Origin of the sequence: Flavobacterium rhizosphaerae, from assembly GCF_046000445.1 — a bacterium.
Classification (GTDB): Bacteria; Bacteroidota; Bacteroidia; order Flavobacteriales; family Flavobacteriaceae; genus Flavobacterium; species Flavobacterium rhizosphaerae.
Map to the genome: position 1 here is coordinate 143437 of NZ_JBELPZ010000005.1, position 57671 is coordinate 201107.

The window sequence follows — 57671 nt, forward strand, 5'->3', positions numbered from 1 at the left end:
AAAAGCGGCTTTCTGTTCCGCTTCCACTACTTGTTCAAAATCGGTTTGCTGGGCAAAAACAGAAACAACAGGTAGTATAAGCAAGAGCAATATCTTTTTCATCACATATTTTTTTCAAATATAATTATAAATAATAATAGCCTAATATAAAGTATTTTAATAAAAAAGGTCACTGGCTTAAAAAAAGCTAATTACTGGCATATCAATTGATAATATAATAATGATTAGAAAAATCTATCACTAACAAAAATCATTAAACTTTTATGAAAAAAATTACTCTGTTTATTTTGCTTGCAGTAGGAATGGCTGCAAATGCACAAAGCTTTTACAATTTTTCCGTACAACAGCAAGCGTATGCCGACCTACAGGGTGCTACCTCTGTTAATAATGGCGAGGTATGGGATGTGGACGATTTTGCTGAAATTGCCGTGCCTTTTTATTTTGAGGTAAACGGGCAGGAAGTAAACCGTTTTATTTTCAGCGACGATGTTTTTTTCCTTATAGGCGTTGGGGTTGATTTTGATGATGAAATAAGTAATGGCGAAGGTGTTTATGCCTTAGGTGTATCAACAGCATGGATACAGGACCGTGCTTATAGCACAGGCACCTCGGTATCTCCTATAGGCTATAAGCTTGAGGGTACTGAAGGCAACCATATACTAAAGCTTGAGGTTAAAAATGCAGGTTTGGAAATAGCAGCCGAGGAAGGTAATGAGGGGCAATATTACTTAAGTTTTCAGGTTTGGCTTTATGAAGCAGACCAGTCTATTGAATACCACTATGGCGCTAACAACATCACCGATCTTACTATAGCTGCAGAAGATGACTTTTTTGCAGGTTTAGGCGATTACGATAGTCTTGGCATTGTTTATGGCAATAGCACAAACCCTACCTATACCGAATATCCCCTGGAGGAAATACCCGAAGGCTTAACCCTTGATGCATATCCTGCCAATGGTACAGTTTACAGGTTTGGCCCAGATGAAACCGCAGGTTTGCCAGCCTTAACATCAAATAAAATAGCGGTATATCCCAATCCGGCAAGTAATGTGCTAAACCTTACGGCTGGCAATACTGTAATATCTGACTATGCAATTGTAGATACTACAGGTAAAACCATCAGCCAAAACAGGGTAACATCATCCGGAGAAATTCATATAAATGTGGAGAACCTTGCAAAAGGCATGTATTTTATAAATGTAAATGGCCAGTATATTAAGTTTGTAAAAAATTAATACTACACTTTAATTTTTTTAAGTGCAGCCTTATTAGCCAGCGGAGATATTAAAAAACAAATCCCTAAATTTGCCGTCATTATAAACATAAACGTTAACTATGTTACAGACAGCATTTATAAGGGAAAACCGCGAAAAAGTTATTGCAGCGTTGGGCAAGCGCAATATTGATGCCGCCCCGCTGGTTGATGAGGTAATTGCACTTGATGAAAAAAGGAGGTCAACCCAGGTAGAACTGGATACTACCTTAGCGGAATCCAACAAGCTGTCCGGTAGCATTGGCGAGCTTATGAAGTCGGGAAAGAAAGAAGAAGCTACTGCGCTTAGGGCCCAGACAGGAGACCTTAAAGAGAAAAGCAGGCAGCTTAAAGAAATCCTTGAAGCAACTGAGGCTGAACTTTTACAGGCATTGTATAAACTGCCTAACACCCCGGCAGATAGCGTGCCTGCGGGTACATCGGCAGATGATAATGAAGAGGTATACCGCGAGGGCGATATACCGCAGCTTTTTGAAGGGGCATTGCCGCATTGGGAGCTTGCCAAAAAATATGACATCATAGATTTTGAGTTAGGCGTTAAAATTACCGGTGCCGGGTTTCCCGTTTACAAAGGCAAAGGTGCCAGGCTGCAACGTGCGCTTATTACGTATTTTTTAGATAAAAATACCCAAGCAGGCTATACCGAAATGCAGGTGCCACACCTTGTTAATGAGGCATCGGGTTATGGCACAGGGCAGCTGCCCGATAAAGAAGGGCAGATGTACCATGTAGGTATAGATGACCTTTACCTGATACCCACCGCTGAGGTGCCCGTTACCAATCTGTTGCGCGATGTTATTATAGAGGAGCGCGACCTCCCTATTCAATATACCGGCTATACACCGTGTTTTCGCCGCGAGGCAGGCTCATACGGCGCTCATGTAAGAGGGCTAAACCGACTGCATCAGTTTGATAAGGTAGAAATTGTACGGGTAGAAAAACCCGAAAACAGCTATGCTGCGCTGGAGGGTATGGTTGAGCATGTAAAAACATTATTGCAGGAGCTTGGGCTTCCGTATCGTATTTTGCGCCTATGTGGTGGCGATACGGGCTTTACTTCGGCTTTAACATACGATTTTGAGGTGTTTTCTACCGCGCAGGACCGCTGGCTGGAAATAAGTTCGGTATCAAATTTTGAAACCTTTCAGGCCAACAGGCTTAAACTGCGCTACCGCGATAAAGAAGGTAAAAACCAGTTGGCACATACATTAAACGGCAGCTCACTGGCATTGCCGCGGGTACTGGCCGGGATACTGGAAAATTACCAGACTCCAGAAGGTATAGTAATACCCGAAGTGTTGAGGCCGTATACCGGTTTTGATAGTATCAGTTAATAACAATATTATTTTATATTGAAACCTGCCTCATGGCAGGTTTTTTTATACCTTGCAGTTATGAAAAAGATTTTCCTATATATATTTTTCCTCTTAGCAGTTACTGCCTTTGCGCAGAACGAACAGCTTGCCCTTAATTATTTTGAAAAGGGTGAGTTTGAAAAAGCCGCAGTAATTTATAAAGAGCTGGAGCAAAAACAGCCCTATAATTTTTTTTATGCCCAGCGCCTTGCCGCCTGCTACCAGCAATTGCAGGAGTATGACAAAGCCACGGCACTGCTGAGTGAAAAGCTTGAAAAAACAAAACAGCCATTGCTTTTGGTAGAGTTGGGTTATAACTACCAGTTGCAGGACAATATGGCTAGTGCACAAAAATATTATGATCAGGCTATAGATGCTATAACCCAAAACCCTTCGGCAGTATATGGCGTTGCCGATGCTTTTGAGAAAAAAGTGTTGGTAGACCAGGCTCTTAAAGCATATAAAACAGCTACGGCCATTAACCCCAACATGAATTTTGATTACCAGATGGCGCTGTTAGAAGGCCAGCTTGGGCATATGGATTTAATGACGGAACGCCTGCTGGACTATGCTTATAACAACCAGCGTAACCTTATAGTGGTACAGCACCAGCTAACCCGTTTTATGGAAGAAGAAACTGATGGCAGTAATTTTAACGACCTGCTGCGGAAAGCCCTGTTGGTTAAAGCACAAAAAAATCAGGATATTTTCTGGAACCAGTTTTTGAGCTGGTTTTTTGTACAGCAAAAAGATTATAATAAAGCATTTGTTCAGGAAAAGGCCATTTACCGCCGTGACCCCAATATGTTTATGAATATTGTGAGCCTTGGTAAAATTGCACTCGAAGAAAATGAAAAAGATACCGCAAGGGAAATTTACAGCTATATACTTGAAAATACTACTGACCAGCAACTGCTGGCAGAGGCGCATTATAACCTGCTTAACCTTGATATTGAAGCTGCTACCGAAAAAGATTATGAAGGTATAAAACAGCGTATTGATGCTCTTTTGGCGGACTTTGGCATAACGCCATACTCACTGGACCTGCAACTCATAAAAGCAAAATTCCAGGCCTTTTACCTTAAAGATACCCAAGCTGCCACAGCTACCCTAAACAGGGCGTTAGAGCTGCAATTAAACAAATATCAGCAAGCAAAGGTAAAAATGGAATTATCTGATGTGTTATTGCTGGACAGCAAATTTAACCAGGCTATTATATATTATGCCCAGATAGAGGAAGACCTTAAAAATGATGCTGTAGGCCACGAAGCCAGTCTTAAAATGGCACGGGCCAGTTACTTTAAAGGTGATTTTGACTGGGCACAAAAACAGCTTAAAGTTTTAAAATCCTCTTCATCGCAACTTATAGCCAATGATGCGCTGGAACTTTTTTTACTTATTACCGATAATACAGTAGAAGACAGCACACAGGTAGCGCTCAAAAAGTTTGCAAAAGCAGACTTTTTACTGTACCAGAATAAAAAAGCCGAAGCGCTGGCAAGTTTTAAGCAATTGTTGGACAGTACCCAAACCGAAAGTATTAAAGATGTTACCCTGTTGCGTATGGGTCGTATTTATGAAGGTCAGGGTAAATATGATTTTGCATTGCAACAATACAAACAGATTATTGATAATTTTACTGACGGTATTTATATAGATGAAGCCCTGTTTTTTTCGGCAGAAATTTATAACAAACAGCTACACCAGCCCGAAGAAGCAAAACCACTGTATGAAAAATTACTTTTTGGGCACGAAGACAGTATTTACTTTATTGAAGCACGTAAACAGTTCAGGCTGTTGCGTGGCGATGCGGTAAACAGTTAAGTAATATTATACTCCTTAAATTTTACCACAAAATTAGCGGCCAAAATAGTATGGGTGCTGTATATTTGCGAAATATTTTATTCGGTTTTTTCATATAAGCAAATAAACAATAACAATTTCACAAAAATGATAATATATAACATAACCAGTAGTGTAGAAAAAAGTATACATGATGAATGGATGAACTGGATGCTGGAAGACCATATACCCAAAGTTATGGAAACCGGTAAATTTTATGAAATACGCATTATAAAAGTACGCGGAGACGAAGCCCATGGCGATACTACCTATTCCATACAATATATGTTAGAAAACCAGGAGCAGCTTAATGATTATTATAAAAACTATGCCCCGGCGCTTCGCAACCATGTAAAAGAAAAGTTTGGGCAAAAAGTATTACAATTCCGCACCGAGCTGGAAATTGTAAAGGTAGTTAAACCCGTTTAATAAATTGTGCCCGGGGCCTTTAGGTGCGGGCCTTTACAATATGTTATGGATAAAGTAAAAGCCAAAAAGCACCTGGGTCAGCATTTTTTAAATGATGAAGGCATAGCAAAAAAAATAGCCGATACCCTCTCTTTGCAGGGATATGGCAAAGTGCTGGAAATTGGCCCCGGAATGGGAGTGCTCACCAAATACCTGCTGGAAAAACCCACAGAGGTTTTTGTTATTGAAATAGATACCGAATCGGTTGATTATCTTTCGGCGTATTATTTGCAACTTAGCGGCAAAATAATATCAGAAGATTTTTTAAGATATGATATTTCACGTTCGTTAGGCGACAGCCCTTTTGCCATTATAGGCAATTTTCCGTATAACATATCCTCACAAATTGTTTTCCGTGCGCTGGAAATGCGCGACAGGATACCGGAATTTGCAGGGATGTTTCAAAAAGAAGTAGCAGAGCGCATTTGCGAAAAAAAAGGCAGTAAAACCTATGGTATACTCTCGGTACTGGTACAGGCCTTTTACACTGCCGAATACCTGTTTACAGTTGGCGAACATGTGTTTACGCCGCCGCCAAAAGTAAAATCGGGCGTGTTGCGTTTAACCCGTAAAGAAAATTATCAGCTTCCGGTAAACGAAAAATTGTTTTTCAACGTAGTAAAAACAGCCTTTAACCAACGCAGGAAAACACTCCGTAACAGTTTAAAAACATTTGGGCTGTCGGATAATTTAAAGGAAGATAGTATCTTTGGCCTGCGTCCGGAACAGCTTTCGGTAGAGCAGTTTATAGCACTTACCCAAAAAATAGCCGCCGATGGAATTTAAAATCAGCAGGGAGTTAATAGCCCAGATTGAGCAATATGTAGAAGAAAACCGCGAGCAGGATCTTAAGGAGCTGCTGCGCGATATGCACTATGCCGATATTGCCGAAATAATGTGGGAGCTTGACGATGCTGATTCCATCTACATTTTTCATATACTCGATAGTGAAAAAACAGCGGAAATACTTCTGGAACTCCATGAAGAAGTTAGGGAAAAGATATTAAAAGAACTTTCGCCCAAAGAAATTGCCGAAGAGCTTGATGAGCTTAGCACCGATGATGCAGCCGATATTATTGCCGAACTTCCCGAAGAACGCCAGGAAGAGGTAATCAGCGAGCTGCTTGATGTTGAGCATGCCAAGGATATTGTAGACCTTTTGCGGTATGATGAAGATACTGCGGGTGGTTTAATGGGTAAGGAGCTTGTAAAAGTAAATGAAAACTGGAGTGTGCTAACATGTGTGAAAGAAATGCGCGTGCAGGCAGAAAACGTACAACGAGTGCACTCTATATATGTAGTAGATGACGAAAACAGGTTAAAAGGCAGGTTATCCTTAAAAGATTTGCTTACCACCTCCACCAAAACACATATACGCGATGTTTATATACCCAAGGTAGATTTTGTGCGTGTTAATACACAAAGTGTAGAGGTAGCGCGCATCATGCAGAAATATGACCTTGAAGCCATACCCGTTGTAGATGAGCTGGGCAGGCTTGTAGGCCGTATTACCATTGATGACATTGTAGATGTAATTAAAGAAGAAGCCGAACGTGATTACCAGATGGCAGCGGGTATCTCGCAGGATGTAGAGGCAGATGACAGTATACTAAACCTTACCCGTGCACGGTTGCCCTGGCTGGTGCTTGCGCTTTTAGGCGGGTTTGTAAGTGTAAGGCTGCTTAATGGCTTTAGTAACGCTATGAACGATCATAAAGAACTGTTTTTCTTTACCCCGCTAATTGCGGCTATGGCTGGTAACGTAGGCGTACAATCATCGGCAATTATAGTGCAGGGCCTTGCCAATAACAGCCTCAGCGGCTCACTTTGGGCCCGTTTGGTAAAAGAAGTATCGCTCAGCCTGCTTAACAGTTCCATACTTGCCCTGATACTTATAGCCGGAAGCCATTTTATATTAGGCATGGGCTACGATGTTGGGCTTACAGTAAGTGTTTCACTTATAACGGTAATAATTATTGCATCGCTCATTGGTACATTTGTGCCTATTTTGCTCAACCGGTTTAAAATTGACCCGGCACTTGCCACCGGACCTTTTATCACTACCAGTAATGATATCTTCGGGTTGCTTATTTACTTTAGCATTGCCAAAGTTATCCTCGGGTTTTAAGTGAATAAAACTATTACCATGAACCCACAACCCGAAACTATAAAAATACTTCACCTCGATACTAATCATCCTATACTTTGGCAAATGCTGGAGCAGGCCGGTTTTACCAATGAAGCCGATTATACTTCAACAAAGGAACAAGTTGAGGACAAAATCCAGCAGTATGACGGCATAGTAATACGCAGCCGTTTTAAAATAGACAGGCAATTTCTGGATAAAGCCTCCAACCTCAAATTTATAGCCCGGGTTGGGGCAGGGCTGGAGAGTATTGACTGCGATTATGCCGAAAGCAAAAAAATCCATTTAATTGCTGCACCAGAGGGCAACCGCAATGCTGTGGGTGAACAGGCATTGGGCATGTTGTTATCGTTATTCAATAACCTCAATAAAGCCGATGCAGAGGTGCGTGCCGGGCAGTGGCTTCGCGAAGCCAACCGCGGGCATGAGCTTGACGGCAAAACGGTAGGCATAATAGGGTATGGCAATATGGGTAAAAGTTTTGCCAAAAAACTGCGTGGTTTTGATGTTGATGTTTTGTGTTATGACATTAAACCCGGTGTGGCCGATGAAAATGCCCGGCAGGTAACTCTTAAAGAATTACAGCAAAAAGCTGATGTACTTAGCCTGCATACCCCCTGGACACCCGCAACCGATAAATTGGTTGATACGGCTTTTATAAATGCTTTTGCAAAGCCCTTTTGGCTCATAAATACTGCAAGGGGCAAAAGTGTGGTAACAGCCAGCCTGGCAGACGCTTTAAAGTCAGGTAAAATTTTGGGCGCGGCGCTTGATGTACTGGAATATGAAAAATCATCTTTTGAAACCCTTTTTGCCGAAGGGGGCATACCTGAGGCCTTTCAATACCTGCTTACTACACAAAAGGTATTGCTTACCCCGCATATAGCCGGCTGGACATTTGAGAGTCACGAGCGGCTGGCACAGGTTATCGCAGATAAAATAAAAGCATTATTTTTAGCGAAGTAAAGCAAAAATATATATTTTTAACATTATTAAAATATGGAGTAGCCGAAAATCCGTAAGAGTAGGATAACCAAAAACAAAAACCAATTTATGATTCAATGGTACTTAAAAGTAGTTAGGGATAACTACGCAAATTTTTCTGGACGTGCCCGCCGTAGCGAGTACTGGTATTTTGTACTTTGCCAGATTATTATTTTCATCTTCCTGCTTATTATGACGTTTGTAATAGCAGAGTTTTTTTATTTGTATTTACTTTATGCTTTAGCAACATTTGTACCCACTCTAGCAGTTGCAGTGCGCAGGCTGCATGATGTCGGTAAAAGCGGGTGGTTTTACCTTCTGTCTCTTGTACCTATTGCTAATATATATATATTAATTTTGTATTGTACTGATGGTGACAATGGCCCGAATGAATACGGCCCAGATCCTAAAAATGCATATAATGAATTTGATGAAATAGGAAACGATAATACAATGTAAACAAAAATCCCCGCCATATTACAGGCGGGGATTTTTTTATATATCTCCTTTTTCGGTGAGTTTTCGTTCCAGTTCTGCCTGAAATTCCTCCATTACCGGCTTTACGGTGCTTTCCGGCAAATCGGCAATGCGTATATACATTAAACCGTCAACCGAGTTATTAAATAGAGGGTCTACATTAAAAGCAATAACACGCGCATTTTGCTTAATGTATTTTTTTATAAGTACCGGCAGGCGCAGGTTGCCCGGCTCTACCTCTTCAATTATTTTGTCAAACTTGTTCAGGTCGGCTTCGGTTTCGTTAAAAACAAAATCTTTATCGCCGTCTTTAAGCTTTACCTTATATTCCTTCTTGGGGTGCACATATTGCGCCACATAAGGGTCATAATAATGCGATTTCATAAACTCAATCATCAGCGATTTAGAAAATTCGCTAAACTGGTTGCTAATACTCACCCCGCCAATAAGGTACTTGTGCTCCGGGTAATGCAGTGTAGTATGCACTATACCTTTCCAAAGCAGGAAAAGCGGCATAGGCTTTTGCTGGTATTGCCTGATGATGAATGCCCGCCCCATTTCAATAGACTTGCTCATCATATCATACAACTCAGGCTCAAACCTAAACAGGTCATGCAGGTAAAAGCCGCGTATTCCGTATTTTTTATAAATTTCAGTCCCCAGCCCCATCCGGTAAGCGCCGGCTATTTGCTTGGTATCTTCATCCCATAAAAACATGTGGTGGTAATACTGGTCATACTGGTCCAGGTCTAACGATTCGTTTGTGCCTTCGCCCACCTCCCTAAAGGTAATTTCCCTCAGGCGGCCTATTTCATGTAAAATATTAGGTATATTATCTGCCGATACAAAGAAAACCTCATAATTTTTGCTTTGCAGCAGGCGAAAATCCGCCTTACGGAGGTCATTTATCTCAGCAAGAATTTTATCATGGTTTGCAGGAACCGCTATTTGTTTAGGCTCTTTATGATTAAGCTTAAGATTTAGGTTAGCGGTATCAATAAATTTTGTGCCTTTATTAAAAGGGTTTGCCAGCATATAGGTTTTTCGCCTTAAAAAGTCGGAATAGGTTTCTATATCCTGGTATTCGGCCTGCTCGGCAACAGAAATAGGTTTTCCAATCCGCACCTTTATAACCCGTTTCTTCTGTGTAAGCAGTTCACTTGGCAGTTTAGCGGTACGCAGGGTTTCGCTTATCTGGCTTAGCAGGTAAAAAAGCCTGCTGTTTTTAGCATGAAAATATATGGGCACAACCGGCACATTGGCCTTTTTAATAAACTTTATGGCGCTTTCTTCCCAGGGGCGGTCAATAATAAGCTTGCCGTCTTTATAGGTTGATACTTCCCCGGCAGGGAAAATGCCCAGGGGTTTGCCTTCGTCAAGGTGGCGCAGGGCATCTTTTATACCCGAAACGCTTGACTTCGCGTCTTTATGCGTTTCGAATGGGTTTACAGGCATTATATAGGGCTTTAGGGGCTCTATACGGTGCAGTAAAAAATTTGCTATTATCCTGAAATCAGGTTCACGTTCGTTAAGCAGTTTAAGTAGCAAAATACCGTCTATACCGCCCAGAGGGTGGTTAGAAACCGTGATATAAGGGCCTTCTTTAGGCAACCTTTTAAAGTCTTCTTCCGGTATTTCAAATTTTATTTTAAACTCGTCAAGCAGCGCATTAAGAAAATTAATTCCCTCAAGGTGCTTATTGCGGTCGTATATTTTATTAAGCGTATAAATTTTCAGGGCCTTCATCAGTAACCATCCTGAAAAAGTACCTAAAAATCCATATTTGTCTGTTTTTATTGCTTTTGCAACCTCTTTTGGGGTAACTAAACTCATTAAATCTTCTTGTTACAAGCGATAACAAATATAGCAATAATACTTAAACAGATGCCTAAAACCTTTTTTATAGCTGCCAGGGCATGGGTTACAACCACTTAATGTACTAATTTTTATAATTTATAATGGGCAGGGGTAAAAAAATCAATTTTAGTATTTTTACAGCCTAAACAAACGTAAATGAAAATTATTTCTTACAATGTAAACGGTATACGTGCTGCATTTAACAAGGGATTTATGGATTGGCTGCAACAGGCCGACCCTGATATTATTTGCCTGCAGGAAACCAAAGCCGTACAGGATCAGGTAGAGGTTGCATTGATTGAACAGGCCGGTTACCCATACCACTACTGGTTTTCGGCACAAAAAAAGGGGTATAGTGGGGTGGCAATATTCAGCAAGCATAAGCCTTTAAATATAGTATACGGAACAGGTATAGAGCACATGGATATGGAAGGCAGAAATATTAGGCTCGATTTTGATACTTTTAGTGTTATGAGCCTGTATTTGCCTAGCGGCACCAATATAGACCGCCTGGGGCACAAGTTTAAATACATGGACGATTTTCAGGAATATATTAATGAGCTGAAAAAGGAAATACCCAATCTTGTTATTTGCGGGGATTATAATATTTGCCATGAAGCTATAGATATTCATGACCCGGTGCGCAATGCTAAGGTATCGGGCTTTTTACCCGAAGAGCGTGCCTGGCTTGACGGATTTATAAAAAGCGGTTTTGTAGATACTTTCAGGCACTTTAATAAAGACCCGCACCACTACAGCTGGTGGAGCTACCGCGCCAATGCCCGTAACAATAATAAGGGCTGGCGTATAGACTATGCCATGGTTAGCGAACCCATGCGCAACCGCCTTACCCGCTCGGTTATACTGCCAGAGGCGCGGCATAGCGACCATTGCCCTATACTGGTAGAATTTAGTTAAAAAAGGCAAGGTTATTGAGATGCTTTTACATCAATAAAACACATACAAATTATGATTAAAAAAATTTCTGCGGGGCTATTGGCCTTAACACTCACAACAGGCTGCGTCAGCAAGAAAGTGTATAATGACCTTGAAGACAAATATGCAGGGCTTAAAAAAGAAAACCGTGAGATGGCAGATGAAAACTCGGCCTTATCAAAACAAAAAAATGAACTCGATTTAAAAGCCAAAGACCTGGAGTCGCAGCTTGAAAAACTTAAAGCAGAGCGCGATAAGCTGGCTACGGAGTATACGGCTACAAAAAACAGCCTTGATAATTTAAAGGCTTCTTATAATGCGCTTGAAAAAGACAGTAATGCGGCGCTTGATGCCAACGTTAAAAAAAACAGGGAATTACTGGCGCAGCTTGAGGCTAAAGAAAAAGCCCTGGCTGCAGAACAGGAAAGGCTGGATAAGCTTAAAACCGAATTACAGGACCGTTCACACCGCGTTGATGAGCTTGAAGGCATGATTAATGCACAACAACAGGGCATGCAGGCGCTAAAAGATAAACTGAGCCGTGCACTTAATGCGTTTGAAGGTAAAGGGCTTACTGTTGAAAATAAAAATGGTAAGGTATATGTATCTATGGAGAACAAATTATTATTTGACTCCGGTAGCTGGGTAGTAGGAACCGAAGGCCGCAGGGCTGTGGTTGAGGTAGCTAAAGTACTTGCCGAAAACCCGGATATTTCTGTATTGATAGAAGGCCATACCGATAATGTGCCTTATAACGGTAGCGGCCAGATAAACAATAACTGGGATCTTAGCACCAAGCGTGCCACGGCTATTGTAAATATCATTAGGGAAAATAAAGGGGTTGACCCCAAAAACCTAACGGCAGCAGGCAGAGGAGAATTTGCCCCGGTTGCAGGTAATGATACTGCCGAAGGCCGCTCTAAAAACAGGCGTATTGAAATTATACTTACACCAAAACTGGATGAAATTTCTAAATTGCTGAACGAGCTTTAGAGAGGTCGAAAAGCTAATAGTATATAAGCCGCACATTGTTGCGGCTTTTTTTATGCATAATATTTAAAAGAAAGCTTAAAAAACAAAATATAAGGAGGTTGTATAAGTGAAAGGTTGTAAAATTCAAAAAAATAATCGTAATTCGCTTTCTTGTATAAACACAACAATATTCTTGAAAACATGAAAAAAGCATTACTGTTTTTTATCACATCCATTACGCTTTTCGGCCACGCCCAAAATCAATTTTGGCAAAAAATAAGCGAAAAAGATATAGTAGCTTTAGAGAAAAATCCACGCGATTCACATCCTGAGTCGTACACACTTTTTAAGTTAGACCTTACTGCAATAAAAACAGCCCTTGCTCAGGCGCCTGTGCGCAACAGCGGGACAGAATCTGCCGTAGTATTGCAATTTCCTGATGGCGATGGCAACATGCTGCATTTCCGAATCTATAATGCACCGGTAATTCACAAAGACCTTGCAGCAAAATATCCTGGTACAAATTCATATATAGGTCAGTGTATAGAACATCCATCCACTATAATACGTTTTAGTGTTACGCTTTTTGGCCTGCATACCATGGCCTTAAGCCCAGGTGATGGGACCTGGTATATAGACCCTTATACCAAAGATGCTAATTATTATATGGTATACAAAAGAAAAGGGCTGCAAACACCAAAAACATTTACCTGCCTTACACAAAACAATATTTCTGCCGAAAGGACACTGCCTTCGGCGGCTAAAGATTTTACCACAATGGATGCCGGAAATTTCCGCATATACAGGCTGGCCATTGTTACCACAGTAGAATATTCAGCTTTTCATATTGCCGAAGCCGGGTTACAGTCTGGCACGCTGGCACAAAAAAAAGCTGCTGTAATTGCTGCTATAGCCGTAACCGTAACACGTGTTAACAGCATGTTTGAAAGAGATCTCTCTGTAAGCCTGGAGTTGATTGCAAATAATGATGAAATTGTTTTTATTAATAATGATGAGCTTACCAATAATGATGCAGGAGCCTTATTAAATGAAGGAAATGCCATAATGTATGATGTGATTGGCGCAGATAATTTTGACATGGGCCATAGTTTTGGCACTGCCGGTGGCGGTTTGGCTGCCGGGGCACCTTGTTCTGATTTTAAAGGGGGTGCTATGACGGGAATAGGCTCACCCGTTGGCGACCCGTTTGATATTGATTATGTTTCGCACGAAATGGGGCACCAGTTTGGGGCACCGCATACCTTTAATGCAGAGTGCGGTGGCAATCGTGCAGATGATTCGGTTTTTGAGCCGGGCGGTGGCACCACCATTATGGCTTATGCCGGGGTGTGCGACCCTGTTATACAATGGAGCTCTGATGCACAGTTTCATGCCAAAAGTATTGAGAGTATGCGCTATCGTATTAATGGCGAAAGCAACTGCGTGGCACTAATTGCTACAGGCAACACACCACCGGTAGCCAATGCCGGTAGTGATTATGTTATACCCATAGGTACGGCATTTATATTAGAAGGTACAGCTACCGATGCTGATGGCGATGCACTTACCTACGATTGGGAGCAGATAAATAACGAAATAAGCGTGCAACCCCCGGTGCCCAACGCTACTGTTGGGCCAAATTTTCGCTCACTGCCTATATCTGAATCGCCCAACCGTTTTATGCCGCGTATAGAAGAGGTATTAAACAATAACCTCTTTCCAACGTGGGAGGTAATACCAACCGTAAGCCGTGAGCTTGATTTTGCTTTTACCGTACGCGATAATAATATAAACGGTGGAGAGTCAACTACTGATTATATGCATATAGATGTTGCCGGTGGTGCAGGGCCATTTGTGGTAACCTCACCCAATACAGCAGTTAGCTGGCAGGCAGCTACCAATAAAAATATAACCTGGAATATTGCCGGTACTACTAGTAATGGCGTTAATACCCCTTATGTAGATATTTTTCTGTCTACCGATGGTGGTTATACCTACCCGGTAGTGTTGGCTACTATGGTGCCTAATGATGGTAGCGAAACTGTTTTAATACCTAATGTGCAGGGTACTTCACGCGTTATGGTGCGTGGCCACAACAATATATTTTATGATATTTCAAACACCAATTTTACGATTTCAAGTGCCGGGTCAACCTTTGTTGCTACTGTAAACGGTGCACAAAATAAAGCGGTTTGTAAAGGTAACGCAGTAACATATGCTGTTAATTATGAACATATTAATGGCTTTAACGGAATTACAACTCTGTCTGCTTCAGGATTGCCTGAAGGGGCGGTTGCAAGTTTTTCACCTTCACAAATCTCGGCAAATGGCACGGTACAGGTAACTATAACAACTTCACCAACTACTGCTCCGGGTTTATATGCCGTACCTGTAACTATGACATCTGGCGACATAACTAAAACAATAACAGTATATGTTAATTTGTTAGATTCAGCATTTGAAACAGTGGCGTTGCTATCGCCAGAAAATGATGCTGAAACACTACCAACAACGTTTCCTCTGGAATGGGAAAGCCAGGTAAATGCATCATATTATGTAGTTGAAGTGGCTACTGATGCTGCTTTTGAAAATATTATTTTTGACACTGTTACAGTAGAAAATACAACTCAGGTTTCCGGGCTTTTGGAAGAAACCCAGTACTATTGGAGGGTTATGCCCGCTAACGATGGCTGTGAAGGAAGTTATAGCGCTTATTATAGTTTTATAACAGGAGCCCCATTTTGTAATGTATATGTTGCTGATGATGTGCCGGTAGGCATTCCGTTTGACGATGTAAGTACAGTTAGCTCATTACTGGGGGTAGCAGATGATTTTATTATCTCAGCAGTTGAGGTTTCGTTGGATATCAGCCACACCTGGATAGGAGATGTAACCGTAACTCTTATAAGCCCGGCAGGTACAGAAGTAGTATTATTTAATAACCAGTGCGGCGACCAGGATAATGTTCTGGCTACTTTTTCTGATGAGGGTGGCGTTCTTTCATGTGGGGGTACCCCGGCAATAACAGGTATCCTTTCGCCAAATACACCATTTAGTCAATTAAACGGAGAAAACTCAGGCGGTTTGTGGAGGCTGGAGATAAGTGATAATGAACCCTGGGATGGCGGCTCATTAAATAATTGGAGCATTGCCCTTTGTGGCCAGGCACCGGCTAACCTTGGTATCAGTGCTCCTGACGCTATGTTTGATTTTGTTGTTTATCCTAATCCCAACAGCGGTAATTTTTCGGTAAGGTTTACTTCACAAACCGATAGTGCTGCCATAAAGGTATATGATATCCGTGGCAGGCTTATTTATACCAAACAGGCTGTAGCAAATGGTACTGTTTTTAATGAAGACATAAAACTTGATGCAGAAGCAGGCGTTTACCTTGTAAATGTAGAAAGTGGCGGCAGGGTTTCGTCTAAAAAAATAATACTAAACTAAAAAAGGCCTTCGGGCCTTTTTTAATTTAAAATGTGCTGTTTCCCAAATTAAAGAAGAACTCATCAAAATCCAGTGAATCTTTGCTAAAAGATGTGTCCTCTTTAATATTCATGTTGGTACGTGCCCGCCCAGAAACATATACCTGCCCGTTTTGGGCTATGGTATCAACCGGGGTTATCAGCCCGCGCCTCAGCATAATATCTTTAATATAGTTATCGTGTTTAACAGCGTACTCTTTTAGCTGGCCCTGCCCGTTAAAACGCCAGGCAAATTTTTTAGGGCTGGGCACTATACTGGCAAGGTAAACGCTTTCATCAAGCGATAGCTGTGAGGGGTGTTTGTCAAAATAAAAATCAGAAGCTTCGCCAATACCGTATACATCCGGCCCCCACTCAATAACATTCAGGTAAACTTCAAACATGCGTGCCTTAGAGGCAATGCGGTTATTTTCGAGTATATAAACCAAAAGTATTTCTTCCAGTTTGCGTGATAGTGTTTTTTCACGTGTCAGGAAAACATTTTTTACCAGCTGCATACTTATAGTACTGGCCCCGCGGGCAAAACGTTTTGTTTTTATATTTTTAATGATGGATTGGCGAAATGCTTCGGGTATAAAGCCCATATGGCGGAAAAAAGAAGGGTCTTCGCTGGTAAGCACTGCATTACGCAAAAAAGGTGAAATTTCATCTAAAGGGGTAAAATAAGGATTTGAAGGCCCTACCACCACAGGTCTTTGTAACCTGTCATTATCTATGGCGCGGTAGGTAAATGCTGTATTTAATTTAGAAAGGTTAGCCTCGCCGTACTTAATAACCTTAAGGCCTTCTTTTGTCAGGCTGCTTTCAAAAACAAGTCCGTCCGGGTTGCTTTTATTATATAAAAAATCAAGGTCATAGCTAAAATTGCCTTCGGCCACCATGCCCTCAAAATTAGTAAACAGCCCTCTAGGTAGAGATACAATAAAATCCTGCGCACGCATTTTGGGTATATGCGCCTTCATGGCATATATGGTATCATTGGTAATGCTGTATTGTGCATAGGGGATAAAGCGTATTTTGTTTAGCTGTATTACAGAGGTGCTGTCCAGCCTAATAAAATCATCACCAAACAACATATGATATTCAAAACGGGCGCTGTCTATAACCACATCCTTTTTTGCAATTTTAGGATGGTTAACCATAAAGTTTTTTATAGAGGCAGCACCATCGGCATACAGTTCACCACCCTGCATGGCAACATTGGTAACGTTTAACCTTATGGCATCAAACCCCGATTTTAAATTAAAACGCTTGTTAATATAGGGTACCATAATACGCGATGTATCTGCGCTGTGAAACTCAAGATCGGCTTTTATATTGCGGGGGTCGGCAAAGCCCTCAACTGTCCAGTTTTGCGAAAGGCTGTCCTGTTTTACAGTAATATCAGACTGTAACTCGTTATTAGCCAGTTTCATTTGTCGCAGGTTAAGGTTTAATGCCTGCCCTTTATCATTTACACGCAACTCAAGGTTTTCCAGCTCCATATCGGTAGGGATAAGGTTTAAAGCCCGGTTTAAAAGCCTGTAAGCCCGTTCTGCATAACCCGATTTTTTGTCTTCAGTATCTTCAACCGTTTTTTCAGGGTTATTATTTTTAATAAACCTGCGGAAGTTCCACCCTTTTTTATTGTTTATAAGCTGTATGTAGCCATCTTTCATTAATAAAGTGCCTAATTGCACATCGCCAACCAGTATTTTAGAAAGGTTTATACTGGTTTTAAGTTCTTTTACCGATATAAGGGTGTCAGCATTTTTGGGAACCACGCTGATGCCGTGCATTTCTATATCTGAAAAACCTGAAAACCGGGCCGAGGCAACCGTAAATGTACTGTTATAATCGCGTTGCATTTTATCAGAAACTTTTGCAATTGCCTTTTCAAGTGCCATGTTCCTGAATGCAAAAAAGCCTGCAAACCCCAATGCTATCAGCACTGTAATGATTATAAGAATACGGATTGATATTTTTTTAATTCTTGATTTTTGCATGTGTTAACCAAACAGCTGTCCGGCCACATCTTCTATACGTGCCACCAGCTTTATATCTATTAAATTGTTTTTAAGCGAAATTTTATTGTACTTGCTTACAAAAATAGTTGAAAACCCAAGCTTTTCAGCTTCTAATATGCGCTGCTCTACCCGGTTTACGGGGCGCACCTCGCCAGATAGGCCAATTTCTCCTGCAAAACAACAACCTTTATCTACAGGTATATCTTCGTTTGATGATAAAATAGCCGCAACTACTGCCAGGTCAATAGCGGGGTCATCTACATTAATGCCCCCTGTAATATTAAGGAAAACATCTTTGGCGCCAAGCCGAAAACCTGCCCGTTTTTCTAATACTGCTAAAATCATATTTAGCCTTTTTGCATTATATCCGGTAGTGCTGCGCTGTGGCGTGCCATATACAGCAGAGCTTACCAGTGCCTGTATTTCTACTAATAAAGGGCGCATGCCCTCAAGGGTGCAGGCAATGGCAGTGCCGCTTAGTTCTTCTTCTTTGTGCGAAATAAGTATTTCGCTTGGGTTGGCTACTTCCCGCAGGCCGCTGCCCAGCATTTCATAAATACCCAGTTCTGCAGTAGAGCCAAACCGGTTTTTAAGCGCGCGGAGTATGCGGTATACATGGTTGCGGTCTCCTTCAAACTGCAATACCGTATCTACCATGTGTTCCAGTATTTTTGGCCCGGCAATGTTGCCATCTTTGGTAATGTGGCCAATAAGTATTACCGGCACATTGCTTTCTTTTGCAAACTTTATAAGTTCGGCAGTGGTCTCGCGTATTTGTGATATGCTCCCGGCAGATGATTCTATATAATCACTATGCAATGTTTGTATAGAGTCTATAATAACCACATCGGGCGCAACAGCTTCAATCTGTCTGAAAATGTTTTGCGTTTTGGTTTCGGTAAGTATATAGCAATTATCAGCTTTGCTGGTAATACGTTCAGCACGCATTTTTATCTGCTTCTGGCTTTCTTCACCGCTAACGTATAAGGTGCGGTAAGGCAGGTGAAGGCTTATTTGCAGTAACAATGTACTTTTACCAATGCCCGGCTCTCCACCTAAAAGCGTGAGGGAACCCGGCACCAAACCGCCGCCAAGCACCCGGTCAAGCTCATTATCCCCGGTTTTAAGGCGTACTTCCTGTGCCGTATCAATATCGGCAACACGTAGTGGTTTGGGTGCTTTTTTTACTTCAGGTGCGGTAGTTTTCCAGGATGGTGTTTCTTCTTTTTGTATAACTTCTTCAACAATGGTGTTCCATTGTTTGCAAGAGTTGCATTGCCCCTGCCATTTGGCATATTGGGCACCACAATTCTGGCAAAAAAAAGCTGTTTTGAGTTTGGCCATTAACAATGTTTTGGTAAATATACCAAAGAAAGTTTTTTCATCCCTGTATTTTTACATTTGTTAACGTACACAATGTTTAACGCAAAGTAACGGGCATGTTTTATATGATGATAGTATAGTGGTTATTCAGGTAAAGATTGTGCCCTTTCTATCATCATGTCTTTAGTATAATCTGCAATTTCTTCGTAGCTATAGCTATTCAGGTATATTTTTCTTGCCTTGCTCAGTTTTCCTGTTTTTTCGTAATAAAGGCCTTCATAATATTCGCCAATGGTTTTTTTAGGATAGCTTTTTTTTGCCAGCCTTGCCAGGTCTTTCAATTCCTCATACATAGTGGTTTTTAGTATGGCCGCCTCAATAGCTTTAAAATCGTTTATGCGTATGGGTATTTTTACGCCCAGCTCGTTTTCTATGGTATTGTATTTGTCTTCTAAATATGTTACAAAGCCTGAATTTAATGTGAGTATTTTATTGGCATATTCCTCGGTAGTTATAGGCTTATAGGCAGAAAAAATATGGTACAACGCATTAGATATGGCTTCGGGTACTACAGAATAGTGCGACGCATCGGGAAAAACATCATACTTAAAATTGAGCTTAGGGTTATTTACCCCTTTTATATTTTCTGCAAACTGGGTAATAGATTCATTAAGCCTTGGCAGGTCATCGCCTGCTGAAGCAAGGTAATAAAAGTAGTTCTTTTTTATACCCGATAAGACCTGTGGTACACGGTTTTCCATTTCAGGGGCAAGTTCCGGGGCAATAGCTATGTAAGCGTTAAAAGCGGGCTGGCCCTGGTACAGGAAAAAATTAATATAACCGGCAGTAACATCATGCCCACCTATTATTTTAAAAGGGGATATGCGGTAATTTTTTTCAATATACGGCATCAGTTCTGCTGAAACAAACTGAAAAAAGCGGTCGCCTGTATCAAAAGGCACTCCGGTTCCCTCAGCATACTGTGTATCCATTTCCCGTTGGGTGTCATCTTCTATTACGCCTACTATTACTACCTCGGGTAATTCATCCCAGTATTCTGCATAAGACATAACACCGTTAAAAGGGTCAGTAAGGTACTCTCCGTCTAACAGTAACAATAGCGGATATTTACGATCTTCATCAGCATCATAAGTAGGGGGTAAATACACCACAATCTGCCGTGTGCCACCAAGATATGTTGACTCAATGTCCTGGTATTTTTGCTGGGAGTGTATAGCAAAGCTTACCATTAAAAATAACAGTAGTAATTTATTTTTCATTACTGAGGGGTATTAAGAATTAGGGCACAGCAATTTAGCAATTATTTTTTTCTATTTAGTATGGGGAGTAATAAAAAAGAAAAAATTCCTAAAAATAATATTAAAATTATTTGAGATGTCCATACAATCCATCCAAATGCAGTGCCGGTAGCCTCGGGTACCGCATACAGAGAAAGTATTTTTGCAATTACAAATGGGTATACGGCAAAACCGCCGTTGCTAAATGTTATGGCAAGGCTGCCTATTACAAAAGCCGCTGCTACGGTACCAAAACCTAACTGGGCGGTTTCGGGCAGTGCAAATATTGAAATATAAAACATCAGGACATAAGTAACCCATATGTAAACGCTATGCAGTAAAAATGGCCATTTATTAGGCATTTTAAACACGCTAAGCACACCTTCTTTTAATCCTGATATTTTTATTTTAAGCTTTTGTATCCACTTCATACGAGAATACATAAACATTAATACAGCTCCAATAAACATGATGCCGGAAATTACACCGTACATCAGCAGTTTTTCAAACGGTATTTGTTCTAAAAGGTAATCTTTCAGCGTGGTGAACTGAAGTGCTACGGTGCCCGCTATACAAAAAATGAGTATAAACAGGTCTATTACCCGTTCTGATATTATAGTGCCCAGCGCTTTATCAAAAGGTACATTGCTATAGCGTTTTAAGGTTACGGCACGTGCCACCTCGCCGGAGCGGGGTATAGTAAGATTCATAAAATAGGCAATGCTTACCGCAAAAAAATTATTATAAAAAGGCGATGTATACCCCATATGCTGCAGAGTATACTTCCACCGGTAAGCGCGGGATACATAGCCTGTAAATGCTATTATAAGCGATAGGTATATATATTTATAATCGGCTTTTTTAAATGCCTGGTTTAAGTCTTCGAGTTGTTGGGGGGTAAAGCGGTTATACGTGTATATTATAAGAAAAACTCCCAGCAAAAGCGGGAGTACAATACTTAATATACGTATTATTTTCTTTTTCAATTATGTAAGCGAATTATCTTTTTCGTTAGGAAAAACTATAGCAGGGCTAAATGTTTTGGCTTCTTCAAAATCCAGTATGCCATAAGATATTACAATAATAATATCACCCTTTTGCACTTTGCGTGCAGCGGGGCCGTTAAGTGTAATTTCTCCACTGTTCCTGTTTCCTTTAATAACATAAGTTTCTAAGCGTTCGCCATTATTTATATTTACAATAGAAACTTTTTCACCTTCAATAATATTGGCAGCTTCCATAAGCGCTTCATCAATAGTTATGCTGCCTATGTAGTTTAAATCGGCTCCCGTCACCACTACGCGGTGAATCTTGGATTTTACAACTTGAATTTGCATGGGCCAAAGTTAATCAATTTAATGAAATATTGTCTATTAACCTTACGTTACCTAAAAAAACGGCTATAAAAGCTCTGTATTTTTTGTTATCTTTTATCACTGCAGGCTCCAGGGTATCTTCCTGTGCTATTTCAAAATATTCGGTTTTAAACTCCGGGTGGGCGTTAAAAGCCTCTTGTACATACTCTTTTATTTCGCTTATTGTCTGGCTGGCAAAACGTTGTTTGGTGTGTTGCAGGGTTTGATATATAAAAGCTGCCTCTTCTTTTTCGGTAGCACTAAGGCGCCCATTGCGGGAACTCATGGCCAATCCGTTTTGTTCACGGCTTATAGGGCAGCCTACTATGTGTATACCCATATTATTTTTTTCTACCAGTTTGCGTATTATCTGTAATTGCTGAAAATCTTTTTCGCCAAAATACGCATTGGTGGGCTGTACAATATCAAATAGTTTTTTTACTATGGTGCCCACGCCATCAAAATGCCCGGGACGAAAAGCGCCTTCCATCTGGTGCTCAAGCCCGTCAAAATCAAAAGGATGGGATGATGTATTGCCTTCATACATCTCGTCTACAGAAGGGGCAAAAACAATAATAGCATCACTAACTGTTTTTATTTTTTCAACATCTGTTTCCAGTGTACGCGGGTATTTATCAAGGTCTTCCTGGTTATTAAACTGGGTGGGGTTAACAAAAATACTTACAACAGTAATAGTATTTTCATTTACAGATTGTTGCATTAAAGATAAATGCCCCTGGTGCAGTGCCCCCATGGTTGGTACAAGGCCAATGCTTTGCCCTTTTTTTTCGTATTGTGACAAAGCAGCCCTAAGCAGTGCTTTATTATTGAAAATAAGCATCAAATATGAGTTAAAATATCAGGCAAATGTAATATTTAGTTATAAACTGCGCAAAAATGTTTAATTTTGCATGTTTTAACCAAACAACAAAAATTTATATTTTAAGATGGAGGATAAGAGGATATTGTATGTATCATCTGAAGTGGTGCCATATCTGGCAGAAAATGAAGTATCGTTAATGTCGTATGATGTTCCTAAAATGATTAATGACCAGGGCGGACAGATAAGGATTTTCATGCCACGCTATGGTAACATAAACGAAAGGAGGCACCAGCTGCATGAGGTAATCCGCTTATCAGGAATGAATCTTGTAGTAAATGATATGGATATGCCCCTTATCATTAAAGTAGCTTCTATACCCAAAGAACGTATACAGGTATATTTTATTGATAATGATGAATACTTTAAGCGTAAGGCTACTTTTACTGATGAAGAGGGTAACCTGTTTGATGATAATGATGAGCGCGCCATATTTTTTACAAAAGGTGTGGTAGAAACAGTAAAAAAACTAAACTGGGTACCTGATATTATACATGTACAGGGCTGGATGGCTGCCATGCTGCCTGTGTATATGAAACATTTTTATAAAGATGAAGCCCTTTTTGCAGATACTAAAATTGTAACCTCGGTTTACAACCAGGGATATGAGGGCCAGCTTGATGAAAATATGCTGGGCAAAGTTTTGTTTGATGATATACCCGAAGAAGATGTAAAGCTGCTTGCTGAAGCAACTTACATAAACCTTATGAAAACCAGTGTGGCCCATTCTGATGCGGTTATTATAGCCTCAGAAAACCTTGTGCCTGAGCTTGCTGAGTTTGTTGAAAATTCCGGAAAACCATTTTTACCCTATACAGATAAAGATAAATTTGCACAGGCATATACTAATTTCTATAAAAATCAGGTTTTATAATAAACCTTATATAATTTTTTATGATAAACTGTTCTTTTGTAAAGAAACTTCTCTTTTTACTTAGTGTGATTATTCTCGCCTCCTGCGATACCGATTATAAGGGGCTTGGCGCTAACATTGTAGGGACAGACCTGCACAATGGCCTGGTTAAGTATGATGTGCCGGTAGTTGCTTATGACCGCCCCACCGGCGATGCACAAACAAATAGCCTGTTGTTAAATTCACTTGGTACCTATAACAGCCCTGTTTTTGGCACTACAAAGGCTCATTATGTTACTCAACTTCAATTACAGATAGAAAACCCAGCCATTGGTAACAATCCTGTAGTAGACAGTGTGTGGATATATTTGCCTTATTACAGCAAGCTGCAAGAAGTTGGTGATGATGGGGTAAGTACATATTCGCTTGACTCTGTTTATGGTGATGCTACTGCAAAGTTTAAATTGAGTATTAGGCGTAATGGTTATTTTTTAAGAGAAGCAGACCCTTCCAGCGGCGGCACCGAGACACAAAGATATTTTTCTGGTCAGAAAGATTTGTTTGACAGTTATGCAGGTGAAAGTATCCTTGCAGAAGGCGTGCCAAGCATTGATTTTGGTTTTGATGCCTCTGAAGTTACCCGTACAGCACAGTATACTGATGATGAGGGTAATTTACAAAGTGCAGATGCAGAAGTACTTGCGCCAGGTATGTTTCAATACCTTAATAAAGATTTTTTCCAGCAATGGATACTTGAGGCACCAGCTGGAAAACTTGCCAGTAACAATGTTTTTAAAGATTACCTGAGGGGTATTTATTTTGAGGCAGAACAAATTGGCACTAACAGTATTATGGGTATGCCCAGATTTTCTGAAGGTTACATTACTATAATATACAAGCAGGACGACCTTGACAGCGACGGTAACCAGCAAACGGATGATACGGGTGCAGTATTACGGGAGTCAAGATCAATTACCCTTAAACTTGGGCCCGTAGGCGTTAACCTGTTTGAAAATGATTTTAATTCAAATTATGCAGATGCCATAAATACATCAGACCCCGTTAGCGGAGATGATAAACTTTATATTAAAGGTGGTAATGGCTCTATGGCTTTTATTGACCTTAACCAGGCAGGCCTTGATGCACTAAAGGCTGAAAACATAGGACAAAAGGTACTCATAAATGAGGCCAACCTTAGCTTTTTTATAGATAAAGAAACTATGGCAGGGGCTAAAGAGCCATTTAGGGTGTATCTTTATGATGTAAATAATGAAAGGCCACTGTATGATTATTATGTTGATGTAACTACAAGTACTACGTTCCCAAAATACAGCCGTTATATTCATGGGGGCATAATAGAAGTTGATAGTGATAAAAAAGGGGTACGTTACAAAATACGCGTTACAGATCACGTAAATAATATCATAAATAAAGATTCAACCAATGTTAAACTTGGCTTGGTAGTTACTGAGTCAATTAATATAACAGGTAACAGCAGGCTTAAAAATGTCTTTACAGAAACCGATGCTACAGGTAACCCTGTAGAGGTAGAGGTAGTACCGGCGGCATCAGTTATGCATCCGTTTGGTACCGTACTTTACGGCGGTGGCACAGCTGTGCCGGAAGATAAAAGGATTAAGCTCGAAATTTTTTATACCAAACCCGAATAGAGAGAGTATAGTATGTGTGGAATTGTAGGATATATTGGTTACAGGCAAGCTTACCCAGTAGTGATAAAAGGCCTTAAAAGGCTTGAGTACCGTGGGTATGACAGTGCTGGTATAGTACTGTATGATAATGATAATAAGGAGCTAAAACTTAGTAAAACAAAGGGTAAGGTAACCGAGCTTGAAGAAAAAGCCAAAAACCAGATTTCTTTAACCGGAAATATAGGCATAGGGCACACACGTTGGGCCACCCATGGTGTGCCAAACGATGTTAACTCGCATCCGCATGTAAGCAACTCCGGCAACCTGGTTATTGTTCATAACGGTATCATAGAAAATTATGAGCCGCTTAAAAAGGAACTGCTTAAACGGGGGTATACATTTACTTCTGATACTGATACCGAGGTATTGGTAAACCTTATTGAAGAAGTAAAAAAGCAGGAAAATATAAAGCTTGGCAAAGCGGTACAAATAGCGCTTAACCAGGTAGTGGGCGCTTATGCAATAGCCGTTTTTGATAAGCAAAACCCCGATGAAATTGTGGCAGCCCGCCTGGGTAGCCCATTGGCAATTGGGGTAGGCGAAAATGAATTTTTTGTAGCCAGTGATGCTTCTCCTTTTGTTGAGTATACTTCTAACGCGGTATATCTTGAAGATGAAGAAATGGCTATTATTACTATGGATAAGCCACTAGTAGTACGCAAAATAAAAGATGATTCGCTGGTAGACCCCTATATGCAGGAACTGCAAATGAACCTTGAGCAGATAGAAAAGGGAGGGTTTGACCACTTTATGCTTAAGGAAATTTATGAGCAGCCTAATGCCATTAAAGATACCTTTCGTGGACGGCTGCGTGTAGAAGAAGGCATAGTGAAGATAAGTGGCGTAGAAGATAACCTGCAAAAATTTATAAATGCCAACCGCATATTAATTATTGCCTGTGGTACCTCATGGCATGCAGGCCTGGTTGCCGAATATATTTTTGAAGACCTGGCACGTATACCTGTTGAAGTTGAATATGCCTCAGAGTTTAGGTACAGGCACCCGGTTATCCGCCGTGATGATGTGGTTATTGCCATATCCCAATCGGGCGAAACTGCCGATACGCTTGCAGCCATTAAGCTGGCCAAAGAGCACGGAGCATTTGTTTTTGGAGTATGTAATGTGGTAGGTTCATCTATTAGCCGCGAAACCCATAGCGGTGCTTATACCCATGCAGGGCCGGAAATTGGTGTGGCATCTACTAAAGCATTTACCACGCAAATTACCGTTCTTACCCTTATGGCGCTGCGTATAGCCAGGGCTAAAGGCACTATGGCCAGGGCAGACTACTTTAGGTATCTGCAGGAGCTGGAACTCATTCCGCAACTTGTAGAACAAGCCCTGCAAAATAACCTGCAGGTGCAAAGTATAGCGTCTATTTATAAAGATGCGCCCAATTGCCTGTATTTGGGCAGGGGCTATAACTTTCCTGTAGCACTTGAGGGCGCCCTAAAACTAAAAGAAATATCCTACATACATGCTGAGGGTTATCCCGCTGCCGAAATGAAGCACGGGCCTATAGCACTGATTGATGATAAGATGCCGGTAGTTATTATTGCTCCCAAGCAGGAACATTATGATAAGATAGTAAGTAATATACAGGAAATAAAAGCGCGTAGCGGCAAAATAATAGCGGTGGTAACCAAAGGCGATACACAGGTGAAAAGCCTTGCCGATCACATTATTGAAATACCGGAAACAAGCGATGCACTTTCTCCGCTAATTTCTACTATACCCTTACAATTGCTAAGTTACCATATAGCGGTAATGCGCGGCTGTAATGTAGACCAGCCCCGTAATTTGGCCAAGTCGGTTACAGTAGAGTAACAACGATTTATTTTGTATACAATGAGCCATCGAATTACCGGTGGCTTTTTTTTATATATTAGATATTTTAAAATCCGGTCTCATTTGTGGTAAAATCAGCTATTATATTTTTGACATCATTACTTTTGGTTTCATGCCATAAAAAAAGTTTTGAGGAAATACTTACCGACTCTCAGAAGAAATGGAATCTTGAATATACCAATTCTCCGCCATCAGGAGAATTTGCATCAGATTATTTAAGTTTTCTTAAAGAAGGTACTTTCCAATCCCGGTATTACATTTCCGAACTGCCTTTTTATGAAATAAATCATGATGTACCCAGTTATTCATGGAGTTATAATGATACCGATAAAATATTAATGGTAGGTAAGCGAAGCTTTGATGTATAAAGTATAGTGATGATACCATTTTTATGAAAGATGAAGAGCAGAAAGATATAAAGTTTATTAATAAGCCTCTGAGGCTGGAAACTGATTTTTTTCCGAAATTTTATACAGATAGAGATACACTTTATTTAGATATTACACTTGATGATTGTGGCGAATGGGGTGGGCCTCCTGAAAAATACATGCTTTATAAAAACACGCATGAGCAGTATATTCTGTATTATGAAAGGTATCGTTTCAACTGCGATTCAATTAATGAGTATTACGGTAAAAAAGAACAGCTTGAATTAAAAAAAACAATTGTACTTAATAAACATACACAAAGAGTGTTAACTGGTTTTTTGGAAGATATTATGCGCGCTAAAATTTCAGAGAACATAAGTTATGATACCGCGAGCATATATTATATACATGCTAACAATGGCACTTTCAACGTTAGGGTAACTACAAATCAAAATAAAATTAAACAGGACTACTATAATTTTAAAGAAAACATAGGTTTGCCTCCAAATATATATGTCTTTTCTGTGCCTGATATAGACTATTAATTTGATGATTTTTTGTACGTTTGATTTATATCAATAAAACTGATTATGAGTTACGACTTAATGGCTTTTAGACCTGAAGCTGCGCCGGAAGGTAAAAAGGAATTTTCGCAATGGTATGCGCAGCAAACTGAATGGACAGAGGATCATGATTATAATGATCCTGAAAATACCTCTGAAGCATTAAAAACATTCATTATGGAAATGCAGCAAACTTTTCCATCGCTAAATGATTTGGATGATAATGATGATGACCCTAAGGGGGCAGATTACAGTATTGGTATTGATGTGATATATGTAGCGTTCGGGTTTTCGGAGGCTGAAGATGCGTATACAACTATGTTTACACTTGCTGCTAAACATCAAATTGGCTTTTATGACCCACAGAGCGATCAAGTATTTGTTCCTGATGGTGTGGGCGGGCTTAAAAACATGAATAGTACTAAAAGGACGTGGTGGAAGTTCTGGTAAAACCTGTATACGAGCTGGTTGTTGTTAATACTTGTTTTGCAAAATAAGCCCAAAATAGTTATATAGTATATTGTTTTTATGCGATATTTGGTTTTAAAATTCAGTAAACCAATCAATAGCGTTATGAAAAAAATTATATCAGTCCTGCTATTGCTAATAGTATTTATTAGTTGCAGGGAATCGTCAACAGATAAGCCAACCAATGCCGAAAATGACAATGCCGGAACACCCCCCGAAACGGTTGCCTTATATTTTATTAATGGTTATGTAGATAACAGTAACAAGCTTGATGAGGGTATAAGTATGACAGAGTTTGTTGATGCCAGCCCTTATGTAACAAGTGATTTTAAATCTGAATTGAAAAGGATAGTGCAGGACGCAGATCCGGAATCGGGGCTTGATGCCGATCCGGTAGTTGATGCCCAGGACTATCCCGATGAATTTGAGGTTGAATCTTTTGATAAAAACACCGGGTATGCTGTACTGAAAGGCAGAGATTGGGAAGCTTTTAAGCTGTCTATGGTTTTAAAGCAGGTAAACCAAAAATGGCTGGTTAACGGTTGTGGAATGGTAAATATTCCTCCACAGCAAAGACAGCCAAGAGATTTTTAATACGATTTCTCTACCCTTTTCCGGCTTCTATAAAAAAGCAGCCCCGCATTTGCGGGGCTGCCTTCAACAAAAAATTGGGTTAGTTAAAAAAATAGAAACACTTAATTGATTGGTTTATAAATTGGCTATAACTTTATTTTTGGGGTAACGCACCTTATAGCTGATACGTATTTTTTTAGTTTCACCCGGTTTTAGTGTAAGCTCCCATGTCATGATATTGGTATCGGTATTAATACTGGCGCCGTCATCTTTTAGCAGGGTAATTTCGATATCTTTATCCGTACTAAGCGGATATTGGTCTTTCAGTATCAGGTTGGCAGTTTCTTTCTTATTGTTGCGTATAGTAGTTTCGTAGGTAAAAGTCTGCTCCTTATAGCTGCTTAAAAACCGCGTACCACTTTTATCAACCACCTTTTCACGTTTAATACTTATTCTTTTATCGCGTCCCATGCTCAGGTTTAGGGTGTCTGCAGTCTGGTTGGGGTTAATGGTTGTTTTGCCAATATACATGCCGTCAAAAATAATATTGGCTTCGCCGGGGAGCAGGTTGTACTTGCTATAGTCGGTAATTTCGGCTAACAGGTAAGCTTCTTCATCCACGCGTGGCGCACTGTAGTGGCGGTAATTTGCAGGCAGATTAATTTCTTTCAGGTTAACACTGTGGGCTTTGCCGTTACTGGAAATGTCATACGGTATATCTATATCAAAAGATATATTTAGCTGGTTTTCAATTATTTCAGTATAATCGCCTACATCCTTATATTTTTCACGCTTACTGCTATATCCTCTAATTACAACTTCTTCCAGTTGCTGGCTTTCAATTTGTACGCCAGCTGCCCTGCCCTGTAATGTGTTTAGTACACCATTAGTGTTGCTATATAACGGCAGTGCGCCGTATCTTAAAAACCAGGCACTCAGTAAGGGTGCAGTACTATTTTGGTTAGGCACGCCACTGCTAAGGGTAAGTTTAACTTTTTTCCATTCTACCCCCGTGTTTTGGGTAACCTGTGCTTTATACATCATAGTTATAGGTTTGCTGGTATCCTCCGCACGGAGGTCATAAAAAGGTATCCAGCCTGCACCGGTAGCCAGGTAGGTAATATCAAGCGGTACATTTCCCGGGGTATCGTTCATTACCTGTAGCACCAGTTTTCCGTTACTGGTTTTTTCTTCTTCACGTTTTGTATTGGTATTCAGGCGGGTGTTTAATGCATCCAGAATTTCACTCAATTGCAGCTCTTTTTCATTTAGGGCATTATAGTTAGCAGTAAGTTCATTACGCTTAGCCTTGTAATAGTCTACCAGTTTAGTGAGTTCGGCTACACTCAGCCCGGTAGTACTACCCGCTACCAGCTGGTTTTTATCCAGTAGCTCTATGGTTTTCTGCTCATTACTTTTTTGGATAGTAATGTTTGCAATTTGTTTTCTAACCAAATTAATGCTGTCTCGTACCTTTTTCAGTTCCGGGGCGCTTTCATCCGGCTCATATTCGCTAATGTAATTGGTTGTAAATTGTACTGATAGCACTGTAAGGCTTGCCGGGGCGCCTATTTGTATAGTGCTTTCATTTATATAATTTGCTACATTTTTTACCACAATTTCACTGGTGCCGGCCGGCAGTGTAACAGAGGTATGCTGGGTAAGTTCTGCGGCATTATAGTATACAGTGGCATTGGTAACTTTGGCAGTAGTAAATACCGGTTTTTGTGCAAGGGCTATACTTGTTATTGCAAAGGATAATAATATTAGTAGTTTTCTCATAATAGTAAAACATAAGGTTTATACTATAGAGCACTATTTATTTAGAAAGGTTGGGAGCCAGTAACTTTTTTCAGAAATAAATCTGGATTATAAAACTCTGACTTCATTATTTTAGCTGATACGGGTTGCCAGCCCTTATTATTTTATCTAATTTTATAAAATAATTATTCCTGATGAATACCCTTAAAATCTCCATTATACAAACCGCATTAGCCTGGGAAGACGCCATTGCTAACAGGGCTGCTTTTACAGAATTGATAGCTGTAACTGACAAGGATACCGATTTGGTAATATTGCCTGAAATGTTTGCTACGGGCTTTACCATGAACCCCGGAGCAGTAGCTGAAACCATGAAGGGCGATACCGTTGCGTGGATGGTAAAAACGGCACAGGCAAAGCAATGCGCTATAACCGGGAGTTTGGTAATTGAAGAAGGCGGGAAATACTATAACAAGCTGTTTTTTGTTTTTCCTGACGGGACAATGAAAACGTATAATAAGCGGCATTTGTTTACCTATGCCGATGAGCATAAACATTATACGGCAGGCAAAGAAAAACTTATAGTAGATTATAAAGGCTGGAAAATTTGCCCACTGGTGTGTTATGACCTGCGTTTTCCGGTATTTTCAAGAAATACAGAGGATTATGATTTGTTGTTGTATGTTGCCAACTGGCCACAGGTGCGCACCGCTGCCTGGGATGCCCTGCTAAAAGCCCGTGCTATAGAAAACATGAGCTATACTATTGGGGTAAACCGTATTGGTGAAGATGGTAACGGCCATGCATATGCCGGGCACAGCCAGGTTTTAGATGCATTGGGTAATTATATAACCGAACCACAGCGTACAATGGGTGTGTTTACAGCAATTTTAGATAAAGAAATATTACAGCAAACCCGGAACCGTTTTTCATTTTTAAATGACAGGGATGGGTTTACCCTCCAAGATTAAAAGGTTGTTCTACATCCCAGTAATCATGCACCTCTACTTCTTTAGGGAAGTATATAACCTCTTCAGGTTGAATTTTTTCAAGGTAACTGCCGGTATCCCATTCTTTATTGCCGTTATCATCATAAATTACCCGTAAGGTATAATTATTAGGCAGAACATTATTAAATTTTAAAGTAGTTTCACCCGTACTGTATGCCTCAGCATATACATCACCTTTACCGGTAGTTACCTGCAATATAAGCGGAAACCGGTTAACATTTTCCAGCTTTACCCATAAGTTGCCATAATCACTGTAAGAACGTGTAGAAAGGTTAAACCTGAGAGTATCATTCTCTTTACCGTAAAAATCTGCCAGTGCACCCGGCATCAGGGTAAATTCATATTTTTGGTTTTCCTGTTTTTTAAAATCAAAAACAAGCCGTTGGTCAAAAGCCTTGTACACATATGTATAAGGCAGTGTTACAGAATCTTTATCAACAAGCGCAATTTTAGAGGTATCTATGGTTACCAGTGGCGTAGAAAGCTTGAGGGTAAATTTATCCCTAAAATCAATATTTCCGCGTTGTGCTGCTTCAACTTTTAATGAATCGGCATCTTTAAGTTCTTTAAAGCGTACTGTAAAGTCGTTTACCGAATCTTTATGGCGTACCTGCACCTGAAGGGAGTCGGCTGCAATATTACGGGGCAGCCACACCTGTACTGAATCTTTACCGGGTACATTAGTTACCATAGAAGGTATGTCTTCGGTACCCGTACCATTTTTTACGCTTACTTCAATATCGTCAGGGTTGCTGCCCTCATACCCGGCAAACAGCCTGTTTGATGTAGCCTGTGAGGGTTTGGATGCCTTAAACGGTAATTTTTCCTGAAACAGCTTAAGCTCATACAGCGTGTCATTAGGCACGGTTATGGTTTCGGGCCAAAACCCTATTTTATCTATTTTAGGGTTAAAAATATAGTTGTTGTTTTGGTCCTTTAGTGCAATCAGGCGGTAGCGCCCTTCTTTAAGGTTTTGCAACTGAAAGGTAACCATGCTGTCCAGCGTGTTGGTTACATAACGTGGCTTTTCTTTATAAATAATAGAATCGTTAAACGTTTCGTCTACCTCATACAGCATTACGGTAACAAAATTATCGGTATCACGGCTTATGGCATCTTTAATGCTGCCACCAAGGCTAAGGCTGTCAATATAATCGCCGGTAGAAAACACAAACCGGAATTGCGAATAGGGGTTACCTTCATTATTATCGGTAATACTCTGCCCAAAGTTAAAGCTATAGGTAGTATTGGGTTGCAGGGTATCTTTTATTTTAATTTCAATAAACTTGCTGGCATTGCCCATAGGTATAATATCAGGCTGGTAATCCATTGGGGGCGATATAATAAGCTGCTTGTTTATGTCTTTTATCTTGATGTACTCATTAAAGTTAATGCGTATTTCATCACCCTTAAAGTTGGTTTGCATGTTTTTTGGCGAACTGCTGATAATATAGGGCGGAATGGTATCTTTAGGGCCACCGCCAATAGAACCCCTTTTTGCACAGCTTACTAAAAGCAGTGGAATAAGGAAAATAATAAACAGGATTGTGAAAAAATCTTTTTTCAGCATAGTACAAACTTTAACAGCACAAAATAACAATTATATTCCATCAGTGCGAAATGTTTTTCTAAATATCTAACGCCTATTTTACTAATGCTCTCCCACCCAAAGGGAGTAGGGATGTAGCCAAATTACTCTGTATAGGCAATGGTAACAATACTCAGTTTAGCGCCGGGTATGGACAGCAGCAGCCTCCCGCAAGATTCCAGCGTGGCGCCGGTGGTTATAACGTCGTCTATCAGTAGAAAGTGTTTATTATAATCTTTTTCGGTTGCCTTTACCTCAAAAGCCGACCCGATAATCCCCGCCCGGGCTTCAAGGTTCTTTTTGGTTTGTGTTTTGGTGTAAGCTGTACGTAAAAGAAGTTTTTCATTATACGAAATATCGAGCCCTGCCGAAAGCGCCCTGCCAAATTCGGTAACCTGGTTATAACCGCGCTCACGCAATCGCTTTGGATGTAGGGGTACCGGTATAATTTCATTTACCGTTTGTAAAACCCCGGCATTTTTAAGCTCAGCGGCATAAAGTTGCCCGGCAAGCTTACCTACCTCCTGCCGCCCGCGGTATTTAAGGTTATGTACCATTTGCTGTACCATACCCTGCTTGTGGAAATACAACAGTGACGATGCATGCTCTAGAGGGAGCCTGCCCGATAGCCTTTTGGCAATTTCATTTTCAGGATTAATGCACTGGTGTGTAAAAGGCAGCTCGTGCCGGCATTGAATGCACAATACGGCTTCAGTTTCAAGTAGCTGGCTGTTGCAGCCGTTGCAATGTTCCGGGTATAACAGGTTGATAAGGCTTTTGAGCATACCGGTTAGTTTGGCGGCTTAAAGGTAATAAAAACCTGTGGGATGCTTTTATAATTATTAGTACCGTGTATATCTTCAAATTATCAAACCTTCAAATTACCAAATCCACTAATTTTTCTATTTTTGCAGCATGGCAAAACAAGACGATCAGTTTAAGAACGTAATTTCGCATGCAAAGGAGTACGGATTCATTTTCCAGTCCAGCGAAATATATGATGGGTTAAGCGCTGTGTATGACTACGGTCAGAACGGGGCAGAGTTAAAAAAGAACATCCGCGAGTACTGGTGGAAAAGCATGGTGCAGATGCACGAAAATATTGTGGGCATAGATGCCTCTATATTTATGCACCCCACTACGTGGAAGGCTTCCGGGCACGTAGATGCGTTTAACGACCCGCTTATTGATAATAAAGACAGCAAAAAAAGATACCGGGCCGATGTGCTTATTGAGGATTATGCCGAAAAGCTGAACCAAAAGGCACAAAAGGAAATTGAAAAGGCGCGCAAGCGTTTTGGCGATGCCTTTAATGAAGAAGAGTTTATTGCTACAAACGAGCGTACCAATGGCTACCTGGAGCGCAAAGATGCTATACTGCAACGTATGGCGCGCAGCCTGGAAACCGAAAACCTGGCCGATGTAAAAGCCCTGATTGAAGAGCTTGAAATTGCCGACCCCGATACGGGCAGCAAGAACTGGACAGAAGTACGCCAGTTTAACCTGATGTTTGGTACCAAGCTGGGCGCCGAAGCAGCCAATGCTATGGACTTATACCTGCGCCCGGAAACAGCTCAGGGTATTTTTGTAAACTTTCTTAATGTGCAAAAGACAGGGCGGATGAAAATTCCGTTTGGTATTGCGCAAACCGGTAAGGCGTTCCGTAATGAGATTGTGGCCCGCCAGTTCATCTTCCGTATGCGGGAGTTTGAACAGATGGAAATGCAGTTTTTTGTACGCCCCGGCGAGGAAATGAAATATTATGAGTACTGGAAAGATACCCGCCTGAAATGGCACCTGTCACTTGGCTTGGGTAAAGAAAATTACCGTTTCCACGACCATGAAAAACTGGCGCATTATGCCAATGCCGCGGCAGATATTGAATTTAACTTCCCGTTCGGCTTTAAAGAGCTTGAGGGTATACATAGTCGTACGGATTTCGACCTTAAAGCACACGAACAATTCAGCGGCAAGAAACTACAGTTTTTTGATCCTGAACTGAATGAAAACTATGTGCCGTATGTGGTAGAAACCTCTATAGGGCTTGACAGGATGTTTTTGGCTGTGTTCTCAACATCTCTTAAAGAGGAAACGCTTGAGGATGGTTCTACACGTACCGTACTAAGCCTTCCGGCTGTGCTGGCACCTACTAAGGCAGCTGTATTGCCACTGGTTAAAAAAGACGGCTTACCGGAGCTTGCCCGCGAGATTATAGAAGAACTGAAATGGGACTTTAACGTGGCTTATGATGAGAAAGATGCTGTAGGCCGCCGTTACCGCAGGCAGGATGCCCTGGGTACCCCATTCTGTATTACGGTTGACCACCAGACACTAGAAGACAAAACGGTAACCATACGCCACCGCGACACCATGCAGCAGGACCGTGTTGCCATAGCCGACCTCCGCAACATTATTAATAATGAAGTTTCGGTACGGAACTGGTTAATGAAGATGAAGTAAAAAGATAATTTTACATATATTAACGCCTCCAGAAATGGGGACTTTTTTGTTGATTTTAAGTTTGTTGTATTTATTTTGCATTGATAAATTTTATAAATTTATCAATGCAAATAAATTTTTATATGGAACCAGTTATTGATACACCTATAGGTAAAAAAGAAAATTATTTAGTAATTGCAAGAGTCCTTTTCATATCTTTTTTTATTGCTTCACTTTTAATTATTGTGCTAAATTTAAATTTTATAGATATCTATATGGATATTTATTTTGGAAATTTAAAATCAGAGTTGCTAAAACAATTTTTATATGGTTCTTTAGGGGCAACAATTGCTTGTTCTATATTTCTGTCAAAGGATAAAGAAATAAATGAACTCGAAAGCTTAAAATCAAATCCAAACTATGAAATATTAAGATATCCCACTAAAGAAGATATTCATTTATATATCCAAAGAATAATATCAAGTGGTATATTAGGAGTTGTGGGGGTACTTGTTTTACTTGCGGGATTCGGTTATTTAGATATATCTCCTGAGAAAATTAATATGAAACATAAAATTTTATTTGCTTTAAGCAGCTTCTTAATTGGTGTTTTTCAAAGTAAGTTTTATGATAATTTGCAATCAATTATGGAAAATATTTTTAAGAAAAAATAACTATTTTGTCTGAAAATCTCCCCGCTGGCGCGAGCATCATGCTCGTGCCTCATAGTGTATAGATTGCCACGCTTTGCTCGCGATGACTGCCATTCACATACACGATACCGTCATTGCGAGGAGGCACGACGAAGCAAACTGATTAATACATAATACTTTTATGAATATTGAAGAAAAAATATCAAACATATTTTGGGCATTTAAATTTGCGCTTCTTGATCATCTTTATTCAAAAAACGAAATAATAGAGATTATTCGCAATAATGAAATTTTGTTGAGAAAAGTTGGAAGGCATGATTTAAATGCGGATAGTTTAAAAGAAATTATCGAGCAGTATTCAATAAATGGCGACAATAAAGAGTCGAGCAAAATATTATTTGAGCTTATACGTAAGAAAATAGTGTCTGAAGATGCAAAGTTGAGGCCTTGGGCAATACTAAAAACAATCGAAACTTTAACATGGTTAAGAGGTTTGGAAGGTAGCAAAAATAAAGAAATACAATATCTGATAGAATTTTATGAAGAAGTTGAAAATTCAGAATTTACCCCTGCAATAATTAAGCGTTGTGAAGATTGTGTAAGTGGTTATGAGAGGTTTGATGTTAAGTTATACATAGAAAACTGTTAGATCGCCACGCTACGCTCGCGATGACTGCCATTCACATACATCATACCGTCTTTGCGAGGAGGTACGACGAAGCAATCTGCATAATAGCTGCATAAAAAATTACGTTAGTAATACATAACCAGCCAAAGACTATTGATGAAATTCTGTACACTATTTTTGCTTTTGATAACCGGTTTTATTGCAAAAGCACAGCAAATTTTTTTAGGTATTTCTTATGATACTGTAATTATGTATGAATATGATGGTGGAAAAGGTGGTGATATGTCTATTGTTGATGATAAAGGTAACTTTGCCAAATCGCTTTCGCGGCAGGTTGTTTTAGACAATAAAACAATTTCTGAACTGAATACAAAACTTACCCAAAAAGAATCCTTTGGCAGTGGAGAAGCAGGCTGCTATAATCCTAGGCTTGGTTTTGTTTATTTTCTTAATAAAAATATAGTAGCCAAAATTGATATTTGCCTGGAATGTAACAGGCTTGTTTCCAGCTTTGATTTAAAAGCCCAAAAACAGGGTAAATTAGAATCTGAAGGCGAAATATACTATCTTCAAAAAGGCATGAGCAAAGAGTTTAGTAACTGGCTCAATAATCTTGTTAAAAGTGAAGGGTTTCAGTTTAGTTATTAGTATAGCTATACGAACAAGAGTGAAGTTAAGAACGTAATTTTATCTTTATGAGGGGGTGTGACGAAGCAAACTGAAAAATAAGTTATATACCATAATGAAAGATTATACCTATCTCGTCCCTAAAGATAAATTTGATGACACACATATTGAAGAATTAAATACTTATTCAATTTCAGAAATCAGGTCCATTGTTCCCGCTCTTTTAGAGTGGCTTCAGGATGCCAACTGGCCTGTTTCACGTCCAATTTCGGAATATTTTTCTCCATACATAAATCAAATACAAGAAGAGATAGTTTCAATATTAAAATCTGATGATGAAGTTTGGAAGTACTGGATTTTATTGCTTCTAATAGATTGTGGTTATAAACCGGGTAACATTATAACTGAAGAAATCGTTCGTATAGTAAATGAACCTATAAGCAACGAGATTTTAGAAGAAGTGCATGAACTTGCGGTTGAACTCAGCAAAAGACTCAATAAAATTTAGATTGCCACGCTGCGCTCGCAATGACATTTCCCGTCGGGAGTTAAAGAACCTTAACACAAATATAAGTCTGCTACAACAGGCTTTTATAGTTTTGTTTGTTACTTTTATGCTGTAAAATTCCCACAAGATGATAAAAGATGTAAAAATTACCAATACCCGTGTATTGGCAGACGATTATTATACCCTTAACAAAATTACCTACCAGTTTACCAAACCCGATGGCAGTGTGGTATCACAAAGCCGTGAAGCCTATGACAGGGGCAATGGGGCGGTGATACTGCTCTATAATAAACAAAAGCAAAGTGTGATACTCACAAGGCAATTCCGCCTGCCAACTTACATCAATGGCAATGCAGACGGTATGATGATAGAAGCCTGCGCGGGCATGCTGGATAATGATGATCCGCAAGGGGCAATAAGGCGGGAAACAGAAGAGGAAACAGGATATAAAGTTACGGATGTTAAAAAAGTATTTGAAGCCTACATGTCGCCCGGGGCAGTAACTGAAATATTGTATTTTTTTGTAGCCGAATACTCTCAGGATATGAAGGTGTCTGAAGGTGGCGGGCAGGAGCAGGAAGAGGAAAATATTGATGTTTTAGAATTAGGTATTGATGAGGCTATGGAGATGATGAAAACAGGCGAAATTAAAGATGCCAAAACTATTATGCTACTGCAGTATGTAAAACTTCATAATATACTTTAAATGAGAGAACTATTATAGGGTTATTATTAATATGTCAGCATTTTAATATTTATTTGGTATAAAGTTCTTATCTCTGTTTGCTTTTTTATGTTTTTGAATATATTTTAGCAAAAAAATATAACAACTGATTACTAAAATGAAAAACAAATTTTTCTCAGCCTTAGCGGCTTTTTCGTTACTTGCTCTTGCAAGTTGCAGTGATGACGACAGTTCTTCCACTATTGATGGTTCAGCCAAAATGTACATTAAAACAGTGAGTGTAGTATCTTCTGATGACAATTTTGAAGGAAGTACGCTAACAGTAAATTATGATGGTGAAGGAAAAGTAACCAGCGCCACTGATGGTGATGAAACCAGCTATTTTGCCTACCAAAACGGTAACCTGCAAAATATAAGCGGTGCCAGTGATGTTTTGGCCGTTGCTGATTTTACAAATTCTGCCCAGGATGCTTATGAAGTAGGCGAGGTGCTTGATTATGACAATAATGGCAACCCGGTAAAGTTGCGTCTTTTTGAAAGGGATTATGATGGTAGTATTTATGAGGAGTATGTAGGGGAGTTAACGTATGAAGACAAGCCTAACCTGTTTTATTATACACTTGAGGCGGCAGGTATAATTGATGTGCTTAATGATGTTGAACTTAATTTTAGCGCTACACCACAAAGTCAGGAACTTGTAAAGGCAAAAATGCTGTTGCCGGTTAATAACCCTAAAAAACTGGTTATTAAATATACTAATGGTGAAGTAAAAGGACAGGTTGTGGCTGATTATGTTTATAATAGCGATAATTATCCTACATCGGCTACCTTTACATCATCAGGAGAGGGAGATACAGAGATAACCACTATTGTCTATACTTATAAATAAAATAAATACTATATTATTTTTACAAAAGGGGCTGATATTCAGTCCCTTTTTTGTTGCGTATTTATAAAGATTACTAACGTTTATATGCTGTAAAAAACCTACAGATTTAACCTGGCTTCATATCGGTCTGTTGAAAAAAGATGGATAATATGCGTGCCTGTTTTTAATTTATCTTGTAGTTTAGTGGAAAATCTTAAAACTATCATGAAAATTCACATTATCGGAGGCGGCAACCTCGGGTCGGCAATAGCTGTTGGGCTTGCCAAAAATGCAAAAGGGAATAACATTACAGTAACAAGAAGAAACATTGGGTTTATACAGCACCTTACTGAATATGGCATTGTGGTTTCGCAAAGTAATACAGAAGGGATTAGCGAAGCCGATTTAATTATACTGGCCGTTAAGCCACACCAGGTTGATGCTGTTATGGCTGAAATATTGCCCCATATAACTAATAAAATAATAGCTTCGGTATTAAGCGGTATTACGTTAGAATATCTTAATAAAAAAGTTGACGGCACCAATACGGTATTACGCCTAATGCCTAATATTGCAGCACAGTTTGGGGCTTCGGCTACATGTATCTCGGCCCGTACGGCCGATTTGCCAAAAGCAAATGTGGTAACAGAACTTTTTAATAAAATAGGTACAGCAGTTATTATTGATGAAAAACTAATGGATGCGGGTACTGTGCTCGGCGCCTGCGGTACTGCTTTTGCCCTGCGTTACATTCGCGCCAGTATGCAGGCCGGTATAGAAATAGGCTTTGACGCGAAAACCGCCCTTGCTATTGCGGCACAAACAGCCTTAGGGGCTACAGAAATGCTGCTGAACCAACAGGTGCACCCGGAGCAGCTTATTGATAAAGTTACCACGCCACAGGGCTGTACCATTGCCGGGCTAAATGAAATGGAACACCAGGGTTTTAGCTCTTCGCTAATAAAAGGAATTAAAGTATCGCTTCAGAATATTAAAAGTGAATAACATTACGGTAAATTTGGCTATTGTAATTTTGCAGAACTTGTTATTTTTGCTATTACAATAGCCAGAGATGCCAAAAAAAGACCCTGCACAAACAAGCCTTTTCCCGGAACAGTTGTTTGAATACCACGTGTTGATTTCGCCAACAGACGAAGTTATAGAGCATGTTGATATGTTAAAGGCACGGCTTAATGATATTATTGATATTGGCGCTTTTAATATAAAATCGATAGCGCACATCTCGTTATTTAAATACGAAGCCTATCAGTCAGTAAACGTGAAAGAGGTCTTTACCAAAGGTGCTGCGCTGAGCGAAATAATGCCGTTTTTAATAAAGATAGAAGGCTGTAAAGTTTTTTCAGCAGGCGATAGCCGTTCTTTGGTACTAGAGATTATCAACCCGCAACCTATAGATTATCTTGCCGCACTTCTTAACCCTGCAAAAAAGCGTAAGCCCAAAAAACCGGTAAAACAAACCAGCATATTAGATAAACCGGTAAAAAAACCGGCTACCATACACCCGCATATTACAATTGCCAGAAATATAGCTGCTGAAGAACTGGCTCTGGTTACCGATCTTTCAGCGTTTGATTATAAGGCAGAATTTTTATGCGACCGGATTACCATATTAAAGCGCCCGGCAGGCACAACCCGCCATTTTTCGCCCGGCGGCTATATAAAATTGGGTAAATAGCAAAAAGAATTGGTTATACTATTATGGCTAATAAGTTCGCCCTTAAAACATTAATTAAGCCTGCTTAAAAATAGATGGTTTTTATTTGCACTATATAAAAAATAGTAGTAATATTGCACCCACAAAACTGGTCCTATAGCTCAGTTGGTTAGAGCACCTGACTCATAATCAGGTGGTCCCTGGTTCGAGCCCAGGTGGGACCACAGTTTTAAAGTAAAAGCCTTACAGAGATGTGAGGCTTTTTTTTGATTAGATCATTTATAAAGTATTTACTTCTGCACTATTTTAAAAAAGAATCTTTTCCTTATAAAGTTTAAATTGTATCTTTAGGTAACAATTTGTTTTATAACCTAAGCAATTTAAATTAACTATAAATGGCATTTATAGATTATTACGAAATATTGGGGCTGACAAAATCAGCTACTGAGAGCGATATAAAGAAAGCCTACAGAAAATTAGCCCGCAAATACCATCCTGACCTCAATCCTAATGATAAGGAAGCTGAACAAAAATTTAAACAAATTAACGAGGCTAATGAGGTGCTAAGCAATGCTGAAAATCGTAAAAAATATGATAAATACGGCAAGGATTGGAAACATGCCGATGAATTTGAAAAGGCAGGTTACAACCCCAACCAGCAGCAACGCAGTTATAGCAGCAACGCAGGCGGGAATCCTTTTGAAGGTTTTTCCGGTAACTCAGCCAATTTTGACGGGGAAGATTTCTCAGACTTTTTTCAGGGCATGTTTGGTGGGCAACGTGGCGGCAGGCAGGCGCGTTTTCGTGGCCAGGACCTAAATGCAGAATTGCACCTTAACCTCAGGGATGTATATACAACGCATAAACGAACGCTATCTGTAAACGGAAAAAACATACGTATTACGATACCTGCAGGTGTAGAAAACGGGCAGGTTATAAAAATAGCAGGTCATGGCGGCCCCGGCGCTAATAATGGCCCGGCAGGCGACTTATATATTACCTTTACCATTGCAGATGACCCCGGATTTAAGCGGGATGCCAGCAACCTATATGCCGACGCTGAAGTTGACCTGTACACAGCGATTTTAGGGGGCGATATTATAGTGGGCACTTTTGATGGAAAAGCTAAGCTTAAAGTTAAGCCGGGGACTCAAAACGGTACTAAGGTAAAGTTGAAGGGAAAAGGTTTCCCCATATATAAAAAGGAAGGGAGTTTTGGAGATTTGTACATAACTTATGAGGTGAAAATTCCGGAACATCTTTCTGATAAGGAAAAAGAACTGTTTACTGAACTTTCAAAATTGCATAAATAATGGAAACAGAAAACCTGGTACTGGTAGAGCAGTTTTGCGCTTACCATAACGTAGAAATTACATTTATTAATGCTTTGCAGGATTATGGGCTTGTGGAGATAGTTACAGTTAAACAAAACAATTATCTGCCTTATGAAAGGGTTAAAGATGTAGAAAAAATGATAAGGCTGCATTACGAAATGGATATTAACCTTGAAGGGATAGATGCTATTGCAAACCTTTTAAACAGGGTAGAGGCCTTACAGGGCGAATTAAATATGGTGAGGAACAGGCTGCGTTTTTATGAAAAATAATATGAAGAAAATTGAGCATATAGGTATTGCAGTTAAAGATATAGAAGCTTCTAATAAACTATTTGAGAAATTGTTTGGTGCATCTGCTTATAAAACAGAAGAGGTAGCCAGCGAGGGGGTTAAAACATCTTTTTTTATGAATGGGCCTAATAAAATTGAATTGCTGGAAGCCACAAGCCCCGATAGCCCGATAGCTAAATTTTTAGAAAAAAAAGGCGAAGGCATACACCATATTGCTTTTGATGTGGAAGATATTATAAGCGAAACGGCACGGCTTAAACGTGAAGGTTTTAAAGTTATAAACGAAAGCCCAAAACAGGGAGCGGATAATAAACTGGTGGTTTTTTTACACCCTAAAGATACAAATGGGGTGTTAATAGAATTGTGCCAGGAAATACAGCCGCAGTAACTTTAGCCGCTATTGATAGACCTGAAACCATAAATTGAGTACTTTTGCACAATGGAAACAAACAGGCAAAAAAAAATAGGCAACCTGCTACAAAAAGATTTAGTAGATATACTACAGGGCGAGGTGCGTAAAAATGCTATACCAAACCTTGTCATTTCAATATCTAAAGTGGCAGTAACATCAGACCTTTCTATTGCAAAAGTATACTTAAGTGTTTTTCCGTCAGAAAAAGCGGCAGAAATGCTTGCAGCAATAAAAAGTAATGCGCCTTTAATAAAGCATGACCTTTCTCAAAGGGTAAAACTACAGTTGCGTAAGGTGCCTAACCTTATTTTTTATATTGATGACACCCTGGACAAGATTGAAAAAATAGACCGGGAGCTTACAGGTGAAAACAACCCGATAGCCAACCCGGAGTTATTGGCAAAAAGAAAGAAACTTTAACCCTTGAGGTTTTCGCTTTACATAGCGCGCCGGTATACTATAAGCCGCAGTAAAAGTACAGCGGTTAATATTATTACAATTATAGCCACCTTGGGCATAATTGCCAGTACGGCAGCGCTTTTTATTATTATGAGCGCGTTTAGCGGGTTGCGCGAGTTCAGTGTTTCTTTTACCAATGCTACAGACCCTGATTTAAAGCTCACTACAGCGGTGGGTAAGTCTTTTACCATATCGCCACAGCAACAGCAGCAGCTTAACGGTATAAAAGCCATACAGGCCTGTAGCCGTGTGGTAGAAGAGCGGGTTCTTTTTTATTTTGATAATAAAGAGCAGGTATCCTACCTTAAAGGAGTAGACAGCCTGTATACCACAGTAAGCCCTATTAAAGAACATCTTGCCGGCGGGCAATGGATAGAACCTTATAACTATCATGCCGTGGTTGGTGGCGGTATCTTTACAAACCTGTCTTTAGGATTGTTTGATATGAACCGGTCACTTGAGGTATATGTGCCAAAACCCGGAAAAGGTACCGTAGGTGAAAAAGATTTTAATAAAGAGGCACTCATGGTGGTTGGGGTTTACCTTATTAATGATGACGTAGACAGTAAATATGTGTTCTGCGACCTTGAACTTGCACAGAAACTCCTACAATTTAAAGAAAACCAGTACACTTCGCTTGAAATGAAACTGGCTCCCGGAGCCGATGAAAATGATGTAAAACAACAACTCACAAAAATATTTGGTGATAATATAGTATTGCGAAACCGTGCACAACTTAACGATTCGCTGTACAAAATGCTGAATGCCGAAAACCTGGTTACCTACCTTTTTTGTTTTCTGGTAGTGGTGTTGGCACTGTTTTGCCTTGCCGGGGCACTTATTATGCTTATACTTGATAAAAAAGAGAATATTAAAACCATGTACAGCCTGGGCGCTGAGGTTAAAAATATCCGTCGGATATTTTTATATCAGGGTATATTCATTACTTCTATAGGGGCTTTTTTCGGTCTGGCGCTTTCATCCCTTATTATTTTTTTACAGCAGCAATTTGCTTTGGTATTAATAACGCCTACTATGGCTTATCCGGTAGCATTTACCATGTTTAATGTGCTTATAGTACTCGCCACTATCTTTGGGCTGGGTATTATAGCCTCGTATATTGCAGCTACGCGAGTAAATAAAAAACTGTTGGAAAATTCATAATAAAGTAATCCTGATTTTGGGGTTTTAATTTATATTTGCGTTCCATACTTAGGAATTATGATAGTTTGTAAGCCGTAACCTTCTGACGCTGAATTTATTTAATTTTTAGGCAAACCATTGCCCGTACTATTTTAACGTTATTTCCTTTTATATAAAAATGGCACAGATTGCAAATACCCAAAACGGGTTGTCACGTTTTTTTGGATTATTGAAACAGGCTATACGCGGCGGAAATATATATTTTACCACGGGCAGCATCCGCAGGGCGGTACTATTACTAGCCATCCCCATGATGCTGGAAATGGCTATGGAATCGGTATTTGCACTGGTAGACCTTTATTTTGTGGGCCACCTTGAAAACAGCAGTTTTGCGCTGCAAACAGTAGGGCTTACAGAATCGGTACTTACAATTATTTACTCTATTGCTATAGGCATGAGTATGGCGGCTACGGCTGTTGTAGCACGCCGCGTGGGTGAAAAGAACATAGAAGCAGCCTCTAAAGCAGGCATGCAGGCTATAGTTATTGCAGTGGGTATTACACTTATTATAGCCGTTTCAGGATTTGTTTTTGCTACCGATATATTAGTTGCCATGGGCTCTTCCCGTGAGTCGGCTTTATTTGGTATCAGGTTTGTGCGTATTATGATGGGGGGCAGTTTTGTTATTATGCTGCTTTTTCTTTTTAACGGAATTTTTCGTGGCGCAGGCAATGCCGCTATGGCCATGAAAAGCCTTTGGATCGCTAACATTATAAATATCATATTATGCCCTGTTTTTATAAACGGTTTTGGGCCTATACCGGCATTTGGGTTAACAGGTGCCGCTATTGCTACTACCCTTGGCAGGGGGCTTGGGGTACTCTACCAGCTGTATATCCTTTTTAATGGTAGAGGAATGCTTAAAGTGGCAATTGCTTATTTTATACCTGACTTTAAACAGATAAAAGCATTATTAAAAGTTGCCGCCCCCGGTATATTACAATTTGTAATAGCTTCCTGTAGCTGGATTTTTTTAGCAAGGCTGGTAGCAAAAACCGGCGGAGACGAAGGCTCGGCCGGATACCAGAGTGCCCTGCGCATCATGATTTTTTTTATGCTACCTGCATGGGGCTTAGTAATGCTGCTGCTACACTGGTAGGGCAAAACCTGGGGGCAAAAAATATAGAGCGTGCCGAGAGGTCAGTTTTTGTAACGGCAAAATTTAATGTGATATACATGCTTAGCATTACGGTAATAAGTCTTTTGTGCGCTGAATCTATTATGGGCTTTTTTACTGATGATGCCATAGTACATGCCATAGCTGTAAAAGCAGTGCGTATATTAAGCGTATCTTTTGCTTTTTACGGAATTGGTATGGTGCTTATTAATGCTTTTAATGGGGCAGGTGATACCAAAACCCCTACATGGGTGAATTTTTTTGGTTTCTGGCTGTTCCAGATACCATTAGCTTATGTGCTTGCGGTTTATTTTAATTTGGGGCCATTAGGTGTATTTATTGCCATACTACAGCTGAAACGGCTATGACCATAGCCAGTATTATTTTATTCCGCAAAGGCAGGTGGAAGCATGTAGAGGTGTGATAAATTTTTTTCTTTTTATTTAATAAACTATTGGCTTACGATGCTAAATTTCTCCAGCACTTCATCCAGTACGGCATATACATCGGCGGGATTATCAAGTGTTACCATACGCTGGCGGTATTCTTTAAAGTGCGGTATGCCTTTAAAATAGTTGGTATAATGCCTGCGTGTTTCTACCACACCTACACGCTCACCTTTCCAGTCTATCGACCACGTTAAGTGATTACTTGCTGCCTTTACCCTATCCTCTATTGTTGGAGCAGGCAGATGTTCGCCTGTTGCAAAAAAATGTTTTATCTCATTAAATATCCAGGGGTATCCAATGGCCGCACGGCCAATCATAATACCATCAAGCCCGTATTTATTTTTATATTCCAGCGCCTTTTCGGGGCTGTCTATGTCGCCATTACCAAAAATAGGTATGCTTATGCGCGGGTTGTTCTTTACTTTGGCAATAGGTTCCCAGTCGGCTTCGCCCTTATACATTTGTGCGCGGGTACGCCCGTGTATGGTTAATGCTTTTATACCTACATCCTGCAGGCGTTCGGCAACTTCATAAATATTTATGGAATCTTCATCCCAGCCCAAACGCGTTTTTACGGTTACGGGCAGGCTGGTACTGTTTACCACGGCTTTGGTAAGGCGCACCATAAGGTCAATATCCTTTAATACACCGGCCCCGGCGCCTTTACACACCACCTTTTTCACAGGGCAGCCAAAATTAATATCAACAAGATCCGGGTTTACCGTTTCTACAATTTTGGCCGACATAGCCATGGCCTCTTCATCGCCACCAAAAATCTGTATGCCTACCGGGCGCTCATAATCAAAAATATCCAGCTTTTGGCGGCTCTTCATCGCATCTCGAATTAAGCCTTCGCTCGAAATAAACTCACTGTACATTAAATCGGCTCCGTGTTCTTTACAAAGCCTGCGAAAGGGAGGGTCGCTCACATCTTCCATAGGTGCCAGCAACAGCGGGAATTCCGGGAGTTCTATAGTGCCGATTTTTACCATCACTCAAAAAATTTACTGCAAAATTACGATAAATTTGTGAGTAACTCATTTGTGATAAATTTTATAGATGATGCTATAGTCATATAAGATTGTATTGTGAATGGCATCTTCATTTTTCAAGGTACATTTGTTCTGTCAATAGCTAACAGTGTCCCCTACAATGCTTTTGATAATGAATTACCTCAATTTGAATTTATAATGCTATATAACAGCGTACTTCCCCAGGTAACGCTGTTTTTTTTGCATTAACCCTTAAACTATAACGTTTTAGTTGATAACTTTTTCCTGTTTTTATAATTTTATGTGATTAAAGTTCGTCTTTTTAATTTATTTCTTTGTTAATTTGCAACGTCTTTTAAAAAAAGTTGTCAAAGCTTAATATTTCACATTTTAAATATTACAGGCTATTTTACTTTATAAAGTGCAAAATGTACCCCCCAAAAACATTTTGCACTTTTTTATTTTTATTCAATTGCAATATTGATTTATAGTGTGTTGCAAATGCGTAACTTTACTTATATTTGCCGATTAAACCCGGGTGTGCCGTGTGAGCAGGGCGCGCGCAGATTATTTACTACATAACGAAGATGAAGAACATAAGGAATTTTTGCATTATTGCCCATATTGATCACGGTAAAAGTACCCTTGCCGACAGGCTGCTGGATGCTACCCAAACCGTAACCGCGCGCGAACAGCAGGCGCAATTGCTGGATAATATGGACCTGGAGCGTGAAAGGGGCATTACAATAAAAAGCCATGCCATACAAATGGACTATATGTATAATGGCGAAAAATATACCCTAAACCTTATTGATACTCCCGGACACGTAGATTTCAGCTATGAGGTGTCACGATCTATTGCGGCGTGCGAAGGTGCCTTGCTTATTGTTGATGCTGCACAAAGTATACAGGCGCAAACCATTAGTAATCTGTACCTGGCATTGGAAAATGACCTGGAAATTATTCCGGTGTTAAATAAAATTGACCTGCCGAGTGCCAACCCGGAAGAGGTGAGCGATGATATTGTGGAGCTGCTGGGCTGTAATCATGAAGATATTATTCCTGCCAGTGGTAAAACAGGCTTTGGGGTAGATAAAATATTAGAGGCCATTATAGAGCGTATTCCCGCGCCAAAAGGTAATGAAGAGGAGCCGTTGCAGGCACTTATTTTTGATTCGGTGTATAACCCTTTTAGAGGTATTGAGGTAATTTTCCGTGTAATAAACGGTACTATTTCCAAAGGGCAGAAGATAAAATTTATGGCGACAGGCAAAGAGTATTTTGCCGACGAAATTGGTACGCTTAAGCTGAACCAGGTGCCAAAACAGGTAATAAAAAGCGGCGATGTGGGTTACCTTATTTCGGGGATAAAAGAAGCCCGCGAGGTAAAAGTGGGTGATACCCTTACCGATGCAAAAACGCCAACTAAAAATATGATTGCCGGTTTTGAAAACGTAAAGCCGATGGTATTTGCGGGTATATATCCGGTGGATACTGAAGATTACGAAGAACTGCGCAACAGTATGGAGAAACTGCAGCTTAACGATGCCTCACTGGTATTTACGGCAGAAAGTTCTGCGGCGCTGGGCTTTGGTTTCCGATGCGGATTCCTGGGTATGCTGCACATGGAGATTGTGCAGGAGCGTTTGGAGCGTGAGTTTAACATGACGGTGATTACTACGGTACCCAACGTGTCTTACTTTGCCTATACTAAAAAAGACCCCGAAACAGCTTTTATAGTAAATAATCCAAGCGACTTGCCCGAGCCGAGTAAACTTGACAGGGTAGAGGAGCCATATATAAAAGCTACTATAATTACCAAGAGCGATTTTGTGGGCCAGGTAATGAGCCTGTGTATTGAAAAGCGGGGGCAGATTACCAACCAAACCTATCTTACGCCAGAGCGGGTAGAGCTTACTTTTGATATTCCGCTTGCCGAAATTGTATTTGATTTTTATGACAGGCTGAAAACGGTATCTAAAGGGTATGCCTCCTTTGATTACCACCCCATAGGTATGCGCATTAGTAAACTGGTACGGCTGGATGTGCTGCTTAATGCCCAGAATGTTGATGCGCTTAGTGCGCTGATACATGAGGATAACGCCTACCACATTGGTAAAAAAATGTGCGAAAAGCTGAAAGAGCTTATACCACGCCAGCAGTTTGATATACCCATACAGGCGGCTATTGGCGCCAAGATTATAGCGCGCGAAACCATTAAGGCCCTGCGTAAAGACGTTACCGCCAAGTGTTACGGTGGTGATATATCGCGTAAGCGTAAACTACTGGAAAAGCAGAAGGCCGGTAAAAAGCGTATGCGCCAAGTGGGTAACGTAGAGATACCACAGCAGGCATTTATGGCGGTATTGAAGCTGAATGATTAGATATTAGTATTAAGTATTGAGAACAAAGTATTAAGATAAAATATTATAGATAACAGACCCGGTGCAGATGTGCCGGGTTTTTTGTTATATTAGTTTAAAATTTATATTCATTCAATGACTGTTAATGAATTACGTGAATCAATAAGTGTTGGTAAAAGGAACTTTAGTAATCAAAAATTTACTTCTAACATTTCCATAAAACAGGGCGATTTAGAGCGTGTTGATTATTGCAAATTCTATGATTGCATTTTTGAAAGAAAATTAATACTTAAAGATTTAAATAGTAGAACTATTAAATTTCAAAACTGTACTTTTAATAATAGTGTCACTTTTGAAAATTGCAATTTGCATGAACTATCGATAACAGGTATTAAGTCAATTAAAGAGTTAAGAATATCAGATTCCATATTTAATAGTGTAAGATTAAATAGTTCAGATTTTATTAATAGTGATTTTTTTTTAATTAATAATTATATAAGAGTTGATTTAAACTGTTCAGAAATGATGATCAATTCGGGTAAATTTATTATTAATTCAAGGGATAAGAATGAGAATTCGACAATTAAAGCCGATTTTAGAAATTCCTTTTTTGACGAATTTATTTTGTTAGGCAATTTAAATGAGTTATTGTTTCAGGGATCAAGAATTAAAAAACTATCATTTGAGCACGTAAATGTAAACAAAGCTTATTTCAAAAATTCTGAATTTGGCAAAGAGGCTTTATTTTATAATTGTAACTTTAATTTTAATGTAAGTTTTTCAAATATAAAATGTAAAATAGGAGAATTTAGAATTCAAATCTGTACAGTAAAAGGTAATTCATACTTCAATAATGCAGTTTTTGATAAACTATTTATATCTGACACAGTTTTTGAGTCACGATCATCGTTTAATAATGTTGCTATAAATCATTTTGAATTATACTTGGTGAATTTTTTAAAACCCGTCTATTTTGATGAATTAAAAATAGGAATCATTAAAGACTGTAACCGCGCTACGTTAAGGACAATAAAACAAGAACTCCAAAAAACAGATAATAGAATAGATTATAATCGGTTCAGAGGGTATGAACTACAAGCTTATTACAAAGAGCTTAAGTGGAACGGAAATTTTAGGGATAAATTCATTTTAGGTGCTACATGGTTAGCCACAGGTTTTGACCATAGTTGGCGCAAGGCTTTAGCCTTTACAATTTTCTTCGGCTTATTTTGGTATTCGATATTATACTTTTGGGAATATCATGGCGCATTTGATATAACTGAAATCAATACTTATTTCGTTGGCGCATTCCGGTTCTTCTTGATAACAAACTTTTCAAGCCCTTTTGATAATGGAGAATATTTAAAAAATGCAGCATATTGGCTTCCATTTGTGTTTGGCAAAATATTCATTGCCTTTGGCATTTATGAAATGATACAGGCATTTAGGAAGTTTAAAGTATAATTACTGAGAAAGAGGGATTCGAACCCCCGGATTTAATTTATAAACTTTTGCTACTCTGCAACTTTAAACTAATATAAGGATGTAAAAGATTACTACGCTCCGTTACACTACGCTCGTAATGACAGCAATACGTCATTGCGGAGGAACGACAAAGCAATCTGTTTTAACTTTATAACTTTCTAACTAAATCGTACCTTTACAACTTTAAAAACTTTACTACTTTAGACTAAATATGTTAGAAGATAAAAACCAGCAGCGCACCAGCCTGGCAAGCCTTGGCGAATTCGGATTGATTGACCACCTTACACAGGGTATAGAACTTAAGCAGCCCGGTACCCTTACCGGTATTGGAGATGATGCCGCGGTGCTTGATTTTAAAGACAAAAAAACGGTGGTAAGTACCGATATGCTGGTAGAAGGCGTACATTTTGACCTTGCGTATATGCCGCTAAAGCATTTAGGCTACAAAGCCGTGGTGGTAAACATCAGCGATATTTGCGCCATGAATGCCACACCTACGCAAATAACGGTATCGGTTGCGGTATCTAACCGTTTCCCTTTAGAGGCGCTGGAAGAGTTGTATGGCGGTATTAAACTGGCCGCTAAAACCTACGGGGTTGATATTGTAGGTGGCGATACTACATCATCTCAAAAAGGAATGATACTCAGCATTACCGCTTTGGGCGAAGCTCAGGCCGAAGAGATTACCTACCGCAACGGCGCCGGCGATAGCGACCTGCTTATAGTAACCGGAGATATTGGTGCTGCCTATATGGGGCTACAGGTTTTAGAGCGTGAGAAAGAAGTGTTTAAAGTAAACCCTAACAACCAGCCCGATCTTGATGCGTATACGTATTTGATAGAACGCCAGCTTAAACCGGAGGCACGTAAGGATATTAAAGCATTACTAAAATCGCTGGAAATACAACCTACAGCAATGATTGATGTTTCTGACGGGCTTTCGTCAGAAATTATACATATCTGCAAACAAAGCGGCGTGGGCTGTAATTTATACGAAGAGAAAATTCCGGCAGACCCACAGCTTATAAGTGCCTGCGAAGAATTTAATATAGATATTACCACAGTAGCCATAAACGGCGGCGAGGATTACGAATTGCTTTTTACCATAAAGATGGAAGATTATGATAAGCTAAAAGGCAACCCTAATTTTACCGTAATCGGCCATATGGCAAAAGAAAGCGAGGGTGTACACCTTATTACCCGTGCCAACACTAAAATTCCCCTTAAGTCGCGGGGCTGGAATGCATTGCAGGAAGAATAATTTCAGGAAATTTTAATGCATAATCAAAATAGTAGTTTTTTAAATTTAACATAAAAAATCTGCTGTTATAGCATTTTTACGATTTTTAAAACAAAACCGCTGTTTTACTTATACTATTGGTAACATTTATACTGCGCTTTACGTATAATTATAAAGTAAGATACTTATTACTAGACTACAGATGTTTTAATAGTAGGGTTATACACGACATTATTGTTATATAAATAGCAAGTTAGTGTTAAATGAGTTTTTTTAACACATTACAATATTACATTTGCGCCATTAAATGCATATAGAGTTGTAAGATACATATAATTATCTAATTAATAGATATTTTATTTTAAAAATAGATAAAATTTAAATAATTGTGTTTTTTACTTGTTAAAAATTGGTGAAATTTTATCAAATCTCCTTGTTAAGGTGATTTAATCAATATTTTAGCAAAATGAAGTGAAATTGTTGTTAAATTATATACTTGCCTATAATAAGTTGTGATATAATATTTTATGAGTATAATTAGTTTGTTGGTGTGGTTATGAAAAAAAAGTTATTACTTGTAGCCTTTTTATTTTGTTTAAAAGGGTTTTCTCAAAACATTAGTGTGAATCCTAATATGTCTGCCGCACAATTGGTAGATGAATTAGTGGAGTCAGACTGTTTGCTTCAGATATCTAACATTTCCAAAACCACAGGTACTAACTTTGGGTATGCGGCAGGAAATGGGCTAGGGTATTTTACCAATACAAACCCAAATTTCCCAATGTCCAGCGGTGTTGTGTTAACCTCAGGAAGTTCAGTTGCTGCACAGGGTCCTAATACTACTGTTTCCAGTTTTTACGATATTCCGCATCTTTGGGTAGGCGATGCACAATTTAATGCTGCTTTTGCTGCGGGGGGTGTTCCTGTTAACTCGCATAATGCTACAATACTTGAGTTTGATTTTGTAGCAGCATCACCCAACTTATCCATTCCTTATATATTTGCTTCAGAGGAGTATGGCGCTTTTCAATGCGAATCAAAAGACGGTTTAGCTATTTTGCTTACAAACCTTACGGAAGGTACCCCGGCACAAAATATTGCTAAGGTACCCGGTACAAACCAACCCGTATCGGTAACTACAGTACGAAATGTGTTAAATAATTCGGGCTGTTCCTCTCAAAATTCACAATATTTTGGCACTTTTAATGGTGGAGGTGCTGCTGCCACCGCACCTATAAATTTTGAAGGGCAAACCATAATGCTAACTGCTACGGCCACACTTATACCGGGTAATACGTATCACATTAAAGTAGTTATTGCAGATGATGGCGGGACTTCCGGTACGGATGGCGAATATGACTCGGCTGTTTTCTTCCCTTCGGGAAGTTTTGATTTAGGTCAGCAGGTTGTAGGGCCAGACATGAGTTTTGCCAACGGTACGGCACTTTGTGCGGGCGATACTTATACTATTGATACGCAATTAAATCCTTCGGTTTATAACCTTTCCTGGACAAAAGGCAACAGTCCATTTCCGGGAGGTGCCAGTGTTACAATTTCTGAGCCTGATACTTATGCGCTTAGTATTACAAATCCAAACACAGGGTGTAGTGTGGTGCAGGAAGTGGTTGTTGACTATGCGCCACAATTGATGCCCGGCGCCCCTAATAATCTATATGCCTGCGATGATGGTTCTGGATCTTATAGTTATAATTTATCGCAAAATACAACAATAGTTAAGTCAGGACTTAACCCGCAAACTATTGTTACTTATCATGCTACACAAGATGATGCAAATAATAATGCAAATGCATTGCCATTTAATTATATAACCAACAATCCAGGAACCATCTGGGTACGGGTTAAAAGTCATAACAGCAGCTGTTATGTTGTATTATCTTTTCAGTTGCTTACAATGCCCGAGCCTGTTGCAGTACAACCCGCTTCCGGACTTACACTTTGTGAATCATCCCCCGGTTCAGGTACGGCTGTTTTTAATATCAGTCAGCTTACTTCTATCATATTAGGCAATGAGCCTGCTTCGCAAAATACGGTATCTTATTTTATCAATATGAGTAATGCTGTAAATAATGTTTCGGCAATTACTTCACCGGGAAGCTATACAAGCGCAACACAAACTATTTATGCAAGGCTGACAAGAAATTTTGATGATAAATGTTATGATATTGTAAGCTTTACTATAACCGTAGTGCCGCTTCCGGTAATTGATGATGTAGAAAATGTACAGGCTTGTGATAGTTATACCCTGCCAAATTTATCGGCAGGTAATTATTATACTATGCCTAATGGCAATGGGACGATGCTTAATCCGGGTGATGTTATTACCTCAAGCCAGACTATTTATGTATATGCTACAACAAATACCAACCCTGCATGCAGTGCCCAAGATAGTTTTACAGTAGAAATTATATCAGCAGGCGGTACACCCGAAGATGTTATTGCCTGCCAAAGCTACACATTGCCTGCACTGCCTTCGGGCCAGCACTATTATAACGGAGCCAACGGCAGCGGCGGGGAGATACCTGCAGGGACTGTGATAACTTCTACACAAGTGGTGTATTTTTATATTCCTGCCGCAGCACTTTGTACCGCTAATGAATTTTTTACGGTTACCATTACTACAACCCCTCTAATTGATGAGCCTGAAGATGTAAATGTTTGTACGCAAACCTATACCCTTCCTGCCCTTACTAACGGGTCATATTATACTGAGCCGGATGGCGGCGGTACACAGTTATTTGCAGGGGATGTTATTTCATCGTCACAGACTCTATATGTGTATAGCGGAAACCCCAATTCGGCACAATGTACTGCCGAAAATAGCTTTACAGTAACGATAAGTTATGTTTCCCCTATTACACCTGTTGATGATGTGGAGAAATGCAATAACTATATACTGCCACAGTTGCAAGAGGGGCAGCAATACCGTACACATCCGGGAGGCGGTGGTAACCAGATAGATGCAGGCAGCAACATAACCAGTAGCCAGACTATTTATATATATGCACAAAGCCCAACCAACGCAGACTGTTACCAGGAAGAGAGTTTTACAGTAACCATCAACCCTTTACCTCCTCTTTCTCCCATATCAAACGTTACCGCCTGCAATAGCTATACCCTGCCTGCATTACCAACAGGTGTAAATTATTATAATGGTAATAACCCTTCGCCAAACAGCCTTATACCTCAGGGTAGCGTGATTACACAAACTCAACAAATATTTGCGATAACTTCTCCAAATGCTTTTGGCTGCATACGGAGAAGAAGTTTTACAGTAACTATAATAGGAAGCGACCCTCCGCCTAACCCAGGAAATCAGACGGTATGTAGTAGTTATACACTGCCATCATTGCTGGGCAGTTCAAAATATTTTTCGCAATCTGGGGGTGTGGGCCAAATTTCTACGGGATCAAGTATCACCAGTACACAGACAATATACGTATATGTTGAGGATGAGAATGACCCCACATGTAATGCTGAAAGCAGTTTTGTTGTAACAGTAATACAACCACCAGCATTACCTGCCACATCAAATGTAATAGCCTGTAATAGCTATACATTGCCACCACTTTCATCAGGAGGGTATTATGCACAGCCTGATGGGCAAAGCCCTATTGCGGCAGGAACGCAAATAACAAGTACACAAACTGTATATGTATGGGCGGTTACTAATACAACACCTTCATGCACTAACCAGTCATCATTCACTGTAACTATTATTAATGGTTCAATAGCTCCGGAAAATGTTACCGCATGTGGCAGTTATACGTTACCTGACCTACCTGTTGGTAACTATTATTCTTCTCCAAACGGTGTAGGGCCAATACCGGTTGGCACAGCCATTACATCAACACAAAATGTGTATACCTATGCCAATGTAACCAGTGGGGCGAACTGTACGGCTAATAACTATTTTACAGTTACTATAGAGCCTGCAATAATAGTAGATGGTCCTCCTGATGTTAGTGTATGTGGAAGTTATATATTGCCTCCACTCAGTAATGGTTCTTATTATACCGGCTCATTGGGTACAGGTACACAGTATAACCCTGGTGATGTAATTACAGCAACAGATGTTATATATATATACGCTTCTAATCCCAATGTACCCGGATGTTATGATGAGAGTAACTTTAAGGTAACAATTATCAACATAGATGTAGCAGATATCCCTGATCAGCTTGTCTGTGAGCAGGAAGGCTTTGCATTGCCTGCGCTTGCACAGGGTAACTATTATACACTGCCAGGCGGGCCATCAGGCGGTGGTACACAGCTTTTTCCTAATGATATTATTACAACAGACCAAACTATATATATATATGCGCAAACCAATACAAACCCGGTTTGTTCTGATGAAGAAAGTTTTACTGTAACCATTAAACCAGCTCCGGCAATTGCCGATCCCGGTATTGTAGTAGTATGTGGTGGCTATACATTACCTGCCTTAACAGTAGGAGAGTATTTTACAGGTCCGGGCGGAACAGGAACACAGTATCAGCCGGGAGATGAAATTACAACAACTCAGGATATCTATATTTATGCTGAATCTGGTGGATTGCCTAATTGTGTAGCCGAAAATGTATTTCAGGTAGTTGTAAATCCCGAACCGCCTGACGATGTTTGGGCCTGTGACAGCTACATGCTTCCACAACTTCCTTTCGGTAATTATTTTACAGCCCCTGCGGGGGGTGGGCAGCCCATGTTTGCAGGTGATGTAATTACTACCACACAGGATGTATATGTATATGTACAAAGCACTTCGGTGCCTAACTGTACCGATAACAACTTTTTTACCATAACAATAAGTGTAACACCAGATGTATTG

The 57671-nt window shown here is 39.8% G+C and carries 49 protein-coding genes, 1 tRNA gene and 1 pseudogene (2 of these 51 only partly in view); 39 read left to right on the plus strand and 12 right to left on the minus strand.

The annotated features are described in order from the left end of the window. Window positions 1-102: the start of a M1 family aminopeptidase gene (locus tag ABS766_RS07210; RefSeq protein ID WP_408084454.1), read on the minus strand. 1812 nt of this gene lie to the left of the window's left edge; only the first 102 of its 1914 coding nucleotides appear in the window; its start codon is at window positions 100-102; its stop codon lies off the left edge, out of view. A gap of 161 nt (window positions 103-263) precedes the next feature. Here ABS766_RS07210 and ABS766_RS07215 point away from each other — a divergent pair, with 161 nt between their 5' ends. The 8 genes from ABS766_RS07215 to ABS766_RS07250 all read left to right on the plus strand — a co-directional run bounded on the left by ABS766_RS07215 (window position 264) and on the right by ABS766_RS07250 (window position 8527). Next, window positions 264-1235, plus strand: a complete 972-nt coding sequence (locus ABS766_RS07215) for a T9SS type A sorting domain-containing protein (RefSeq protein WP_408084455.1) — start codon at window positions 264-266, stop codon at window positions 1233-1235. Window positions 1236-1335: 100 nt separating this feature from the next. Next, window positions 1336-2607, plus strand: a complete 1272-nt coding sequence (serS, locus tag ABS766_RS07220; RefSeq protein ID WP_408084456.1) for a serine--tRNA ligase — start codon at window positions 1336-1338, stop codon at window positions 2605-2607. A gap of 60 nt (window positions 2608-2667) precedes the next feature. Then, complete coding sequence (locus tag ABS766_RS07225) at window positions 2668-4452, plus strand: tetratricopeptide repeat protein (RefSeq protein WP_408084457.1); 1785 nt, start codon at window positions 2668-2670, stop codon at window positions 4450-4452. A 126-nt stretch (window positions 4453-4578) separates the two neighbouring features. Beyond that, window positions 4579-4899, plus strand: coding sequence for a DUF4286 family protein (locus ABS766_RS07230; RefSeq protein ID WP_408084458.1), 321 nt, complete (start codon window positions 4579-4581; stop codon window positions 4897-4899). 45 nt (window positions 4900-4944) lie between these two features. Further along, window positions 4945-5724 carry a 16S rRNA (adenine(1518)-N(6)/adenine(1519)-N(6))-dimethyltransferase RsmA gene (rsmA, locus tag ABS766_RS07235; protein WP_408084459.1) on the plus strand — a complete coding sequence of 260 codons (780 nt, stop codon included), beginning with the start codon at window positions 4945-4947 and terminating at the stop codon, window positions 5722-5724. Continuing rightward, window positions 5714-7066, plus strand: a complete 1353-nt coding sequence (gene mgtE, locus ABS766_RS07240; protein ID WP_408084460.1) for a magnesium transporter — start codon at window positions 5714-5716, stop codon at window positions 7064-7066. The genes rsmA and mgtE overlap by 11 nt, the downstream gene beginning before the upstream one ends. Before the next feature lie 18 nt (window positions 7067-7084). Next, window positions 7085-8050 carry a 2-hydroxyacid dehydrogenase gene (locus ABS766_RS07245; RefSeq protein WP_408084461.1) on the plus strand — a complete coding sequence of 322 codons (966 nt, stop codon included), beginning with the start codon at window positions 7085-7087 and terminating at the stop codon, window positions 8048-8050. An 87-nt stretch (window positions 8051-8137) separates the two neighbouring features. Then, complete coding sequence (locus tag ABS766_RS07250; protein ID WP_408084462.1) at window positions 8138-8527, plus strand: DUF805 domain-containing protein; 390 nt, start codon at window positions 8138-8140, stop codon at window positions 8525-8527. A 36-nt stretch (window positions 8528-8563) separates the two neighbouring features. Here ABS766_RS07250 and ABS766_RS07255 read toward each other — a convergent pair whose 3' ends face one another. Further along, complete coding sequence (locus ABS766_RS07255; RefSeq protein ID WP_408084463.1) at window positions 8564-10378, minus strand: GNAT family N-acyltransferase; 1815 nt, start codon at window positions 10376-10378, stop codon at window positions 8564-8566. Window positions 10379-10558: 180 nt separating this feature from the next. On the opposite strand from ABS766_RS07255, the gene ABS766_RS07260 reads away from it, so the two are divergent. The 3 genes from ABS766_RS07260 (at window position 10559) to ABS766_RS07270 (ending at window position 15757) form a co-directional block, all read left to right on the plus strand. Next, window positions 10559-11320 carry an exodeoxyribonuclease III gene (locus ABS766_RS07260; RefSeq protein ID WP_408084464.1) on the plus strand — a complete coding sequence of 254 codons (762 nt, stop codon included), beginning with the start codon at window positions 10559-10561 and terminating at the stop codon, window positions 11318-11320. A 51-nt stretch (window positions 11321-11371) separates the two neighbouring features. Next, window positions 11372-12331, plus strand: coding sequence for an OmpA/MotB family protein (locus ABS766_RS07265; protein ID WP_408084465.1), 960 nt, complete (start codon window positions 11372-11374; stop codon window positions 12329-12331). A 180-nt stretch (window positions 12332-12511) separates the two neighbouring features. After that, entirely contained in the window at window positions 12512-15757 is a 3246-nt protein-coding gene (locus ABS766_RS07270) for a reprolysin-like metallopeptidase (RefSeq protein WP_408084466.1), read from the plus strand. A gap of 25 nt (window positions 15758-15782) precedes the next feature. Here ABS766_RS07270 and ABS766_RS07275 read toward each other — a convergent pair whose 3' ends face one another. The 6 genes from ABS766_RS07275 to panC all read right to left on the minus strand — a co-directional run bounded on the left by ABS766_RS07275 (window position 15783) and on the right by panC (window position 22618). Continuing rightward, on the minus strand, window positions 15783-17780 hold the full coding sequence (locus ABS766_RS07275; protein ID WP_408084467.1) for a transglycosylase domain-containing protein: 1998 nt from the start codon (window positions 17778-17780) through the stop codon (window positions 15783-15785). 3 nt (window positions 17781-17783) lie between these two features. Next, on the minus strand, window positions 17784-19145 hold the full coding sequence (radA, locus tag ABS766_RS07280; protein ID WP_408084468.1) for a DNA repair protein RadA: 1362 nt from the start codon (window positions 19143-19145) through the stop codon (window positions 17784-17786). Between the two features lie 122 nt (window positions 19146-19267). After that, a complete protein-coding gene (locus ABS766_RS07285) occupies window positions 19268-20404 on the minus strand; it encodes an alpha/beta hydrolase (protein ID WP_408084469.1) in 1137 nt (378 codons plus the stop codon). 41 nt (window positions 20405-20445) lie between these two features. Continuing rightward, window positions 20446-21408, minus strand: a complete 963-nt coding sequence (locus tag ABS766_RS07290; RefSeq protein WP_408084470.1) for a lysylphosphatidylglycerol synthase transmembrane domain-containing protein — start codon at window positions 21406-21408, stop codon at window positions 20446-20448. Continuing rightward, entirely contained in the window at window positions 21409-21759 is a 351-nt protein-coding gene (panD, locus tag ABS766_RS07295; RefSeq protein WP_408084471.1) for an aspartate 1-decarboxylase, read from the minus strand. Window positions 21760-21772: 13 nt separating this feature from the next. Then, the gene (gene panC, locus ABS766_RS07300; RefSeq protein ID WP_408084472.1) at window positions 21773-22618 is read right to left on the minus strand and encodes a pantoate--beta-alanine ligase; all 846 of its coding nucleotides are present in this window, start codon (window positions 22616-22618) and stop codon (window positions 21773-21775) included. Between the two features lie 106 nt (window positions 22619-22724). On the opposite strand from panC, the gene ABS766_RS07305 reads away from it, so the two are divergent. The 7 genes from ABS766_RS07305 to ABS766_RS07335 all read left to right on the plus strand — a co-directional run bounded on the left by ABS766_RS07305 (window position 22725) and on the right by ABS766_RS07335 (window position 29060). After that, on the plus strand, window positions 22725-23531 hold the full coding sequence (locus ABS766_RS07305) for a glycogen/starch synthase (RefSeq protein WP_408084473.1): 807 nt from the start codon (window positions 22725-22727) through the stop codon (window positions 23529-23531). Between the two features lie 20 nt (window positions 23532-23551). Continuing rightward, complete coding sequence (locus tag ABS766_RS07310) at window positions 23552-25180, plus strand: DUF4270 domain-containing protein (protein ID WP_408084474.1); 1629 nt, start codon at window positions 23552-23554, stop codon at window positions 25178-25180. A 12-nt stretch (window positions 25181-25192) separates the two neighbouring features. Then, the gene (glmS, locus tag ABS766_RS07315) at window positions 25193-27046 is read left to right on the plus strand and encodes a glutamine--fructose-6-phosphate transaminase (isomerizing) (RefSeq protein WP_408084475.1); all 1854 of its coding nucleotides are present in this window, start codon (window positions 25193-25195) and stop codon (window positions 27044-27046) included. A 110-nt stretch (window positions 27047-27156) separates the two neighbouring features. Further along, the gene (locus tag ABS766_RS07320) at window positions 27157-27435 is read left to right on the plus strand and encodes a hypothetical protein (protein ID WP_408084476.1); all 279 of its coding nucleotides are present in this window, start codon (window positions 27157-27159) and stop codon (window positions 27433-27435) included. A gap of 23 nt (window positions 27436-27458) precedes the next feature. Beyond that, the gene (locus ABS766_RS07325; protein WP_408084477.1) at window positions 27459-27980 is read left to right on the plus strand and encodes a hypothetical protein; all 522 of its coding nucleotides are present in this window, start codon (window positions 27459-27461) and stop codon (window positions 27978-27980) included. Window positions 27981-28025: 45 nt separating this feature from the next. Continuing rightward, window positions 28026-28448 (plus strand): hypothetical protein, encoded by a 423-nt coding sequence (locus ABS766_RS07330; protein ID WP_408084478.1) that lies wholly within the window; start codon window positions 28026-28028, stop codon window positions 28446-28448. 123 nt (window positions 28449-28571) lie between these two features. Beyond that, window positions 28572-29060: a hypothetical protein gene (locus ABS766_RS07335; RefSeq protein ID WP_408084479.1), complete on the plus strand. Its 489-nt coding sequence runs from the start codon at window positions 28572-28574 to the stop codon at window positions 29058-29060. A gap of 114 nt (window positions 29061-29174) precedes the next feature. On the opposite strand, the gene ABS766_RS07340 is transcribed toward ABS766_RS07335, so the two are convergent. Continuing rightward, on the minus strand, window positions 29175-30821 hold the full coding sequence (locus ABS766_RS07340; RefSeq protein ID WP_408084480.1) for a DUF4139 domain-containing protein: 1647 nt from the start codon (window positions 30819-30821) through the stop codon (window positions 29175-29177). 173 nt (window positions 30822-30994) lie between these two features. Here ABS766_RS07340 and ABS766_RS07345 point away from each other — a divergent pair, with 173 nt between their 5' ends. Beyond that, window positions 30995-31771, plus strand: coding sequence for an amidohydrolase (locus ABS766_RS07345; RefSeq protein ID WP_408084481.1), 777 nt, complete (start codon window positions 30995-30997; stop codon window positions 31769-31771). On the opposite strand, the gene ABS766_RS07350 is transcribed toward ABS766_RS07345, so the two are convergent. Both ABS766_RS07350 and ABS766_RS07355 read right to left on the minus strand, forming a co-directional pair. Next, the gene (locus ABS766_RS07350; RefSeq protein ID WP_408084482.1) at window positions 31755-33380 is read right to left on the minus strand and encodes an Ig-like domain-containing protein; all 1626 of its coding nucleotides are present in this window, start codon (window positions 33378-33380) and stop codon (window positions 31755-31757) included. The two genes, ABS766_RS07345 and ABS766_RS07350, sit on opposite strands and share 17 nt — an antisense overlap. Before the next feature lie 122 nt (window positions 33381-33502). Further along, window positions 33503-34183 carry a ComF family protein gene (locus ABS766_RS07355; RefSeq protein WP_408084483.1) on the minus strand — a complete coding sequence of 227 codons (681 nt, stop codon included), beginning with the start codon at window positions 34181-34183 and terminating at the stop codon, window positions 33503-33505. Between the two features lie 130 nt (window positions 34184-34313). Between ABS766_RS07355 and ABS766_RS07360 the strand changes: the two genes are divergently transcribed. From ABS766_RS07360 to ABS766_RS07435, 16 genes and pseudogenes are all read left to right on the plus strand, one after another. After that, complete coding sequence (locus tag ABS766_RS07360; protein ID WP_408084484.1) at window positions 34314-35858, plus strand: glycine--tRNA ligase; 1545 nt, start codon at window positions 34314-34316, stop codon at window positions 35856-35858. Between the two features lie 122 nt (window positions 35859-35980). Beyond that, a complete protein-coding gene (locus tag ABS766_RS07365; RefSeq protein WP_408084485.1) occupies window positions 35981-36511 on the plus strand; it encodes a hypothetical protein in 531 nt (176 codons plus the stop codon). A 160-nt stretch (window positions 36512-36671) separates the two neighbouring features. Further along, the gene (locus ABS766_RS07370; protein WP_408084486.1) at window positions 36672-37139 is read left to right on the plus strand and encodes a hypothetical protein; all 468 of its coding nucleotides are present in this window, start codon (window positions 36672-36674) and stop codon (window positions 37137-37139) included. Between the two features lie 135 nt (window positions 37140-37274). Then, window positions 37275-37766 (plus strand): hypothetical protein, encoded by a 492-nt coding sequence (locus tag ABS766_RS07375; protein ID WP_408084487.1) that lies wholly within the window; start codon window positions 37275-37277, stop codon window positions 37764-37766. A gap of 94 nt (window positions 37767-37860) precedes the next feature. Continuing rightward, window positions 37861-38253, plus strand: coding sequence for a DUF5071 domain-containing protein (locus tag ABS766_RS07380; protein WP_408084488.1), 393 nt, complete (start codon window positions 37861-37863; stop codon window positions 38251-38253). A 127-nt stretch (window positions 38254-38380) separates the two neighbouring features. Beyond that, entirely contained in the window at window positions 38381-38959 is a 579-nt protein-coding gene (gene nudK / locus ABS766_RS07385) for a GDP-mannose pyrophosphatase NudK (protein ID WP_408084489.1), read from the plus strand. Window positions 38960-39095: 136 nt separating this feature from the next. Further along, window positions 39096-39827: a hypothetical protein gene (locus tag ABS766_RS07390; RefSeq protein ID WP_408084490.1), complete on the plus strand. Its 732-nt coding sequence runs from the start codon at window positions 39096-39098 to the stop codon at window positions 39825-39827. A gap of 204 nt (window positions 39828-40031) precedes the next feature. Further along, window positions 40032-40811 carry a pyrroline-5-carboxylate reductase gene (gene proC / locus ABS766_RS07395; protein WP_408084491.1) on the plus strand — a complete coding sequence of 260 codons (780 nt, stop codon included), beginning with the start codon at window positions 40032-40034 and terminating at the stop codon, window positions 40809-40811. Window positions 40812-40878: 67 nt separating this feature from the next. Beyond that, window positions 40879-41502, plus strand: coding sequence for a 2'-5' RNA ligase family protein (locus ABS766_RS07400; protein WP_408084492.1), 624 nt, complete (start codon window positions 40879-40881; stop codon window positions 41500-41502). 129 nt (window positions 41503-41631) lie between these two features. After that, a tRNA-Ile gene (locus ABS766_RS07405) sits at window positions 41632-41705 on the plus strand. A 171-nt stretch (window positions 41706-41876) separates the two neighbouring features. Then, a complete protein-coding gene (locus ABS766_RS07410; protein ID WP_408084493.1) occupies window positions 41877-42794 on the plus strand; it encodes a DnaJ C-terminal domain-containing protein in 918 nt (305 codons plus the stop codon). Then, window positions 42794-43087 carry a chaperone modulator CbpM gene (locus ABS766_RS07415; protein ID WP_408084494.1) on the plus strand — a complete coding sequence of 98 codons (294 nt, stop codon included), beginning with the start codon at window positions 42794-42796 and terminating at the stop codon, window positions 43085-43087. The genes ABS766_RS07410 and ABS766_RS07415 overlap by 1 nt, the downstream gene beginning before the upstream one ends. A 1-nt stretch (window position 43088) precedes the next feature. Continuing rightward, window positions 43089-43496, plus strand: a complete 408-nt coding sequence (gene mce, locus ABS766_RS07420) for a methylmalonyl-CoA epimerase (protein WP_408084495.1) — start codon at window positions 43089-43091, stop codon at window positions 43494-43496. Between the two features lie 51 nt (window positions 43497-43547). Next, a complete protein-coding gene (rbfA, locus tag ABS766_RS07425; protein WP_408084496.1) occupies window positions 43548-43940 on the plus strand; it encodes a 30S ribosome-binding factor RbfA in 393 nt (130 codons plus the stop codon). Window positions 43941-43943: 3 nt separating this feature from the next. Next, window positions 43944-45143 (plus strand): ABC transporter permease, encoded by a 1200-nt coding sequence (locus ABS766_RS07430; RefSeq protein WP_408084497.1) that lies wholly within the window; start codon window positions 43944-43946, stop codon window positions 45141-45143. A gap of 157 nt (window positions 45144-45300) precedes the next feature. After that, window positions 45301-46723 (plus strand): annotated as a pseudogene (locus tag ABS766_RS07435) (MATE family efflux transporter). A 27-nt stretch (window positions 46724-46750) separates the two neighbouring features. Here ABS766_RS07435 and dusB read toward each other — a convergent pair. Next, window positions 46751-47740, minus strand: a complete 990-nt coding sequence (gene dusB / locus ABS766_RS07440) for a tRNA dihydrouridine synthase DusB (protein WP_408084504.1) — start codon at window positions 47738-47740, stop codon at window positions 46751-46753. Window positions 47741-48327: 587 nt separating this feature from the next. Here dusB and lepA point away from each other — a divergent pair. The 4 genes from lepA to ABS766_RS07460 all read left to right on the plus strand — a co-directional run. Further along, a complete protein-coding gene (lepA, locus tag ABS766_RS07445; protein WP_408084498.1) occupies window positions 48328-50124 on the plus strand; it encodes a translation elongation factor 4 in 1797 nt (598 codons plus the stop codon). A 114-nt stretch (window positions 50125-50238) separates the two neighbouring features. Continuing rightward, complete coding sequence (locus ABS766_RS07450) at window positions 50239-51567, plus strand: hypothetical protein (protein ID WP_408084499.1); 1329 nt, start codon at window positions 50239-50241, stop codon at window positions 51565-51567. 232 nt (window positions 51568-51799) lie between these two features. After that, complete coding sequence (gene thiL / locus ABS766_RS07455) at window positions 51800-52849, plus strand: thiamine-phosphate kinase (RefSeq protein ID WP_408084500.1); 1050 nt, start codon at window positions 51800-51802, stop codon at window positions 52847-52849. Between the two features lie 601 nt (window positions 52850-53450). Further along, window positions 53451-57671: part of a choice-of-anchor L domain-containing protein coding region (locus ABS766_RS07460; RefSeq protein ID WP_408084501.1), annotated on the plus strand (this coding region is incomplete at its 3' end). The annotated region continues 3785 nt past the right edge of the window; the window shows 4221 of its 8006 annotated nt.

Excerpts from the sequence above, each read along its gene's own strand:
- ABS766_RS07370 (WP_408084486.1), top strand. The coding sequence starts at position 36,672 with ATGAATATTGAAGAAAAAATATCAAACATATTTTGGGCATTTAAATTT.
- ABS766_RS07250 (WP_408084462.1), top strand. The coding sequence starts at position 8,138 with ATGATTCAATGGTACTTAAAAGTAGTTAGGGATAACTACGCAAATTTT.
- ABS766_RS07260 (WP_408084464.1), top strand. The coding sequence starts at position 10,559 with ATGAAAATTATTTCTTACAATGTAAACGGTATACGTGCTGCATTTAAC.
- ABS766_RS07225 (WP_408084457.1), top strand. The coding sequence starts at position 2,668 with ATGAAAAAGATTTTCCTATATATATTTTTCCTCTTAGCAGTTACTGCC.
- ABS766_RS07390 (WP_408084490.1), top strand. The coding sequence starts at position 39,096 with ATGAAAAACAAATTTTTCTCAGCCTTAGCGGCTTTTTCGTTACTTGCT.
- thiL (WP_408084500.1), top strand. The coding sequence starts at position 51,800 with ATGTTAGAAGATAAAAACCAGCAGCGCACCAGCCTGGCAAGCCTTGGC.
- ABS766_RS07360 (WP_408084484.1), top strand. The coding sequence starts at position 34,314 with ATGGCAAAACAAGACGATCAGTTTAAGAACGTAATTTCGCATGCAAAG.
- panC (WP_408084472.1), bottom strand. The coding sequence starts at position 22,618 with ATGCTTATTTTCAATAATAAAGCACTGCTTAGGGCTGCTTTGTCACAA.
- ABS766_RS07380 (WP_408084488.1), top strand. The coding sequence starts at position 37,861 with ATGAAAGATTATACCTATCTCGTCCCTAAAGATAAATTTGATGACACA.
- ABS766_RS07365 (WP_408084485.1), top strand. The coding sequence starts at position 35,981 with ATGGAACCAGTTATTGATACACCTATAGGTAAAAAAGAAAATTATTTA.
- ABS766_RS07325 (WP_408084477.1), top strand. The coding sequence starts at position 27,459 with ATGAAAGATGAAGAGCAGAAAGATATAAAGTTTATTAATAAGCCTCTG.
- ABS766_RS07400 (WP_408084492.1), top strand. The coding sequence starts at position 40,879 with ATGCCAAAAAAAGACCCTGCACAAACAAGCCTTTTCCCGGAACAGTTG.
- ABS766_RS07375 (WP_408084487.1), top strand. The coding sequence starts at position 37,275 with ATGAAATTCTGTACACTATTTTTGCTTTTGATAACCGGTTTTATTGCA.
- ABS766_RS07285 (WP_408084469.1), bottom strand. The coding sequence starts at position 20,404 with ATGAAAAATAAATTACTACTGTTATTTTTAATGGTAAGCTTTGCTATA.
- proC (WP_408084491.1), top strand. The coding sequence starts at position 40,032 with ATGAAAATTCACATTATCGGAGGCGGCAACCTCGGGTCGGCAATAGCT.
- glmS (WP_408084475.1), top strand. The coding sequence starts at position 25,193 with ATGTGTGGAATTGTAGGATATATTGGTTACAGGCAAGCTTACCCAGTA.
- ABS766_RS07215 (WP_408084455.1), top strand. The coding sequence starts at position 264 with ATGAAAAAAATTACTCTGTTTATTTTGCTTGCAGTAGGAATGGCTGCA.
- rsmA (WP_408084459.1), top strand. The coding sequence starts at position 4,945 with ATGGATAAAGTAAAAGCCAAAAAGCACCTGGGTCAGCATTTTTTAAAT.
- ABS766_RS07275 (WP_408084467.1), bottom strand. The coding sequence starts at position 17,780 with ATGCAAAAATCAAGAATTAAAAAAATATCAATCCGTATTCTTATAATC.
- nudK (WP_408084489.1), top strand. The coding sequence starts at position 38,381 with ATGATAAAAGATGTAAAAATTACCAATACCCGTGTATTGGCAGACGAT.
- ABS766_RS07265 (WP_408084465.1), top strand. The coding sequence starts at position 11,372 with ATGATTAAAAAAATTTCTGCGGGGCTATTGGCCTTAACACTCACAACA.
- dusB (WP_408084504.1), bottom strand. The coding sequence starts at position 47,740 with ATGGTAAAAATCGGCACTATAGAACTCCCGGAATTCCCGCTGTTGCTG.
- ABS766_RS07245 (WP_408084461.1), top strand. The coding sequence starts at position 7,085 with ATGAACCCACAACCCGAAACTATAAAAATACTTCACCTCGATACTAAT.
- ABS766_RS07340 (WP_408084480.1), bottom strand. The coding sequence starts at position 30,821 with ATGAGAAAACTACTAATATTATTATCCTTTGCAATAACAAGTATAGCC.
- ABS766_RS07310 (WP_408084474.1), top strand. The coding sequence starts at position 23,552 with ATGATAAACTGTTCTTTTGTAAAGAAACTTCTCTTTTTACTTAGTGTG.
- ABS766_RS07345 (WP_408084481.1), top strand. The coding sequence starts at position 30,995 with ATGAATACCCTTAAAATCTCCATTATACAAACCGCATTAGCCTGGGAA.
- mgtE (WP_408084460.1), top strand. The coding sequence starts at position 5,714 with ATGGAATTTAAAATCAGCAGGGAGTTAATAGCCCAGATTGAGCAATAT.
- ABS766_RS07410 (WP_408084493.1), top strand. The coding sequence starts at position 41,877 with ATGGCATTTATAGATTATTACGAAATATTGGGGCTGACAAAATCAGCT.
- ABS766_RS07270 (WP_408084466.1), top strand. The coding sequence starts at position 12,512 with ATGAAAAAAGCATTACTGTTTTTTATCACATCCATTACGCTTTTCGGC.
- radA (WP_408084468.1), bottom strand. The coding sequence starts at position 19,145 with ATGGCCAAACTCAAAACAGCTTTTTTTTGCCAGAATTGTGGTGCCCAA.
- lepA (WP_408084498.1), top strand. The coding sequence starts at position 48,328 with ATGAAGAACATAAGGAATTTTTGCATTATTGCCCATATTGATCACGGT.
- ABS766_RS07350 (WP_408084482.1), bottom strand. The coding sequence starts at position 33,380 with ATGCTGAAAAAAGATTTTTTCACAATCCTGTTTATTATTTTCCTTATT.
- ABS766_RS07355 (WP_408084483.1), bottom strand. The coding sequence starts at position 34,183 with ATGCTCAAAAGCCTTATCAACCTGTTATACCCGGAACATTGCAACGGC.
- ABS766_RS07230 (WP_408084458.1), top strand. The coding sequence starts at position 4,579 with ATGATAATATATAACATAACCAGTAGTGTAGAAAAAAGTATACATGAT.
- ABS766_RS07335 (WP_408084479.1), top strand. The coding sequence starts at position 28,572 with ATGAAAAAAATTATATCAGTCCTGCTATTGCTAATAGTATTTATTAGT.
- ABS766_RS07415 (WP_408084494.1), top strand. The coding sequence starts at position 42,794 with ATGGAAACAGAAAACCTGGTACTGGTAGAGCAGTTTTGCGCTTACCAT.
- rbfA (WP_408084496.1), top strand. The coding sequence starts at position 43,548 with ATGGAAACAAACAGGCAAAAAAAAATAGGCAACCTGCTACAAAAAGAT.
- ABS766_RS07255 (WP_408084463.1), bottom strand. The coding sequence starts at position 10,378 with ATGAGTTTAGTTACCCCAAAAGAGGTTGCAAAAGCAATAAAAACAGAC.
- mce (WP_408084495.1), top strand. The coding sequence starts at position 43,089 with ATGAAGAAAATTGAGCATATAGGTATTGCAGTTAAAGATATAGAAGCT.
- panD (WP_408084471.1), bottom strand. The coding sequence starts at position 21,759 with ATGCAAATTCAAGTTGTAAAATCCAAGATTCACCGCGTAGTGGTGACG.
- ABS766_RS07305 (WP_408084473.1), top strand. The coding sequence starts at position 22,725 with ATGGAGGATAAGAGGATATTGTATGTATCATCTGAAGTGGTGCCATAT.
- serS (WP_408084456.1), top strand. The coding sequence starts at position 1,336 with ATGTTACAGACAGCATTTATAAGGGAAAACCGCGAAAAAGTTATTGCA.
- ABS766_RS07450 (WP_408084499.1), top strand. The coding sequence starts at position 50,239 with ATGACTGTTAATGAATTACGTGAATCAATAAGTGTTGGTAAAAGGAAC.
- ABS766_RS07330 (WP_408084478.1), top strand. The coding sequence starts at position 28,026 with ATGAGTTACGACTTAATGGCTTTTAGACCTGAAGCTGCGCCGGAAGGT.